The sequence below is a fragment of the Streptomyces sp. NPDC101110 genome (assembly GCF_044759525.1).
Taxonomy (GTDB): Bacteria; Actinomycetota; Actinomycetes; order Streptomycetales; family Streptomycetaceae; genus Streptomyces.
Genome location: NZ_JBIVZM010000011.1, coordinates 55,173 through 110,908, shown reverse-complemented (window position 1 = coordinate 110,908; position 55,736 = coordinate 55,173). Strand labels below are relative to the sequence as shown.

At 73.1% G+C, this 55,736-nt stretch carries 54 protein-coding genes, 2 pseudogenes and 1 riboswitch (2 of these 57 cut by a window edge); of the genes and pseudogenes, 29 read left to right on the top strand and 27 right to left on the bottom strand.

What is annotated here, in order from left to right; genetic code table 11:
• From bla to mug, 10 genes are all read left to right on the top strand, one after another.
• Positions 1-659, top strand: the 3' portion of a protein-coding gene (bla, locus tag ACIQU3_RS25070; protein WP_403738145.1) for a class A beta-lactamase. The gene continues 241 nt to the left of window position 1, outside the view; the window shows 659 of its 900 coding nt (coding positions 242-900); its start codon lies beyond the left edge, outside the window; it ends in the stop codon at positions 657-659.
• A gap of 227 nt (positions 660-886) precedes the next feature.
• On the top strand, positions 887-1,561 hold the full coding sequence (locus ACIQU3_RS25065) for a class I SAM-dependent methyltransferase (protein WP_403738141.1): 675 nt from the start codon (positions 887-889) through the stop codon (positions 1,559-1,561).
• Positions 1,562-1,776: 215 nt separating this feature from the next.
• On the top strand, positions 1,777-2,598 hold the full coding sequence (locus ACIQU3_RS25060; protein ID WP_403738138.1) for an ABC transporter ATP-binding protein: 822 nt from the start codon (positions 1,777-1,779) through the stop codon (positions 2,596-2,598).
• 4 nt (positions 2,599-2,602) lie between these two features.
• Positions 2,603-5,170, top strand: coding sequence for an ABC transporter permease (locus ACIQU3_RS25055; RefSeq protein ID WP_403927826.1), 2,568 nt, complete (start codon positions 2,603-2,605; stop codon positions 5,168-5,170).
• A gap of 55 nt (positions 5,171-5,225) precedes the next feature.
• Positions 5,226-5,651 (top strand): GNAT family N-acetyltransferase, encoded by a 426-nt coding sequence (locus ACIQU3_RS25050; RefSeq protein ID WP_403927824.1) that lies wholly within the window; start codon positions 5,226-5,228, stop codon positions 5,649-5,651.
• Between the two features lie 176 nt (positions 5,652-5,827).
• Positions 5,828-7,168, top strand: a complete 1,341-nt coding sequence (locus ACIQU3_RS25045; RefSeq protein ID WP_403738129.1) for a hemolysin family protein — start codon at positions 5,828-5,830, stop codon at positions 7,166-7,168.
• On the top strand, positions 7,165-8,178 hold the full coding sequence (locus ACIQU3_RS25040; RefSeq protein WP_403927821.1) for a hemolysin family protein: 1,014 nt from the start codon (positions 7,165-7,167) through the stop codon (positions 8,176-8,178). Before ACIQU3_RS25045 ends, ACIQU3_RS25040 begins: the two co-directional genes overlap by 4 nt.
• 228 nt (positions 8,179-8,406) lie before the next feature.
• The gene (locus tag ACIQU3_RS25035; RefSeq protein WP_403738123.1) at positions 8,407-9,186 is read left to right on the top strand and encodes an SGNH/GDSL hydrolase family protein; all 780 of its coding nucleotides are present in this window, start codon (positions 8,407-8,409) and stop codon (positions 9,184-9,186) included.
• A gap of 92 nt (positions 9,187-9,278) precedes the next feature.
• On the top strand, positions 9,279-10,721 hold the full coding sequence (purB, locus tag ACIQU3_RS25030) for an adenylosuccinate lyase (RefSeq protein ID WP_403927818.1): 1,443 nt from the start codon (positions 9,279-9,281) through the stop codon (positions 10,719-10,721).
• 13 nt (positions 10,722-10,734) lie between these two features.
• The gene (gene mug / locus ACIQU3_RS25025) at positions 10,735-11,310 is read left to right on the top strand and encodes a G/U mismatch-specific DNA glycosylase (RefSeq protein WP_403927815.1); all 576 of its coding nucleotides are present in this window, start codon (positions 10,735-10,737) and stop codon (positions 11,308-11,310) included.
• A 47-nt stretch (positions 11,311-11,357) separates the two neighbouring features.
• On the opposite strand, the gene ACIQU3_RS25020 is transcribed toward mug, so the two are convergent.
• On the bottom strand, positions 11,358-12,083 hold the full coding sequence (locus ACIQU3_RS25020) for an ABC transporter permease (protein ID WP_403738114.1): 726 nt from the start codon (positions 12,081-12,083) through the stop codon (positions 11,358-11,360).
• Positions 12,084-12,085: 2 nt separating this feature from the next.
• Complete coding sequence (locus tag ACIQU3_RS25015) at positions 12,086-13,006, bottom strand: ABC transporter ATP-binding protein (RefSeq protein ID WP_403738111.1); 921 nt, start codon at positions 13,004-13,006, stop codon at positions 12,086-12,088.
• 108 nt (positions 13,007-13,114) lie between these two features.
• On the opposite strand from ACIQU3_RS25015, the gene ACIQU3_RS25010 reads away from it, so the two are divergent.
• From ACIQU3_RS25010 to ACIQU3_RS25000, 3 genes are all read left to right on the top strand, one after another.
• Positions 13,115-14,284: a sensor histidine kinase gene (locus ACIQU3_RS25010; protein ID WP_403927812.1), complete on the top strand. Its 1,170-nt coding sequence runs from the start codon at positions 13,115-13,117 to the stop codon at positions 14,282-14,284.
• Between the two features lie 14 nt (positions 14,285-14,298).
• Positions 14,299-14,961 (top strand): response regulator, encoded by a 663-nt coding sequence (locus ACIQU3_RS25005; protein WP_403738106.1) that lies wholly within the window; start codon positions 14,299-14,301, stop codon positions 14,959-14,961.
• Positions 14,962-15,048: 87 nt separating this feature from the next.
• Entirely contained in the window at positions 15,049-16,191 is a 1,143-nt protein-coding gene (locus ACIQU3_RS25000; RefSeq protein WP_403738099.1) for an ROK family transcriptional regulator, read from the top strand.
• A 90-nt stretch (positions 16,192-16,281) separates the two neighbouring features.
• Here ACIQU3_RS25000 and ACIQU3_RS24995 read toward each other — a convergent pair whose 3' ends face one another.
• Together ACIQU3_RS24995 and ACIQU3_RS24990 are read right to left on the bottom strand one after the other, a co-directional pair.
• A complete protein-coding gene (locus ACIQU3_RS24995; RefSeq protein WP_403738096.1) occupies positions 16,282-17,043 on the bottom strand; it encodes a GntR family transcriptional regulator in 762 nt (253 codons plus the stop codon).
• 166 nt (positions 17,044-17,209) lie between these two features.
• A complete protein-coding gene (locus tag ACIQU3_RS24990) occupies positions 17,210-18,094 on the bottom strand; it encodes an RNA polymerase sigma-70 factor (RefSeq protein WP_403738089.1) in 885 nt (294 codons plus the stop codon).
• 110 nt (positions 18,095-18,204) lie between these two features.
• On the opposite strand from ACIQU3_RS24990, the gene ACIQU3_RS24985 reads away from it, so the two are divergent.
• The 5 genes and pseudogenes from ACIQU3_RS24985 to ACIQU3_RS24965 all read left to right on the top strand — a co-directional run bounded on the left by ACIQU3_RS24985 (position 18,205) and on the right by ACIQU3_RS24965 (position 24,339).
• Positions 18,205-18,858 carry an NADPH-dependent F420 reductase gene (locus ACIQU3_RS24985; RefSeq protein ID WP_403738083.1) on the top strand — a complete coding sequence of 218 codons (654 nt, stop codon included), beginning with the start codon at positions 18,205-18,207 and terminating at the stop codon, positions 18,856-18,858.
• A gap of 107 nt (positions 18,859-18,965) precedes the next feature.
• Complete coding sequence (locus ACIQU3_RS24980) at positions 18,966-19,796, top strand: alpha/beta fold hydrolase (protein ID WP_403738080.1); 831 nt, start codon at positions 18,966-18,968, stop codon at positions 19,794-19,796.
• 34 nt (positions 19,797-19,830) lie between these two features.
• Positions 19,831-21,277, top strand: a pseudogene (locus ACIQU3_RS24975) (PLP-dependent aminotransferase family protein).
• Positions 21,278-21,404: 127 nt separating this feature from the next.
• Positions 21,405-22,973, top strand: a complete 1,569-nt coding sequence (locus tag ACIQU3_RS24970; protein WP_403927809.1) for an alkaline phosphatase D family protein — start codon at positions 21,405-21,407, stop codon at positions 22,971-22,973.
• A gap of 109 nt (positions 22,974-23,082) precedes the next feature.
• Positions 23,083-24,339, top strand: coding sequence for a GNAT family N-acetyltransferase (locus ACIQU3_RS24965; protein WP_403927807.1), 1,257 nt, complete (start codon positions 23,083-23,085; stop codon positions 24,337-24,339).
• A 9-nt stretch (positions 24,340-24,348) separates the two neighbouring features.
• Here the strand turns inward: ACIQU3_RS24965 and ACIQU3_RS24960 are convergent, their stop codons facing one another.
• Positions 24,349-25,569: a trans-sulfuration enzyme family protein gene (locus ACIQU3_RS24960; RefSeq protein ID WP_403738646.1), complete on the bottom strand. Its 1,221-nt coding sequence runs from the start codon at positions 25,567-25,569 to the stop codon at positions 24,349-24,351.
• A 67-nt stretch (positions 25,570-25,636) separates the two neighbouring features.
• Here ACIQU3_RS24960 and ACIQU3_RS24955 point away from each other — a divergent pair, with 67 nt between their 5' ends.
• Positions 25,637-26,128, top strand: a complete 492-nt coding sequence (locus ACIQU3_RS24955; protein WP_403738066.1) for an Lrp/AsnC family transcriptional regulator — start codon at positions 25,637-25,639, stop codon at positions 26,126-26,128.
• A gap of 31 nt (positions 26,129-26,159) precedes the next feature.
• Positions 26,160-27,851 carry a DUF885 domain-containing protein gene (locus tag ACIQU3_RS24950; RefSeq protein WP_403927805.1) on the top strand — a complete coding sequence of 564 codons (1,692 nt, stop codon included), beginning with the start codon at positions 26,160-26,162 and terminating at the stop codon, positions 27,849-27,851.
• On the opposite strand, the gene ACIQU3_RS24945 is transcribed toward ACIQU3_RS24950, so the two are convergent.
• The 3 genes from ACIQU3_RS24945 to ACIQU3_RS24935 form a co-directional block, all read right to left on the bottom strand.
• Complete coding sequence (locus ACIQU3_RS24945; RefSeq protein WP_403738060.1) at positions 27,852-28,685, bottom strand: SDR family oxidoreductase; 834 nt, start codon at positions 28,683-28,685, stop codon at positions 27,852-27,854.
• A gap of 69 nt (positions 28,686-28,754) precedes the next feature.
• On the bottom strand, positions 28,755-29,273 hold the full coding sequence (locus tag ACIQU3_RS24940; RefSeq protein ID WP_403738058.1) for an immunity 21 family protein: 519 nt from the start codon (positions 29,271-29,273) through the stop codon (positions 28,755-28,757).
• Positions 29,274-29,318: 45 nt separating this feature from the next.
• Positions 29,319-29,792, bottom strand: coding sequence for a rhodanese-like domain-containing protein (locus tag ACIQU3_RS24935; RefSeq protein ID WP_403738054.1), 474 nt, complete (start codon positions 29,790-29,792; stop codon positions 29,319-29,321).
• Between the two features lie 94 nt (positions 29,793-29,886).
• On the opposite strand from ACIQU3_RS24935, the gene ACIQU3_RS24930 reads away from it, so the two are divergent.
• Positions 29,887-30,333 carry an Lrp/AsnC family transcriptional regulator gene (locus ACIQU3_RS24930; RefSeq protein ID WP_403738052.1) on the top strand — a complete coding sequence of 149 codons (447 nt, stop codon included), beginning with the start codon at positions 29,887-29,889 and terminating at the stop codon, positions 30,331-30,333.
• 2 nt (positions 30,334-30,335) lie between these two features.
• On the opposite strand, the gene ACIQU3_RS24925 is transcribed toward ACIQU3_RS24930, so the two are convergent.
• From ACIQU3_RS24925 to ACIQU3_RS24885, 9 genes are all read right to left on the bottom strand, one after another.
• Positions 30,336-33,332: an AAA family ATPase gene (locus ACIQU3_RS24925; RefSeq protein ID WP_403927802.1), complete on the bottom strand. Its 2,997-nt coding sequence runs from the start codon at positions 33,330-33,332 to the stop codon at positions 30,336-30,338.
• On the bottom strand, positions 33,329-34,492 hold the full coding sequence (locus tag ACIQU3_RS24920; protein WP_403738046.1) for an exonuclease SbcCD subunit D: 1,164 nt from the start codon (positions 34,490-34,492) through the stop codon (positions 33,329-33,331). The genes ACIQU3_RS24925 and ACIQU3_RS24920 overlap by 4 nt, the downstream gene beginning before the upstream one ends.
• Positions 34,493-34,913: 421 nt before the next feature.
• The gene (locus ACIQU3_RS24915) at positions 34,914-35,540 is read right to left on the bottom strand and encodes a YigZ family protein (RefSeq protein WP_403738041.1); all 627 of its coding nucleotides are present in this window, start codon (positions 35,538-35,540) and stop codon (positions 34,914-34,916) included.
• A gap of 69 nt (positions 35,541-35,609) precedes the next feature.
• Positions 35,610-35,894: a hypothetical protein gene (locus tag ACIQU3_RS24910; protein WP_403738036.1), complete on the bottom strand. Its 285-nt coding sequence runs from the start codon at positions 35,892-35,894 to the stop codon at positions 35,610-35,612.
• Between the two features lie 131 nt (positions 35,895-36,025).
• On the bottom strand, positions 36,026-36,568 hold the full coding sequence (locus tag ACIQU3_RS24905) for a SixA phosphatase family protein (protein ID WP_403738033.1): 543 nt from the start codon (positions 36,566-36,568) through the stop codon (positions 36,026-36,028).
• Positions 36,565-37,281 carry a hypothetical protein gene (locus ACIQU3_RS24900; protein ID WP_403738030.1) on the bottom strand — a complete coding sequence of 239 codons (717 nt, stop codon included), beginning with the start codon at positions 37,279-37,281 and terminating at the stop codon, positions 36,565-36,567. Before ACIQU3_RS24900 ends, ACIQU3_RS24905 begins: the two co-directional genes overlap by 4 nt.
• Before the next feature lie 192 nt (positions 37,282-37,473).
• Positions 37,474-38,349 (bottom strand): ABC transporter ATP-binding protein, encoded by an 876-nt coding sequence (locus ACIQU3_RS24895; protein WP_403927801.1) that lies wholly within the window; start codon positions 38,347-38,349, stop codon positions 37,474-37,476.
• On the bottom strand, positions 38,346-39,398 hold the full coding sequence (locus ACIQU3_RS24890) for a FecCD family ABC transporter permease (protein ID WP_403927798.1): 1,053 nt from the start codon (positions 39,396-39,398) through the stop codon (positions 38,346-38,348). The genes ACIQU3_RS24895 and ACIQU3_RS24890 overlap by 4 nt, the downstream gene beginning before the upstream one ends.
• Positions 39,395-40,411 carry an ABC transporter substrate-binding protein gene (locus tag ACIQU3_RS24885; protein WP_403738021.1) on the bottom strand — a complete coding sequence of 339 codons (1,017 nt, stop codon included), beginning with the start codon at positions 40,409-40,411 and terminating at the stop codon, positions 39,395-39,397. Before ACIQU3_RS24885 ends, ACIQU3_RS24890 begins: the two co-directional genes overlap by 4 nt.
• A gap of 68 nt (positions 40,412-40,479) precedes the next feature.
• Positions 40,480-40,670, bottom strand: a riboswitch (cobalamin riboswitch).
• 83 nt (positions 40,671-40,753) lie between these two features.
• Between ACIQU3_RS24885 and ACIQU3_RS24880 the strand changes: the two genes are divergently transcribed.
• Both ACIQU3_RS24880 and ACIQU3_RS24875 read left to right on the top strand, forming a co-directional pair.
• Positions 40,754-41,182 (top strand): CoA-binding protein, encoded by a 429-nt coding sequence (locus tag ACIQU3_RS24880; protein ID WP_403738013.1) that lies wholly within the window; start codon positions 40,754-40,756, stop codon positions 41,180-41,182.
• Between the two features lie 152 nt (positions 41,183-41,334).
• On the top strand, positions 41,335-42,558 hold the full coding sequence (locus ACIQU3_RS24875; RefSeq protein ID WP_403927797.1) for a 4-hydroxybenzoate 3-monooxygenase: 1,224 nt from the start codon (positions 41,335-41,337) through the stop codon (positions 42,556-42,558).
• Position 42,559: 1 nt separating this feature from the next.
• On the opposite strand, the gene ACIQU3_RS24870 is transcribed toward ACIQU3_RS24875, so the two are convergent.
• The gene (locus ACIQU3_RS24870) at positions 42,560-42,919 is read right to left on the bottom strand and encodes an ArsR/SmtB family transcription factor (protein ID WP_403738005.1); all 360 of its coding nucleotides are present in this window, start codon (positions 42,917-42,919) and stop codon (positions 42,560-42,562) included.
• Between the two features lie 9 nt (positions 42,920-42,928).
• On the opposite strand from ACIQU3_RS24870, the gene ACIQU3_RS24865 reads away from it, so the two are divergent.
• Entirely contained in the window at positions 42,929-44,137 is a 1,209-nt protein-coding gene (locus ACIQU3_RS24865; protein WP_403927794.1) for a cation diffusion facilitator family transporter, read from the top strand.
• Positions 44,138-44,141: 4 nt separating this feature from the next.
• On the opposite strand, the gene ACIQU3_RS24860 is transcribed toward ACIQU3_RS24865, so the two are convergent.
• Positions 44,142-44,696 (bottom strand): YbaK/EbsC family protein, encoded by a 555-nt coding sequence (locus ACIQU3_RS24860; protein ID WP_403927791.1) that lies wholly within the window; start codon positions 44,694-44,696, stop codon positions 44,142-44,144.
• A gap of 43 nt (positions 44,697-44,739) precedes the next feature.
• The gene (locus ACIQU3_RS24855; protein ID WP_403737989.1) at positions 44,740-45,312 is read right to left on the bottom strand and encodes an XRE family transcriptional regulator; all 573 of its coding nucleotides are present in this window, start codon (positions 45,310-45,312) and stop codon (positions 44,740-44,742) included.
• A gap of 97 nt (positions 45,313-45,409) precedes the next feature.
• On the opposite strand from ACIQU3_RS24855, the gene ACIQU3_RS24850 reads away from it, so the two are divergent.
• Complete coding sequence (locus ACIQU3_RS24850) at positions 45,410-46,267, top strand: EamA family transporter (protein ID WP_403737986.1); 858 nt, start codon at positions 45,410-45,412, stop codon at positions 46,265-46,267.
• A gap of 10 nt (positions 46,268-46,277) precedes the next feature.
• Here the strand turns inward: ACIQU3_RS24850 and ACIQU3_RS24845 are convergent, their stop codons facing one another.
• The gene (locus ACIQU3_RS24845) at positions 46,278-47,075 is read right to left on the bottom strand and encodes an acyltransferase (RefSeq protein WP_403927788.1); all 798 of its coding nucleotides are present in this window, start codon (positions 47,073-47,075) and stop codon (positions 46,278-46,280) included.
• Between the two features lie 112 nt (positions 47,076-47,187).
• Here ACIQU3_RS24845 and ACIQU3_RS24840 point away from each other — a divergent pair, with 112 nt between their 5' ends.
• Positions 47,188-47,715 (top strand): gamma carbonic anhydrase family protein, encoded by a 528-nt coding sequence (locus ACIQU3_RS24840; RefSeq protein WP_403738643.1) that lies wholly within the window; start codon positions 47,188-47,190, stop codon positions 47,713-47,715.
• Between the two features lie 112 nt (positions 47,716-47,827).
• On the opposite strand, the gene ACIQU3_RS24835 is transcribed toward ACIQU3_RS24840, so the two are convergent.
• Positions 47,828-48,466, bottom strand: a complete 639-nt coding sequence (locus ACIQU3_RS24835; protein ID WP_403737980.1) for a DedA family protein — start codon at positions 48,464-48,466, stop codon at positions 47,828-47,830.
• Positions 48,467-48,640: 174 nt separating this feature from the next.
• Here ACIQU3_RS24835 and ACIQU3_RS24830 point away from each other — a divergent pair.
• Positions 48,641-49,275: pseudogene (locus tag ACIQU3_RS24830) on the top strand (UTP--glucose-1-phosphate uridylyltransferase); the annotation flags it as partial.
• 178 nt (positions 49,276-49,453) lie between these two features.
• Here the strand turns inward: ACIQU3_RS24830 and ACIQU3_RS24825 are convergent.
• Positions 49,454-49,891: a DUF4442 domain-containing protein gene (locus ACIQU3_RS24825; protein ID WP_403738640.1), complete on the bottom strand. Its 438-nt coding sequence runs from the start codon at positions 49,889-49,891 to the stop codon at positions 49,454-49,456.
• 177 nt (positions 49,892-50,068) lie between these two features.
• Between ACIQU3_RS24825 and ACIQU3_RS24820 the strand changes: the two genes are divergently transcribed.
• Positions 50,069-51,088, top strand: coding sequence for a hypothetical protein (locus tag ACIQU3_RS24820; protein ID WP_403737974.1), 1,020 nt, complete (start codon positions 50,069-50,071; stop codon positions 51,086-51,088).
• Between the two features lie 69 nt (positions 51,089-51,157).
• On the opposite strand, the gene ACIQU3_RS24815 is transcribed toward ACIQU3_RS24820, so the two are convergent.
• The 3 genes from ACIQU3_RS24815 to tuf form a co-directional block, all read right to left on the bottom strand.
• Positions 51,158-51,490, bottom strand: a complete 333-nt coding sequence (locus tag ACIQU3_RS24815) for a hypothetical protein (RefSeq protein WP_403737971.1) — start codon at positions 51,488-51,490, stop codon at positions 51,158-51,160.
• Between the two features lie 282 nt (positions 51,491-51,772).
• On the bottom strand, positions 51,773-52,618 hold the full coding sequence (locus ACIQU3_RS24810; protein WP_403927785.1) for a spermidine synthase: 846 nt from the start codon (positions 52,616-52,618) through the stop codon (positions 51,773-51,775).
• An 86-nt stretch (positions 52,619-52,704) separates the two neighbouring features.
• On the bottom strand, positions 52,705-53,874 hold the full coding sequence (tuf, locus tag ACIQU3_RS24805; protein WP_403737965.1) for an elongation factor Tu: 1,170 nt from the start codon (positions 53,872-53,874) through the stop codon (positions 52,705-52,707).
• A 341-nt stretch (positions 53,875-54,215) separates the two neighbouring features.
• Between tuf and ACIQU3_RS24800 the strand changes: the two genes are divergently transcribed.
• Positions 54,216-55,007 carry a TVP38/TMEM64 family protein gene (locus ACIQU3_RS24800; protein WP_403737957.1) on the top strand — a complete coding sequence of 264 codons (792 nt, stop codon included), beginning with the start codon at positions 54,216-54,218 and terminating at the stop codon, positions 55,005-55,007.
• Between the two features lie 18 nt (positions 55,008-55,025).
• Here ACIQU3_RS24800 and ACIQU3_RS24795 read toward each other — a convergent pair whose 3' ends face one another.
• Positions 55,026-55,736 carry the 3' portion of a thiolase family protein gene (locus tag ACIQU3_RS24795; protein WP_403737954.1) on the bottom strand. Its footprint extends 459 nt past the window's final position, so 711 of the gene's 1,170 nt are visible here — the last part of the coding sequence; the start codon falls outside the window, past its right edge — the gene reads right to left on this strand; its stop codon occupies positions 55,026-55,028.

Sequence of the window (55,736 nt, the reverse complement as noted above, 5' to 3'; positions counted from 1 at the left end):
AGACGCTCGCCGCCGCCGCCGTCCTGCGCGACCTGGACCGCGACGGCGAGTTCCTGGCCCGGCGCGTCCACTACACCCAGGGGTACGTCGACAAGTCGGGCCACTCCCCCGTCACCAAGGACCACGTCGCGACCGGCATGACCGTCGGTGAACTGTGCGACGCCACCATCCGCTTCAGCGACAACACCGCGGGCAACCTGCTCCTGAAGGAGCTGGGCGGGCCGACCGCCGTGACCCGGTTCTGCCGCTCGACGGGTGACCGCGTCACCCGGCTGGACCGGTGGGAGCCCGAGCTCAACTCCGCGGAGCCGTGGCGCGTGACCGACACGACCTCCCCGCGCGCCATCGGCCGGACCTATGCCCGGCTGGTGCTCGGCGACGTGCTCGAGCCCCGGGACAGGGCCCGGCTCACGGACTGGCTGCTGCGCAACACCACGAGCGTGGAGAGGTTCCGCAAGGGTCTGCCGGCCGACTGGCTGCTCGCCGACAAGACGGGCGGAGGGGAGTACGGCAGCAACAACGACGTGGGGATCACCTGGCCGCCGGACGGCCCGCCGATCGTGCTGTCGGTCCTGACCACGCAGCCGGAGGAGGACGCCGAGGCCGACAACCCGCTGGTGGCCCGGACGGCCGCGCTGCTGGCGGCGGAACTCGGCTAGAGGGTTTCTGACGGAGATCGTCAGAAACCCCGGGCCGGCGACGGCACCGGCAGAGATCCGTCAGAAACCCCCTCGCGGTCCGGCGACGTCCGCCGGCGCCGTGCGGGCCCTGCCCACCGGGCCGCACGGCGCCGGGTCCTCCCTCTGTGGGCAGCAGGGGTGCGGCGGGCTCCTGCGGGGGAGAATCACCCCAAGGCGTAAGGCCGGCCTCGTCAGGGAGGTTCCCCATGCCGCTGCGCTCCGGCAAGGTGCCACGGGACGCCGTGCACCATCCGCTGTTCGCCCGCTGCTACGCGAGGATCAGCGTGGCGGCCGAGACCCGGATGGGCATGGGCCCGATCCGCGGGAGACTGCTCGACGGGCTGTCCGGGCGGGTGATCGAGATCGGCGCGGGCAACGGGCTGAACTTCGCGCACTACCCGGGCACCGTCGCGGAGGTCGTGGCCATCGAACCGGAGCGGCGGCTGAGGCACCTGGCCGTGGAGGCCGCGCTGCGTGCCGAGGTACCGGTGGACGTGGTGCCGGGTACGGCCGAGGCGCTGCCGGTCAAGAGCGAGGGCTTCGACGCGGCCGTGCTGTCCCTGGTGCTGTGCAGTGTGCGGGACGTCCCTCGGGCGCTCGGGGAGCTGCGGCGGGTGCTGCGCCCGGGCGGCCAGGTGCGGTTCTTCGAGCACGGCCGGGGCGGCGGCCGTGCGATGACCCTCACGCAGCAGGCGCTGGACCGGACGGTGTGGCCGGTGCTGAGCGGGGGCTGCCACGTGGCGCGGGAACCGGTCCGGTCGCTGCGGGAGGCCGGATTCGAACTCGGTCCCTACCGGCGGGTGCTCATGCCGGAGGAAGGGCCGAGGCTGCCGAGCTCGTACTGCGTGCTCGGCACGGCGTGGCGCCCGGCCGACGGGTAGTCGCGGGGTCCACGAGCACAGCTCGCGCTCGGCGCCCCGTACGGACGCCTCGCCGCTCCTGACGGCCGGGCGGGGCCGCGGGCCGGCCCGGATGACGCGACGGCATCGGCCCGGCACGAGCCGGAGTCCGACCCGCGGAGGATACCGAGTGTGGGCCGGATCACATTACCCTCGGGCAGGGTCGGGGTCCTGACATCCAGCCAGAGGAGGCGGCCTTGTCCACACCTGCTGCGGAGCACGCTCCCGGCCTCGCACCGGCCGACGGGATCGCGGCCCGCGCCCGCGGTCTCACCAAGGCGTACGGCTCGGGCGAGACGGCCGTGCTCGCACTCGACTCGGTGGACGTGGACGTCGTCCGGGGCCGGTTCACCGCCGTGATGGGCCCGTCGGGCTCCGGGAAGTCCACCCTGATGCACTGTCTGGCGGGGCTCGACACCGTCTCGGCCGGGCAGGTGTGGCTGGGTGACACGGAGATCACCGGGTTGCGGGAGCGCGAGCTGACGCGGCTGCGCCGGGACCGGATCGGGTTCATGTTCCAGTCCTTCAACCTCATCCCGACCCTGAACGCGCTGGAGAACATCACCCTGCCGATGGACATCGCGGGCAGGAAACCGGATGAGAAGTGGCTGGACCAGGTGATCGACACCCTGGGCCTGCGGGACCGGCTGGGGCACCGGCCCTCGCAGCTCTCCGGCGGGCAGCAGCAGCGCGTGGCCTGCGCGCGGGCGCTGGCCTCCCGGCCCGAGCTGATCTTCGCGGACGAACCGACCGGCAACCTCGACTCGCGGGCCGGACTGGAGGTCCTCGGTTTCCTGCGCGAGGCGGTGGACCAGCTCGGGCAGACCGTCGTCATGGTCACCCACGACCCCGGCGCGGCCGCCCACTCGGACCTGGTGCTCTTCCTCGGGGACGGCCGGATCGTCGACGAGATGCGGCACCCCACCGCTGAGGCGGTCCTGGAACGGATGAAGAGGTTCGACGTGATCCGCACCCGCTCCGAGGACGCCGGCGCCCCGGCGTCGCCAGAGGAGAACTGAGCCCGTGCTCAAGGCGACCCTGCGGAGCTTCCTGGCGCACAAGGGGCGGCTGCTGCTCTCGGCGCTCGCCGTCGTGCTGTCCGTCGCGTTCGTCACCGGGAGCCTGATCTTCTCGGACACCGTCAGCCGCACCTTCGACCGGCTGTTCGCGTCCACCGCGGCGGACGTCACGGTCAGTCCGAAGGAGGACCTCGACGAGGCGGTGCCCTCCGGCCGGACGGCCACCCTGCCTGCCGCGCTCGCCGCACGCGTCCGGCAGCTCGACGGCGTGGCGGCGGCCCGCGCCGACGTGAAGGTGAACGGCCTCACGGTCGTGAACGAGGACAACGAACCGGTGGGCCCGACCACCGGGGCGCCCACGCTCGGCAACGCCTGGAACCCGAACGAGCGCAGCCCCGTGCGGCTCGCCTCGGGCCACGCCCCGCGCGGCCCCGGCCAGGCGCTGCTCGACGCGGAGACCGCCGATCGCAAGGACGTGCGCGTCGGCGACACCCTCACCGTCATCGCACCCCCGGGGTCGTTCAAGGTCCGGGTGGTCGGCATCGTCACGTTCAGGACGACGAATCCCGGCTCCGCGCTGCTGTACTTCGACCCGCCCACGGCGCAGACGAAGCTGCTCGGCCGGCCGGGGACGGCGACCGGCATCTCGGTCGACGCGGCTGCGGGGGTCGGCGACGAGCGGCTCAAACAGCGTGTGGCCGGTGCGCTCGGCGCGCACACCTACGACTTCAGGACGGCGGGCGAGCAGGCCGAGTCGGACGTCGAGCAGCTGGGCGGGTTCCTCGATGTCGTCAAGTACGTGATGCTCGGCTTCGCCGGGGTCGCCGTGCTGGTCGGCGTGTTCCTGATCGTCAACACCTTCTCCATGCTCATCGCCCAGCGCACCCGTGAGCTGGGGCTGCTGCGCGCCCTGGGCGCCGAGCGTCGTCAGGTCCGGGCCTCGGTGCTGACCGAGGCCCTGCTGCTCGGGCTGGTCGGCTCCACCCTGGGGCTCGCCGCGGGTATCGGTCTGGCGGCCGGGCTCATCGGGCTGATGGGCCTGCTGGGCATGAACATCGACGCCGACGAGATGGAGATCGGCTGGGTGACCCCGGTGGCGGCGTACGTCGTCGGGCTCGGCGTCACCTTCGTCGCCGCGTTCCTCCCGGCCCGGCGGGCCGCGGGCGTCTCCCCGATGGCCGCCCTCTCGGACGCCGAGGTCGCCGGGGTGGGCCGGCCGCTGCGGGTGCGTGCGGTGGCGGGCGCTGTCGTCGGGGCGGCCGGTGCGGCGGCGCTCGCGGGCTGCGCGGTGTCGGAGCAGACGTCGTCGGCGGCTTCCCTGCTGGGTCTCGGCGTGGTGCTCACCCTGATCGCGACGGTGATCGCCGGGCCGCTGCTGGTGCGGCCGGTGATCCGGGTGCTCGGCGGGGCCTTCCCGGCCCTGTTCGGCTCGGTCGGCCGGATGAGCCAGCGCAACGCCCTGCGCAACCCCCGCCGCACCGGAGCCACCGCGGCGGCTCTGATGGTGGGGATCGCGCTGGTCGGCGGGATGTCGGTGGCGAGCGAGTCGATGACCGCCTCGTTCGACCGGCAGATCGACAAGACGCTCGGGGCCGATTTCGTCATCCAGAACAGCAACTTCCAGACGTTCCCGCGGGAGGTCACCGACAAGGTGCGCGGCACCGACGGCGTGGGCCTGGTCGTGCGCGGGAGGTTCACACCGGTCGCGGTGCGCCTCCCCGACGGCGACCGTGTCGAGACCACGGCGGCGGGCTACGGCCCGCGGCTCGACGAGGTCGCCAACATCACGTACTCGCGGGGCGACTCGGCGGCCGCGCTGGCGAGCGGGCGCCTGGCCATGGACCGTGACTTCGCACGCGACCACGACGTCCGCGTGGGGAGCACCCTCCCCGTGGAGTTCCCGGGCGGACGCTCGGCCCGGCTGACGGTCGGCGCGCTCACCGACCAGGACGCCGCCGAGGGCTTCGGCACCCAGGGCGGGCTGTTCTTCGGCCTGGGCACCCTGGAGCGGTACGCGCCGGGCGGACAGGACTCCGCGCTGTACGTCAACGCCGCCGCCGGCACGGGCGACGAAGCACTGCGCGCGGGTCTGGAGAAGACCCTCGATCCGTATCCGCAGGTGCAGGTGCGGGACCAGGCCGACTACAAGCGGCTCGTCCACGACCAGATCGCCGTCCTGCTGTACCTGGTGTACGCCCTGCTCGGGCTGGCGATCATCATCGCGGTGCTGGGCGTGGTCAACACGCTCGCGCTGTCGGTCGTGGAACGCACCCGGGAGATCGGCCTGTTGCGGGCGATCGGGCTGGCCCGGCGCCAGCTGCGGCGGATGATCCGGCTGGAGTCGGTGGTGATCGCGGTGTTCGGCGCCGTGCTCGGGCTCGCGCTGGGGCTGGTGTGGGGGGTGTGCATGCACCAGGTGCTGGCGCTCCAGGGCATGACCGCCCTCGCGATCCCGTGGCTCACGATCGTCCTGGTGGTGGCCGGTTCGGCGGTGGTCGGGGTGGTGGCGGCGCTGCTGCCCGCGTTGCGCGCCTCCCGCATGAACGTCCTGGCGGCCATCGCACACGAGTGACGTCCGGATGGTGAAACGGTCTGCCGCGGGCAGGCGCCGATGCTGTGATCATGCGATGACCGACTTGCGCATCCGGGCCGCGACGCCCGAGGACATCGACGCCGTGCTGGCCTTCTGGAGGGCCGCCGCCGAGGGCACGAGCATCAGCGACGACCACGGCGGGGTGGGGCGGCTCGTCGCGCGTGACCCCGAGGCGCTGATCCTCGCCGAACGGGGCGGTGCATTGGCCGGCACGGTGATCGCCGGGTTCGACGGCTGGCGCTGCCACCTGTACCGGCTGGCCGTGCACCCGGACCAGCGCCGCCGGGGCATCGCGACCGCGTTGCTCGCCGCCGCGGAGGAGCGGTTCGTACGGCTCGGCGGGCGCCGCGCGGACGCGATGGTGCTCACGCGCAACGAGACCGCGCACCGGACGTGGGGAGCGGCGGGTTACGGGGCAGAGGAGCAGTGGCGACGCTGGGTGAAGCCGCTCACCGAGTAGGCGCGGCCACGAGGTGGTGGTCGCGTCCGGAAGAGGACTTTGCCCATCCTTTACCCTTGAATGGCCACTCGGTCCGGCATGAAAGGTTGTGAGCCTCCGCCCATGGGCGAGCCTCCCCGTGCGCGACACCGCGCGTTCCACCCCGTCCTGGAGAACCATGGAACGGGGGTGAACCGATGACCGAAGTGCTCCTGCTCCTGGCGGCGATCCTGCTCTCGCTCGCCTGCGGTGCCTTCGTCGCGGCCGAGTTCTCCCTCACCACGGTCGAGCGCGCCGAGCTGGAGCAGGCCGTGGAGCGCGGCGAGCGCGGTGCGCACGGCGCGCTGAAGGCCGTACGGAACCTGACGTTCCAGCTCTCCGGGGCGCAGCTCGGCATCACCGTCACGAACCTGGTGGTCGGCATGCTCGCCGAGCCGTCGATCGCCGCCCTGATCGCGGGGCCGCTGGAGGACCTCGGCGTCTCACGCTCGGCGTCGCACAGCATCGCGCTGGTGATCGGCACCGCCCTGTCCACGGTGTTCCTGATGGTGGTGGGCGAGCTGGTGCCCAAGAACTGGGCGATCTCCTCGCCGCTGACGGTCGCCAAGACCGTGGGCAACGCCCAGCGCTGGTTCAGCGCCGCGTTCCGGCCCTTCATCACGCACCTGAACAACACGGCGAACCGGGTGGTGCGCCGGATCGGAGTCGAACCGGCCGAGGAGCTGGCCTCGGCGCGCGGGCCGCAGGAGCTGGCCGCCCTCGCCCGGCACTCCGCCAAGGAGGGCGCCCTGGAGGCGGACACCGCCGAGCTGTTCGTACGGACCCTGAACCTCGCCGACCTGACCGCGGAGAATGTCATGACGCCCCGGGTGCAGGTCGTCGCGCTGGAGGTGCAGGCGACCCTGGAGGACGTGGCGAACGCGACCCGGGCGACGGGCCTGTCCCGGTTCCCGGTCTACCGCGGGACCCTCGACTCGGTGGTCGGCACGGCACACGTGAAGGACGTGCTGGCGGTGCCCGCCGAGCGCCGGACCCGGATCTACGTATCCGAGCTGATGCGCGAACCCCTGCTGGTCCCGGAGACACTCACCGTCGACCGGCTCCTGGACCGGCTCTCCGGCAAGCGCACGATGGCCGTCGTGATCGACGAGTACGGCGGCACGGCGGGCGTGGCCACGCTGGAGGACATCGTCGAGGAGGTCGTCGGCGAGGTGCGCGACGAGCACGACCCGCACGAGACTCCCGACCTGGCCGCGGCCGGCACCGACGAGTCCGGGCACGCGCTGTACTCGGCCGACGGGTCCGCGCGCGTGGACCACCTGGAACGGATCGGGCTGCGCGCGCCGGAAGGGCCCTACGAGACGCTCGCCGGGCTGGTGGCGTCGGTGCTCGGCCGGATACCGGCCGCCGGTGACACCCTCGAGGTCGCCGGCTGGCACCTGGAGGTCCTGGACGCGACCGGGCGCCGGGCGGCCCGGGTGCGGCTGCGGGCTCCCCTCGACGACCGGCGGCCCGACGAGAAGGGGGTGGAGCTGTGACCGCCGTCCAGCTGCTGATCGGACTGGCGACGCTCGTCGTCAACGCGTTCTTCGTGGGTGCCGAGTTCGCGCTGATCTCCGTGCGCCGCAGCCAGATCGAGCCCTACGCGGACCGGGGCGACCGGCGCGCCAAGAGCGTGCTGTGGGGCCTGGAGCACGTGTCCGCGCTGATGGCGGCCGCCCAGCTCGGCATCACGCTGTGCACGCTGGTCCTGGGTGTGGTGGCCGAGCCCGCGATCGCGCACCTGCTGGAGCCGGTGTTCCACGCGGTGGGCGTGCCCGAGGGGGCGGGACACGCGGTGTCCTTCGTGATCGCCCTGTCCCTCGCGACCTATCTGCACATGCTGCTCGGTGAGATGGTGCCGAAGAACATCGCGCTCGCCGAGCCGGTGCGCAGCGCCCTGGCGCTCGGACCGCCCCTGGTGGCGCTGTCCCGCGCCCTGCGCCCGGTCATCTTCACGGTGAACGCGTTCGCCAACGCCCTGCTGAGGCTGCTGCGGGTGGAGGCCCGGGAGGAGGTCGCCGCCTCCTACTCGGACGCCGAGATAGCGCAGATCGTGAAGGACTCCAGCGAGGCCGGCCTGATCGACGACCGCGCCCAGGAACGCCTGCGCGACGCGCTGGAGCTGGGCCGCCGCCCGGTGCGGGACGTGGTGCTGCCGCTGGAACGCGTGGTCTACGCGAGCGTGGGGGTGACGCCGGAGGCGCTGGAGCGGCTGTCGGCGGAGTCCGGTTTCTCGCGCTTCCCGGTGGTGGACGAGGGGCGGCGGATCGTCGGCTACCTGCATGTGAAGGACGCCCTGGACGCCGCCGGGCGCACCGTGCCGTTCCGGCTGCGGGACATGCGCCCCATCGCGCGCGTGCGGGAGCACACGCCCCTGGACGACGTCCTCACGGCGATGCGGGGCAGCCGCACCCACCTCGCGGCCGTCCTCGGGACGGACGGGCGGCTGGCCGGCCTGGTGACCATGGAGGACGTCCTGCGGGAGCTGTTCGGGCAGCGGGCGTGAGGAACCGGGACCGGCAGCCCGGTGGGAGCCGTCCGCTCTGCCGGACGTGGAGAACCACGTCCGGCCGACCGCGGAAACAGTCCGGCGACCACGTCCGGCAACCCGCGGGAGCAGTCCGGTGACCGTGTCCGGCACGGCTGTCGGAGCAGTCGGCCCGGCGCGTCCGGCCCCCGTTTCGCGGGACCGACCGACCGGCGGGTATGTGCACGGGATACCATTTGCGTCGCCATGCAGACGCATCCCACTTACACCAGCCTGGTCGCCCTCGGCGACTCCTTCACCGAGGGCATGTCGGACCTGATGCCCGACGGCACCTACCGGGGCTGGGCCGACCTGCTCGCCGCACGGATGGCGGCCCGTACGCCCGGCTTCCGCTACGCCAACCTCGCCGTGCGCGGCAAGCTGATCCAGCAGATCGTCGACGAGCAGGTCGACGTGGCGGCGGCCATGGGGGCCGATGTGATCACCCTGGTCGGCGGGCTCAACGACACGCTGCGGCCCAAGTGCGACATGGGCCGGGTCCGCGGGCTCCTGGAGGAGGCCGTGGAGAAGCTGGCCCCCGCCTGCCGGCAGCTCGTCCTGATGCGCAGCCCGGGCCGTCAGGGCCCCGTCCTGGAGCGGTTCCGGCCGCGCATGGAGGAACTGTTCGCCTGCGTCGACGAGCTGGCCGCCCGGCACGGCGCTGTCGTCGTCGACCTGTACGGCGCACCCTCCCTGAGCGACCCGCGGATGTGGGACGTGGACCGGCTGCACCTGACGGCCGAGGGCCACCGCCGGGTCGCCGAGGCGGTCTGGCAGACGCTGGGCCACGACCCGGAGGACGCCGAGTGGCGCACGCCGATGCCGGCGACCCTGCCGCCGGGCTGGGTGATGCGGCGGGTGGCGGACGCGCGGTTCGCCCGGCAACACCTGCTGCCGTGGATAGGCCGCCGCCTGACGGGCCGCTCCTCCGGGGACGGACTGCCCCCGAAGCGGCCGGAGCTGCTCCCCTACGCGGACCCGGCGTAGCCGCAGGTGGACGCCGCCGAACTGCTCTCGTAGGTTCCGACGAAGACACCCGCGGCGCTGGCCTGCACGAATCGCCAGTAGAATCCGTCCACGTGACTTCCGCTCCCGCCAAGCCCCGCATCCCGAACGTCCTTGCCGGACGCTACGCCTCCGCAGAGCTCGCCACGCTCTGGTCGCCCGAGCAGAAGGTGAAGCTGGAGCGGCAGCTCTGGCTCGCCGTGCTGCGGGCCCAGAAGGACCTCGGCATCGAGGTGCCGGACGCGGCGCTCGCCGATTACGAGCGCGTCCTCGACACCGTCGACTTGGCCTCCATCGCCGAGCGCGAGAAGGTCACGCGGCACGATGTGAAGGCGCGGATCGAGGAGTTCAACGCTCTCGCCGGGCACGAGCACGTGCACAAGGGCATGACCTCCCGCGACCTCACCGAGAACGTCGAGCAGCTGCAGATCCGCCTGTCGCTGGAGCTGGTGCGCGACCGCACGGTCGCCGTCCTGGCCCGGCTCGGCAAGCTCTCCGGCGAGTACGGCGAGCTGGTCATGGCCGGCCGCTCGCACAACGTCGCCGCGCAGGCCACCACCCTCGGCAAGCGCTTCGCCACCGCCACCGACGAGCTCCTGGTGGCGTTCGGCCGGATTGAGGAGCTGCTGGGACGCTACCCGCTGCGCGGCATCAAGGGCCCGGTCGGCACCGCGCAGGACATGCTGGACCTGCTGGGCGGGGACGCCGCGAAGCTCGCGGACCTGGAGCAGCGGATCGCCACGCACCTGGGTTTCTCGCAGGCGTTCACCTCGGTCGGCCAGGTCTACCCGCGCTCTCTGGACTACGAGGTCGTGACGGCGCTGGTGCAGCTGGCGGCGGCGCCGTCGTCGCTGGCCAAGACGATCCGGCTGATGGCCGGGCACGAACTGGTCACCGAGGGCTTCAAGCCCGGCCAGGTCGGCTCCTCGGCGATGCCGCACAAGATGAACACCCGCTCCTGCGAGCGCGTCAACGGTCTGATGGTGATCCTGCGCGGCTACGCCTCGATGACCGGCGAGCTGGCGGGCGACCAGTGGAACGAGGGCGACGTGTCGTGCTCGGTGGTGCGCCGGGTCGCGCTGCCGGACGCGTTCTTCGCGCTGGACGGTCTGCTGGAGACGTTCCTGACGGTGCTCGACGAGTTCGGCGCGTTCCCGGCGGTCGTCGCCCGTGAGCTGGACCGCTACCTGCCGTTCCTCGCCACCACCAAGGTCCTCATGGGGTCCGTGCGCGCGGGTGTCGGCCGGGAGCTCGCGCACGAGGCGATCAAGGAGAACGCCGTCGCCTCCGCCCTCGCCATGCGCGAGCAGGGCGCCGAGCGCAACGAGTTGCTCGACAAGCTGGCCGCCGACGCGCGCATCCCGCTGGACCGTGACCAGCTGGACGCGCTGATGGCCGACAAGCTGTCCTTCACCGGTGCCGCGGGCGACCAGGTCGCAGCCGTCGTCGCCCGGGTCGAGGAGATCGTCAAGCAGCACCCCGGGGCCGCGGGCTACACGCCCGGCGCGATCCTCTGACGCGCCGCCCGCGATGGCGCGTTTCACGCCCGAGGAGCTGGAGGCCGCCCGCGGCCGCGTCGTGCCCGACGTGGTCGCGGAGGGTCTGCACGTCCTGTTCTGCGGCATCAACCCCGGTCTGATGACGGCCGCCACGGGCCATCACTTCGCCCGCCCGGGCAACCGCTTCTGGCCGGTGCTGCACCGGTCCGGGTTCACGCCGCGGCTGCTGAAGCCGTCCGAGCAGCAGGAGTTGCTGTCGTACGGGCTCGGCATCACCAACGTCGTGGCACGGGCCTCGGCCCGGGCCGACGAGCTGAGTGCCGAGGAGTACCGGGAGGGCGGGCGGCTGCTCGCGGCGAAGGTGGCACGGCTGCGGCCGCGCTGGCTGGCCGTGGTCGGCGTGACCGCGTACCGCGCCGCCTTCGACGACCGCAAGGCGCGGGTCGGACCGCAGGCGCGGACGATCGGTGACACCCGCGTGTGGGTGCTGCCCAATCCGAGCGGGCTCAACGCGCACTGGACGGTCGAGACGATGGCCGAGGAGTTCGGACGGCTGCGGGAAGCCGCCGAAGGCCGACCGGAACGATCGCCTACGGCGGGTCCCTGACCGGCCTCGACGGGACCTCGACCGGAATCGACCGGCCCGGCCCTCCTTCACGCGTCCCTGCGGCGCACCCTCCAGGCTCCCGCCAGCAGTGCGGCGGCCGACCACAGCGCGGTCACCCCGAGGCCCGACCAAGGCCCGAGGGTGCCGTCGTACGTCTCCCGGAGGACCAGCTGCCCGGCCTTGTCGGGCAGGAAGTCGGCGACGGTGCCCGTCGCGTCGCCGATCACGAACGACACGACGAGGATGAACGGCACCAGCAGCGAGAGGGTCGCCACGCCGCTGCGGAGCAGGGCGGCGATCCCCGCGGCGAACAGTGCCATCAGCATCAGGTAGACACCGCACCCCACGACGCCGCGCGCCTGCTCACCGGCGCTGAGCCCGTCGGCCGCCGTGCCGAGTCCCGTCCGCCCCGCGAGCAGGGCGGCCAGGCCCGTCAACAGCCCCACCAGCAGCGCCGGCACGGCGATGACGGCCGCCTTGGCCGCGAACCAGCGGCCGCGCTGCGGCACCGCGGCCAGGGAGAGCCGCAGCCCGCCCCGGTGGAACTCCGACGACACGGCCATGGCTCCGAAGGTGACGGCGGCGATCTGACCCGGTATGACGCCCGACAGTGCCGTGAACAGCGGATCGAACCCCGGGCCTGAGACGTCGGAGGCTCCGGCGAGCGCGGAGAACGCCGTGGTCGCCGCGAACAGCGCCAGCAGCGCTCCCGGCAGCGAGCGCAGCGTGCGGACCTTCAGCCACTCGGAGCGCAGTACGGGTGCGAATTCCATGGTCAGGCCTCCTGCGGCTGTGCGGTGAACTCGGTCTCGGCCCCGGTGAGGTCGAAGTAGGCCTGCTCCAAAGTGCCTTCTTCGGGGGCCAGCTCCAGGACGGGCACGCCCGCGGCCGAGGCGATGCGACCGACGTCGTCCACGCGTGCGTCGTGCACGGTCCAGTGCCCGTCCGCGTGTTCCTCGGCGTCGTGGCCGTGGCGGGCGAGGGCCGAGGCGAGGGCGTCCGGTTCGGTCGTGCGAACGCGGACCCGGGGCCGCACGCGCGCGTCGATGAAGTCCCGCATCGGGGTGTCGGCGAGGAGCCGCCCCCGGCCGAGGACGACCAGGTGGTCGGCGAAGGACGCGGTCTCGTTCATCAGATGGCTGGAGACCAGGACCGTGCGTCCCTCCCCCGCGAGCCGGCGCAGCAACCGGCGGATCCACACGATGCCTTCGGGGTCGAGGCCGTTGGACGGCTCGTCCAGCATGACCACCTCGGGGTCGCCCAGGAGGGCGGCGGCGATGCCGAGCCGCTGGCGCATGCCCAGCGAGTACGTCCGTACGCGGCGCCGGGCCACCGATGCCAGGCCCGTCTCCGCGAGGACCTCGTCGACCCGCCGGTCCGGGATGCGGTTGCTCGCGGCCAGGACGCGGAGGTGGTCGCGGGCCGTGCGGGAACCGTGCGCGGCCCGCGCGTCGAGCAGGGCGCCCACGTGGCGAAGGGGTTCGCGCAGCGCCGGATAGGGCCGGCCGCCGATCGTGGCGGAGCCGGCGGTGGGCCGGTCGAGGCCCAGCACCAGCCGCATGGTGGTGGACTTCCCGGCGCCGTTGGGGCCGAGAAAGCCGGTGACGCGGCCGGGCAGAACGCGGAAGGTGAGCTGGTCCACGGCTCGCCGGGTGCCGAACTCCTTGGTGAGGTCCTGGACGTCGATGCTGGTCATGGCAGCAGCGTGGCCTTCGGCGGAGGGCGCCGGCCTCCCCCTGCGGTGGAGATCGTCTCCCCCGTGCGGGGGAGGCTCACCGCCGATGGTGGCTGGCACGATGGCGCGATGGTCCGCATGCTGCGCCCGCTCACGCGGGCCATCACGTACAAGCGGTGGCTGCACATCGTGGTGGCCATCGTGTGGCCGTCGCTGTGGCTGTTCGTCGAGGAGGCCTGGTGGACGCAGGTCACAGCCGCCGTTCTGCTCGGACTCGCCGGCCTGGTGCCCGTCACGCGGGTCGTGGAGGGGTTCCAGGCCAGGCTGCTGCTGGCCGGGCCCCGGCAGGGCGCCGACAGCCCGGAGATCGTGACCACCCCGTCGGCCACCTGGGCCGATCGCGGGCGGACGGCTGTGTGGCTGGAGGCGCGGCTGTGCCTCGGCTGGGCGGTGGCCCACGTCTCCGTCCAGATGCCGCTGCTGGCGGTCGACCTGCTGACGGCGGGCCTCGGCCAGGGGCCCGCCGCCGGCGGATTCGTGGCCGTCGAGGGAAACCACTGGTGGTACGCGCTGCTGGCGCCCCTGCCGTTGGCCCTGCTCGGCGTGGTCGTGGTCTGGTCGGGCCATCTGATGACCGCCCTGGCGGGGCGCCTTCTCGGGCCGTCGCACGCCGAGCGGATGGCGGCACTGGAGGAGCGCACCGAACAGCTGCTGGAACGCACGCGGATCGCACGCGAGTTGCACGACTCCATCGGTCACGCGCTCACGGTCGCCGTGGTGCAGGCGGGGGCCGCCCGGGCGGCGGGCGATCCCGCCTTCACCGACCGCGCCCTGGAGGCCATCGAGGAGACCGGCCGGGCCGCCCTGGAGGATCTGGAGCGGGTGCTCGGGGTCCTGCGCGAGTCGGAGAAGCCGGTGAGCGGCAGACCGACGCTGGCGGACGCCGACCGGCTGCTGGAGTCCGCCCGGGCCTCCGGGGCGAAGGTCGACGCCGAGGTGACCGGCCCGGTGGAGACGGTGCCCGGGCCGGTGTCCCGGGAGGGCTACCGGATTCTCCAGGAGTCGCTGACCAACGTGTTGCGGCACGCGGGCGCGGTCCCGGTCCGCGTCCGTGTCCGCGTCGCCGACGGCACCGTCGTCCTCGCGGTACGGAACCCCCTGCCGGGCGGCATGTCCGGCGCCGGGCGCGGCAGTGGCCTGCGCGGGATACGGGAACGCGCGGCCCTGCTCGGCGGCCATGCCCTCACGGGACCGGACGGGGGCGACTGGCAGGTCCATGCCGAACTGCCGCTGAGTTGATCTACGCTGTTCCGATGCCGGTCACCGTTCTCCTCGTCGACGACGAACCCCTCGTGCGCGCGGGTCTGCGGGCCGTGCTGGAGGCACAGCCCGACATCGAGGTCGTCGGCGAAGCCGCGGACGGGGCGACGGTGATCCCCCTGGTGCGGCGGCTGCGTCCGGACGTGGTCGCCATGGACGTGCGGATGCCGCTGCTGGACGGCATCGAGGCCACCCGGGCGCTGCTGCGGACGGTCGACGATCCGCCCCGGATCCTCGTGGTGACGACCTTCGAGAACGACGAGTACGTGTACGAGGCACTGCGGGCGGGCGCTGACGGGTTCCTGCTCAAGCGGGCCCGGCCGGCCGAGATCGTGCACGCGGTGCGGCTGATCGCCGAGGGCGAGTCCCTGCTGTTCCCGGCGTCGGTGCGGCAGCTCGCCGCCGAGTACGGCGACACCGGCGGGAACCGCGCGGCACGGGCCGTGCTGGAGCGGGCCCGGCTCACCGAGCGCGAGGCGGAGGTGCTGCGGCTGATGGCGCGGGGCCTGTCGAACGCGGAGATCGCCGCCCGGCTGGTCGTGGGGACGGAGACGGTGAAGTCGCATGTCAGCGCGGTGCTCGCCAAATTGGGGGCGCGGGACCGGACCCAGGCGGTGATCGCGGCGTACGAGTCGGGGTTCGTGGCGCCGGGCTGATCGGCGGGCGGGTGCCCGCCCCTCGCCGGGGTGCGCCCTGCCGAAGTACGATCCGGCCATCACGCGCACGACCTGGGAGGACGGACGGTGGGGCGGCTGACCGGCGGGGATCCCTCGCTGCTGCGAAGGATCAACTCCGCGGTGGTGCTGCACGCGCTGCGCGCCACGGACTGCGCGACGCTGACCGAGATCACACGGGTGACGGGGCTGTCCCGGCCCACGGTCGAGGGCGTCGTCGAAGGGCTCATCGAGGCCGGGCTGGTCGTCGAGAAGGCGGCCGAGGAGGGGGCTGCCCGGCGGCAGGGGCGTCCGGCGCGGCGGTTCCGGTTCCGGGCGGAGGCCGGGCATCTGCTCGGGCTGGAGATCGGGGCGCACCGAGTGGCGGCGATGCTGTCCGACCTGGACGGCCGGGTGATCGGCGGGCAGGCCAGGGAGGTGCCTGAGACCGCGGGGGCCGACGAGCGGCTGGAGCGGCTGCGCGGGGCCGTCGCCGAGCTGTTGCGGCGGGCCGGGGTGGCGCGCGGTTCGCTGCGGGCCGTGGGCGTGGCGACGCCCGGGATCGTCGAGGCCGACGGCACGGTGCGGCTGGGCACGGCGCTGCCGGGCTGGACGGGGCTGCGGCTGGGCGAGCGGCTGGGCCGGTCGTTCAAGTGCCCGGTGCTGGTCGAGAACGACGCCAACGCGGCTGCCGTCGCCGAGCACTGGAAGGGCGCGGCCACCGAGTCGGACGACGTGGTCTTCGTACTGGCGGGGCTCAGCCCGGGCGCCGGTTCACTGATCGGGGGCCGGCTGCACCGGGGCTACGGCGGGGCGGCCGGCGAGATCGGGGCGCTGCATCTGCTGGGCCGGGGGGTGACGCCGGAGACGCTCCTGTCCACCACGGACGAGCCCCTCCACCCGCTCGACGAGCAGGCCGTGGCCGAGGTCTTCGCACAGGCCCGCGAGGGCGACCGGCGGGCCCGCGCGGCCGTCGACCGCTTCATCCAGCGCCTCGTCCACGACGTGGCCGCCCTCGTCCTCGCCCTGGACCCCGAGCTCGTCGTGATCGGCGGCTGGGCGGCGGGCCTGGACGGTGTCCTGGCCCCCCTCCGCGAGGAATTGGCCCGTTACTGCCTGCGTCCCCCGGAGGTGACCCTCTCGGCCCTGGGAGACGCAGCCGTGGCGACGGGGGCCCTGCGTCTGGCCTTGGACCACGTGGAAGAGCAGCTGTTCACTGTGGAACGCCCCTGACGACAGCGCCCCGAAGGGGCGCGGGGAACGGCGCGACAAGCCACAGCGCGCCGGCAGCCGTCCGCACTCCGCACCCCTGCGTCGCCGGGCTCAGGACGCCCGCCGCTGAATCCCGGCGTGGATCTCCACACCCCCCGGGTCACCGAAGGTGAGGCGGCACGTGTCCGCACGATAGGTCGCCACGGACAGCGCAGCCGTACGCCCCAGGGAGACGAAGCGGGTCGTGACGACGAGGACCGGCGCGCCCGGCAGCCGGTCCAGCTCCTTCGCCTCCTCGGCCCCGGCGGAGCCGAGTTCCACCGCGTTGTCCTGCCGCTCCAGCTCCAGCCGCTGCAGTTCCCGCAGCACCGCACGCGCACGTGCCGCCCCCGACGGCGCGTCGATGCCGGAGAGCTCGGACACGGAGGGCTCCGGGATGTACAGCAGCTCCGCGGCCACCGGCCGGCCGTGCGAGACACGGGAGCGCCGCACGATGTGCACGGGCTCGTCCCGGCCGGTCTCCAGCGCGTCGGCGACGCCGGCCGGCGGGACGGCCGCTGTGCAGTCGACGGGCTGCCAGGCGTCCTCGGGGCCGCCCGGCCAGGCGTGCGGGCCGGTGCCGAGGGAGACGCCCACGCGGGGCGGTGCGACGGTCGTGCCGACACCGCGGCGACGCTGCAGCCTGCCTTCGAGTTCGAGTTGCTCCAGGGCCTGGCGGAGTGTGGCGCGGGCGACTCCGAAGCGGGCCGCGAGGTCGCGCTCGTTGGGCAGGATCTCGCCCACCGAGAACTCCGAGTCGAGCGCTTCGCTGAGCACCGTTTTGAGATGCCAGTACTTCGGTTCCTGCACCGATTCCAGCTGCGTGGTCCCCACCCTGTCCTCCGCAATCGCCGTGGTCGGCGGCGTTTTAGCGCCCTTGTTTATTAAAGGTTGTTGCACTTCTCTGCGACCATAGGTCGGCCCTGATCCTTGGTCAAGACCAATGGCCGGGAACGTTCACGGGCCGTTCATGACAGGCCACGGGCCTCCCGGCGGCGGGCTAAAGGGCCGTCAGGGACCGTAGTTTGTCGGGGTTGCGGATGATGTACACGGACTGGACGCGGCCGTCGGCGACATCGATCTGGAAGACGGAGTCGGGCGTGCCGTCGGTCAGGATCAGCGCGGCCGGGCCGCCGTTGAGCTCCAGGAAGCGCACGGACATGCCGGGAAGGCTCTTCTGCGCCACGCCGACGAGGAACCGGCCCACCTTGTCGGCGGTCTGCAGGACCCGCAGCGGCGCCCGCGACTTGCCGCCGCTGTCGCCGACGAGCCGGACCTCCGGGGCGAGCAGCGCCATCAGGCCTTCGAGGTCGCCGTCGGCCGCCGCGGCGAGGAAGCGTTCGGTGAGGTCGCGGCGCTGGGCGGGGTCGACCTCGAAGCGCGGACGCCGCTCCTCGACGTGCTTGCGGGCCCGCCCGGCCAGTTGGCGCACCGCGGGTTCGCCGCGGTCGAGCATGGCGGCGATGTCCGCGTAGGGGAAGCCGAAGGCCTCGCGCAGCACGAACACGGCCCGCTCCAGGGGTGACAGCGACTCCAGTACGACGAGTACGGCCAGGGAGACGGAGTCGGCGAGAACGGCCCGTTCGGCGGTGTCCGGCACGGTGTCGCCGAAGTCGGTGGCGCAGGGCTCGGGCAGCCAGGGGCCGACGTAGGTCTCGCCGCGGGCCTTGATCTGGCGCAGCCGGTCGATGGCGAGGCGGGTGGTGATCCGTACGAGGTAGCCGCGGGGTTCGCGCACGTCGCCGCGGTCGGTGCCGGACCAGCGCAGCCAGGCGTCCTGGACGACGTCCTCCGCGTCGGCCACGCGGCCCAGCATCCGGTAGGCGACGCCCAGCAGGACGGGGCGGTGGGCTTCGAACACGTCGGTCGGGGTCTCGGTGGTCACGGCTCCATCCCAGCCCACCGGTGAGGACCTGTCCAGGCGGAACCGGCCCTTCCCGGACAGAATGGCCGACAGGACGCCGTTGATCGGCGGCGACGGCTGCGGAGGTGGCGATGCGGTACGCGGTGCTGGGCACGGGACAGGTCGGGCGCACGCTCGGCGGACGGCTGGTGGAGCTGGGGCACGAGGTGCGGCTCGGCTCGCGCACCCCGGACAACACGGCCGCCGTGCAGTGGGCGGCTGCCGCGGGCCCCCGGGCCGGCGCGGGCACGTTCGCGCAGGCGGCGGAGTTCGGGGAGGTCGTGGTGAACGCGGTCGGCGGGCGGGTGGCACTGGCTGTGCTGGAGGCGGCGGGCGCGCAGAACGTCGACGGCAAGGTCGTGGTGGACGTGTCCAACCCGCTGGCGTTCGAGGAGGGCGAACTGCGGCTGTCCCCCGTCGAGTCGGACAGTGTGGGCGAGCAGCTCCAGCGGGCTTTCCCGCACGCGCGCGTGGTGAAGTCGCTGAACACGGTCAACTGCCGGGTGATGGTGGATCCCGCCCGTGTGCCGGGCGATCACCACGTCTTCGTCTGCGGGGACGACCCGGAGGCCAAGGAGCAGGTGACGGCGCTGCTCGGGGAGTTCGGCTGGCCGGCGGAGCGTGTGCTCGACCTCGGCGGCATCCGGGCGGCCCGCGCCGTGGAGATGTGGCTGCCCCTGTGGGCCGGCCTGTTCCGGAAGTTCGGGCACGGTGATTTCAACCTGGAGGTGCGGCGGGCGCGTTGAGCGGGCGGGCACCGTGAAGGTGGTGACACCCTGGGGCTACCCGCGGGTAGCAATTGCTGACAAGCTGTCTACGGCGTCCGTCAGCGAGTACAGCCGAGGAGCACCCCATGTCCGCCACCGTCTCCTTCAAAGTCGCCTCCGCGCGGGGCGAGCAGAGCGTGACTCTGTCCTATACGCGCCGGGGCAGCGGCGAGCCGCTGCTCCTGCTGCACGGCATCGGACACCATCGGCAGGTGTGGGACCCGGTGATCCCGGCGCTGGCGGCCGAACGCGACGTGATCGCCGTGGACCTGCCGGGCTGCGGTGAGTCGCCGGCGCTCCCGGACGGCATGGCGCACGACCTGCCCACGATGAGCACGGTCCTGACGGCCCTCTTCGAGGCGCTGGAGATCGAACGGCCGCACGTGGCGGGCAACTCGCTGGGCGGCCTGCTGGCACTCGACCTGGCCCGGGCACAGCTCGTCCGCTCGGTCACCGCGCTGTCGCCGGCCGGGTTCTGGAACGAGGCGGAGCGCCGCTACGCCTTCGCCGTGCTGACGGCGATGCGGCAGATCGCCCGGCGGATGCCGCCGCAGCTGGTGGAGCGGCTGGCCCGTCCGGCCCTCGGCCGCACCCTGCTGACAAGCACCATCTACGCCCGGCCGGGCCGCCGTTCACCCGAGGCGGTGGTCGCCGAGACGCTGGCGCTGGCCCGGGCCCAGGGGTTCTCCGAGACCCTGCACTCCGGCCGGACCGTGCAGTTCACCGACGACATCGTGGGGACCCCGGTCACCGTGGCGTGGGGCAACCGGGACCGGCTGCTCATCCCCCGCCAGGGCGTACGTGCCAAGGGCGTCATCCCCGGGGCCCGGCTGGTGCGGCTGCCCGGCTGCGGTCACGTCCCGATGAACGACGACCCGGCGCTGGTGGCCAGGGTCGTCCTCGACGGCAGCCGCTGACCCGTACGGAGCGCAGCCTCTAAGGTCTCCCCTCATGAGGCCACCACAGAGCGACCCGCGCGACGGCTCCGCGTCCGCCGCCTGGGAACTGCTGCTCCCCGCCGCGTCGGCACCGGCGCGCACGCGTGGCCGTTCCCTCCAGGCGGCGCTGCGCGAGGCCGTCCGCTCGGGCCGCCTCGCACCGGGCACCCGGCTGCCGTCGAGCCGTGACCTCGCGGCGGACCTGGGGGTGTCCCGCGGGCTGGTCACCGAGGCGTACGAGCAGCTGACGGCCGAGGGGTACCTGCGCAGCGGCCGGGGAGCCGGAACGTGGGTGGGCGCGGCCGTACGGGCCGTCCGGCCGCGGGCGCACGATCTCGCTCCGCGCGCCTCCGGCACCCGCACGGACTTCGTGCCCGGGACGCCGGACCTGGCGCTGTTCCCGCGCGCGGCGTGGGCCGCCGCAGCGCGCCGTGCTCGCGGAACTGCCGCATCAGGATTTGGGGTACCCCGATCCGCGCGGGCTGCCGAGGCTGCGCACCGCACTGGCCGAACTGCTCGCCCGGCGGCGCGGCGTGGTGGCCGACCCCGAGCGGATCGTGATCGTCTCGGGCGTGGCCCAGGCGACGGCCCTGCTCGGTTTCGCGCTGCACGCGCGCGGGTTGCGGGCCGTGGGCGTGGAGGACCCGGGCAGCCCCCAGCACGACGCGCTGTACGAGTCGGCCGGGGTCACCGCCGTACCCCTGCCGCTGGACGGCGAGGGTGTCGCCCTGGAGCCGCTGCGGGCGTCCGGCGTACGGGCCGTGGTGACGACGCCGGCCCACCAGTTCCCCACCGGCATCGCCTGTTCGGCCGAGCGCCGGGCCGCACTGCTGGACTGGGCTCGCGCCGCGGACGGAATCGTCCTGGAGGACGACTACGACGGCGACTTCCGTTACGACCGCGCGCCCGTCGGCGCGCTCCAGGGCCTCGACCCGGACCGCGTGGCCTACACCGGCTCGGTCAGCAAGTCCCTCGCGCCGGGCCTGCGGCTGGGCTGGCTGCTGGTGCCCGAGGCCTGGACGGAGGAGGTCGTCGAACGCAAACGCACGATGGATCTCGGCCATCCGGCCCTCGACCAGGCGCTGTTCGCCCGCTTCCTGGAGCGCGGCGACTACGACCGTCAGCTGCGCCGCTGCCAGCGCGCCTACCGTGACCGGCGCGACGCGCTGGTCACCGCCCTGGACGCGCACTTCCCGGGGGCGGAGGTGTCCGGGATCGCCGCCGGTCTGCACGTGATCGCCACTCTGCCGCGGCGGTACGGGCCCGAGGAGCGGTTCCTCGCACGCATGGCGGAGGCGGGGGTGGCGGTGCGTGCGCTGTCGGCCTACACCCACACGCCGGCCGGGCCCGCGGCCGCCGGGCCGGCCGGGGAGGTCCGGCTGGTGCTGGGCTACGCCCATGTGCCGCCCGCGCGGATCGCCGAGGGCGTTCGCCTGATGGCGCGGGCCGCGACCGGGTGAGCCGACCGGTTCGCGCGTTCCCTCACCCTGCGGTCAGTTGTTCACTTGGGGTTCGTGTGTGCGCCGCGACGTGCCAGTAGGTGTGGCTCTGCACACTTGGCCGGATCCCGTCCCTGGAGGCGTATCCATGTCCCAGTCCCACCGTCCGTCGCCCGGGCGCCGTGGCGTCCTGCGCGGCTCCCTCGCCGCGTCGGCCGCCCTGACCCTGCCCACCGCCCTCGGCGCGGCGCCCGCGTTCGCACGTTCCGGGCGCCCGACGGCGCGCTGGGGTGTGCAGGCCGGTGACGTGACCTGCGACTCCGGGCTGGTGTGGGTGCGCTCCGACCGCCCGGCCCGGATGATCGTGGAGACGTCGGCGACCGAGTCGTTCCGCGACCCGCACCGATGGCACGGCCCGCTGCTGGGTCCGGGCACCGACTTCACCGGTACGACCCGGCTGCGCGGCCTGCCGTCCGGCGAGCAGATCCACTACCGCGTGCTGCTCGCCGACCCGGACGACCCGCGCCGCGCCGGCGAGCCGGTCACCGGCACGTTCCGCACGGCATCCGCCAAGCGCCGCGACGGTGTGCGGTTCGTCTGGTCCGGCGACCTCGCGGGGCAGGGCTGGGGCATCAACCCGGAGCGCGGCGGCTACCGCATCTACGACGCGATGGGCGCCCTGGACCCGGACTTCTTCCTCTGCAGCGGCGACAACATCTACGCCGACGGCCCGATCACCGGGACCGTGGCCCTGCCCGACGGGCGGACCTGGCGCAACGTCACGACCGAGGAGAAGGCGAAGGTCGCCGAGACGCTGACGGAGTTCCGCGGCAACTTCCGCTACAACCTGCTGGACGAGAACCTGCGCGCCTTCAACGCCCGGGTCCCGTCCGTCGTCCAGTGGGACGACCACGAGGTCGTCAACAACTGGTACCCGGGCGAGATCCTCACCGACACCCGCTACACCGAGAAGCGCGTGGACGTGCTCGCAGCCCGTGCCCGCCGGGCGTTCTCCGAGTACTTCCCGATCTCGACACTGCGCCGCCCCGACGGCCGGGTCCACCGCGTGCAGCACCACGGCCCGCTGCTGGACGTGTTCGTCCTGGACATGCGCACCTACCGCAACGCGAACTCGCCCGACGACCAGAGCACCGACCCGCAGGGCATCCTCGGCCGTGAGCAACTGGACTGGCTCAAGCGCGAGCTGTCCCGGTCGCGGGCGGTGTGGAAGGTGATCGCCTCCGACATGCCGCTCGGACTGGTCGTCCCGGACGCGCCGAACATCGAGGCCGTCGCGCAGGGCAACCCCGGCGAGCCACTCGGCCGCGAGCTGCAGATCGCCGAACTGCTGCGGTTCGTCAAGCACCGCCGGATCACGGGCACGGTGTGGCTCACGGCCGACGTCCACCACACCTCGGCACAGCACTACCACCCGTCCAAGGCCGCTTTCACCGACTTCGAGCCGTTCTGGGAGTTCGTCTCGGGCCCGCTCAACGCCGGCGCCTTCCCCGCGAACGCGCTCGACGGCACCTTCGGCCCGGACCGCGTGTTCGTGAAGGCCCCGGCCATGGCCAACGTCTCCCCCGCCGACGGCTACCAGTTCTTCGGCGAGGTCGACATCGACGGCCACAGCGGCGAACTGACGGTACGTCTGCGGGAGCAGGACGGCACCGTACTGTTCACGAAGACGCTCCAGCCGGGCCTGGTCGGCCAGTAGGCACGCAGCGCAACGTTTGAAGCGTCGACAAAGAGGGCACAATGCCTCCTTTACCCGCCGGTCACAATGCGTTCGCGATCACGCAACACCGCTCCGTCACAGTGGGTGCATGACGCGAGAAGTGACCCATGTGACGCACACCGACGACAACTGCCGCCCCGCCACCTCGTGGCAGCGGATCACGGCGGCGTTCCACGTCTGGCGGACACGACGCCAGGAACACGAACCGCCGACGAGTGATACCGGGTCCCCGGCGCCGGAAACGGTGCCGGGGGCGCACACCCTGTGGCGGATGCGGGCCACGGTCCAGGAGGAACCGGGGGCACTGGCGGCGCTGTGCGGCGCTTTGGCCGGGCAGCGCGTCGACATCGTGAGCCTCCAGACGCACCCGCTCGCCGAGGGCACGGTGGACGAATTCCTGCTGCGGGGCCCGGCGGATCTGCCGGCGTCCGCGCTCACCACCGCCGTCGAGTCGGCCGGCGGCGCCGACACCTGGATCGAGCGGGCCGACGCCCACGACCTGGTGGACGCGCCGACCCGGGTCCTGGGACTCGCCGCCCGCACCGCACTCGACTCGGCGGAACTCCCCCTGGCGCTGAGGCAGTTGCTGGGCCGCTGCACGATCCGGTCCCGGCCCGCTCCGGCCGGTGCCGACCGGGCAACCGAGTCCCTCGCCGTGGAAGGGGCCCTCGACGACACGGTGATGCGGCTGCGCGCTCCGGAGGGCGGCATGATCATCGTGGAGCGGCCGTATCTGCCGTTCACGCCGACCGAGTTCGCCCGGGCGAGGGCCCTGGTCGAACTGGACGCCCGGCTCGGGCCCCGGCTGCCGCACGGGCGGGACGTGTTCACGCTCCCCGAGGGCAGCGACATCACCGTCCGGCGGGCCGACACCCGCGACCTCGAAGCGGCCAGGGCGATGCACGAGCGGTGCTCGCCGCGCACGCTGAAGCAGCGCTATCACGGGCCCGTCGGTGACGCCGACCGGTACCTCAACCACCTGCTCAGCCCGCGCTACGGCCGCACGCTCGCGGTGCAGACCGCCTCCGGGCGGATCGTCGGGCTCGGTCATCTCCTGTGGGACGGGGACGAGACGGAGGTGGCGCTGCTCGTCGAGGACCCCTGGCAGCGGCGGGGCGTCGGGGCGGAGTTGCTGTCGCGGCTCGTGGCCATGGCCGTCGAGGCGAGGTGCTCCAGCGTGTACGCCGTGACGCAGGCGTCCAACCCCGGCATGGTCGCCGCGATGCGGGGGCTGGGGCTGCCTCTGGACTACCAGGTCGAGGAGGGGACGCTGGTGATCACTGCGCGGCTGGGTGAGGCGGTCGTGACGAGCGCGGAGGAGCTGGGGAGCGCCTCCGCGCAGTAGGGCTGAGCGTCAGTGGACGGCTGCGGGTGCGTTGCGGTGGCCCGCGCAGTTCCCCGCGCCCCTTTCGGGGCGTTGTCCCAGCGCTGCGTCGAGATCCGACCAGAGATCCTCCACGTCCTCCAGGCCCACTGACATCCTGAGCAACCGGTCGCTGACGCCCGCTCCCTTGCGGTCGTCCTCGTCGACGATGCGGTGGCTGATGGAGGCAGGGTGCTGGATGAGGGTGTCCACGCTGCCGAGGCTCACCGCCGGGGTGATCAGGCGGACCGCGGCGATCACCTCGTGCGGGTCGCCGTGCACCTCGAAGGCGACCATGGCGCCGCCGATGCGCGGGTAGTGCACCCGGGCGATCCGCGGATCGGCGGCGAGGCGCCCGGCCAGTTCGGCCGCCGTGGCGGAGGCCGCACGGACCCGGACGGGGAGGGTGGACAGGCCGCGCAGCAGCAAGTAGCCGGCCAGGGGGTGCAGGACACCGCCGGTGGCGAAGCGCACCTGGCGCAGCCGGCCCGCGAACTCCTCGTCGCAGGCGACCACACCGGCGAGGACGTCGCCGTGGCCCCCGAGGTACTTGGTGGCGCTGTGCAGGACCAGCCGGGCACCGTGCTCGGCGGGACGCTGGAGGACCGGGGTGGCGAAGGTGTTGTCCACCAGCAGCGGCACCGAACCGCAGGCGTGTGCGACGGCCCGCAGGTCGACCTCGGCGAGGGTCGGGTTGGCCGGGGACTCGACGAGGACGAGGCCGGTGTCCGGGCGCAGGGCACCGGCGACGCCGGCCGGATCGGTCCAGGTCACCTCCGAACCCAGCAGCCCGGCGGTCAGCAGGTGGTCACTGCAGCCGTAGAGGGGGCGTACGGCGACGACGTGCCGCAGGCCCATGGAGCCGCGCACGAGCAGGACGGCGCTGAGCGCGGCCATGCCGCTGGCGAAGGCCACCGCCGCCTCGGTGCCCTCCAGACGGGCCAGGGCCGTCTCGAAACGGGCCACGGTCGGGTTGCCGAGCCGCCCGTAGACGGGCGGGCCGTCCGGCTCGGCGCCGGTGGTGGCGAACGCGTCGATCCGGGCCGCCTCGCCGCGGCTGTCGTACGACGGGTAGGTGGTGGACAGGTCGATCGGCGGGGCATGCAGACCCTGCCGGGCCAGGTCGTCCCGCCCGGCGTGCACGGCCTCGGTGGCGAGGGCTCGCGGTGCGGTGCGCATGTCGTCGTGGGCGCGCGTGCTCGTTGTGTCCATGTCCATGGTGGGCAAGGGTGAACATCGACCGGGCCGCCGGGCGCACATACCGTGTTACGTTCGGCCAATGGCTGAATCTGTCGTACTGGATCCGGTGGATCTCCATCTGTTGCGGCTGTTGCAGAACGACGCCCGGGCGACCTACCGGGATCTCGCCACCCAGGTCGGGGTGGCACCCTCCACCTGTCTGGACCGGGTGACGCGGCTGCGCCGCTCGGGCGTGATCCTCGGGCACCGGCTGGAGCTGGACCCCGCGAAGCTGGGACGGGGGCTGGAAGCCCTGCTGTCGGTGCAGGTCAGGCCGCATCGGCGGGAGCTGGTGGGGCCGTTCGTGGAGCGGATCCGGGCCCTGCCGGAGTCGCGGACGGTGTTCCACCTGACCGGTCCCGACGACTATCTGGTGCATGTCGCGGTCGCCGACATGGCCGATCTGCAGCGGCTGGTGCTGGACGAGTTCACGTCGCAGCGGGAGGTGGCCCGGGTGGAGACGCGGCTGATCTTCCAGCAGTGGGAGTGCGGCCCGCTGCTGCCGCCTTCGCCCTCGGCTCAATCCGCGTGACGCGCGGGGTCCGCCGTACGAGGATGGCCGCATGTCTGAGATCAAGAGCCCGCTGCCCCGTGAGGTCGCCGACGCGTACGTCGACGAGCTCGTCGCCCTCGACCCGATCACCGGTACGTACCTCGGTGACACGGAGAGTTCGAGCAGGCTGCCCGACACCTCGCCCGCGGGCCAGGAGGCGCTCGCCGAGCTGGCGCGCCGGACGCTGGCCCGGCTGGACGAGGCCGAGCGGCTGCCCGGCGCGGACAGCGACATCGAGCGCCGGTGCGCGCGACTGCTGCGCGAGCGGCTCGGTGCCGAACTCGCGGTGCACGAGGCCGATGAGGGCCTGCGGTCCGTCAGCAACCTGAGTTCCATCGCGCACGCGGTGCGGCAGGTGTTCACCGTGACGCCGGCGCAGACGGAGCAGGACTGGACGGCGATCGCCGAGCGGCTGCGCCCGGTTCCGGCGGCGCTGGAGGGCTACCGGGAGTCCCTGGCGCTCGGCCTGGAGCGCAAGTTGTACGGCGGGCCCCGTGCCACGGCCACCTTCGTGCAGCAGCTGGGCGAGTGGGCCGACGCGGACGGCGAGGGCCACGGCTGGTTCGAGCAGTACGCGGCCGCCGGCCCCGAGTCCCTGCGGTCCGAGCTGGACACCGCCGCCCGTTCGGCCACCGAGGCCGTGGTCCGGCTGCGCGACTGGATGCGGGACGTGTACGCGCCGACAATCGAGGGCGCGCCGGACGTGGTGGGCCGGGAGCGGTACGCGCGCTGGGTGCGCTACTTCAACGGCACGGACCTCGACCTGGACGAGGCGTACGCCTACGGCTGGTCCGAGTACCACCGCCTCCTCGGCGAGATGAAGACCGAGGCCGAGAAGATCCTGCCGGGCGCCGGCACGCCGTGGGAGGCGCTAGCCCACCTCGATGCGCAGGGCACACACATCGAGGGCGTCGACGAGGTCCGCGACTGGCTGCAGAGCCTCATGGACGAGGCGATGGACGCGCTCGACGGCACCCACTTCGACCTGGCCGAGCGGGTGCGCAGGGTGGAGTCGCGCATCGCCCCTCCGGGCAGTGCCGCGGCCCCCTACTACACACCCCCCTCGGACGACTTCTCGCGCCCGGGCTGCACCTGGCTGCCCACCATGGGCGAGACGCGCTTCCCGGTCTACGACCTGGTGTCGACCTGGTACCACGAGGGCGTGCCCGGCCACCACCTCCAGCTGGCCCAGTGGAAGCACGTGGCGCAGAACCTCTCCCGCTACCAGGCGAGCGTCGGCATGGTGAGCGCCAACGCCGAGGGCTGGGCGCTGTACGCGGAGCGCCTGATGGACGAACTGGGCTTCCTGACCGACCCGGAGCGCCGGCTCGGGTACCTGGACGCCCAGATGATGCGGGCCGTGCGCGTGATCATCGACATCGGCATGCACCTGGAGCTGACGATCCCGGACGACTCGCCCTTCCACCCCGGCGAGCGCTGGACGGCCGAGCTGGCGCAGGAGTTCTTCGGCTCGCACAGCAGCCGGCCGGCCGACTTCGTGGAGAGCGAGCTGACCCGCTACCTGTCCATGCCGGGCCAGGCCATCGGCTACAAGCTCGGCGAGCGGGCGTGGCTGCTGGGCCGCGAGAACGCCCGTGCCCGCCACGGCGACGCCTTCGACCCGAAGGCCTGGCACATGGCGGCGCTGTCGCAGGGCTCGCTCGGTCTGGACGACCTGGTGGACGAGTTGTCGGCCCTGTGATCAGCGGCGGAATCCGCCCTCGGAGTTGATGACCTCGCCGGTGATCCAGCCCGCCTCGTCGGTCGCGAGCCAGGCGATGAGGCGGGCCGGGTCGTCGGGCATGCCCCACCGGCCCGTGGGGAACCGGGCGGCTACGGCGTCGTAGACCTCGCCGGTCAGGTAATCCGTGTCCACGGGGCCCGGGTTGACGGTGTTGACCGTGATGCCCCGCTCGGCGAGCGTCGTCGACAGGGAGCGGGTGATCGAGGCGAGGGCGCCCTTCTGGAGGGCGTAGGCGATCTCGCCCGGCATGCCGTCCGCGATGTCCTGCCCCGAGGTCATCATCATCACGCGGCCTCCGGGGCCGGGCGGTCTCGACCGGGCGTGTGCCTGGACGAGCAGCAGGACCGCGCGGGTGTCGACCGACCAGTGCCGGTCGAGCATCGCCGCGTCGATCTCGTCCAGCGGGCCGTCGAACCCACTCTGCGCGTGGTTGGCGACGAGGATGTCGAGCCGGCCGCCGAGCGCGTCGGCGGCCCTGCCGACGAGTTCCGCGGGTACGGCCGGGTCGGCCAGGTCGCCGGGGCCCGCGACGATCCGGGCCCCGGGGTCGCCGGCCGCGTCGCGGACGGAGGCGAGGACGTCCTCGGGGCGGTCCGCGCCCCAGGGCTGTTCGGCGTCGTGCGGGACGTGGTGGTGCAGATAAACGCTCGCGCCGTACGCGGCAAGGCGGCGGGCCACGGCGTGCCCGATGCCGCCGCGGCGGCTGGCGCCGGTGACGAGCGCGGTGCGGCCGCGCAGCGGCATCGGGTCGCGGCGCAGTTCCTCGGGGGCGGGGTGGGGTAGGCGGGGCACGGGGTCATCGTGATCGGAGACGGCCCGTCCGCGCACGCGGTTTTTCCCCGGCCGGCCGTGGGTGCCGCACTACCTCGGGGTCAGCAACCGGAGCCGGACCAGGCCGAGCCAGGTCTCCGGGCCCGGCTGAGCCGTTGCCGCGCGGACCGCGTACCTGCCCGGCTCCAGCAGGACTCGTACCTGGTCGGACCCCGAGGGGTCGGTGCCGGGCCACGCGGCGTCGAAGAGCAGGACCGCGCCCGGGACGTCCCAGTACACCTCCGGCTCCCAGTGCGCGGCGTCGACGGCCGACTCGACGCTCGCCAGCAGTTCCTCCTCGGAGTCGCCGGCCCGCCACCGCACGAACAGGCCGTGGCCGGGCAGGTAGGCGGTCGCGGCGGGTTCGTCTCCCAGGACCAGCGCGGTGGAGTCGCCGACCGGGAGCAGGCCGAGGTGGCCGTCCACCTCGCAGGCCCGGTCGTAGTCCGAGGCCGTCTCCTCGCCGTCGGCGCCCGCCCAGAACGGCAGGACGGTCTCCGGCACCGCTATCAGCGGCCCGCCACCCGACTCCACCCACTGCACCGCGCCCGGCTCCGCGTATCGCACCATGGCGCAAGAACCTACAGGGTCAACTCGCTTCACAGGAGGAGGGGTTCAGCAGCCGCAGTCCTCGCTGCCCACAGGGGCCGTCAGGGGATCCGGCGCCCGGCGCCCGCGCCCCTGCCAGGTCTCGAACTCCAGGCCCTCGCGTACCCAGTACTCGAAGCCGCCGAGCATCTCCTTGACCTGGTAGCCCAGTTCGGCGAGGGCGAGGGCCGCGCGGGCGGCGCCGTTGCAGCCGGGGCCCCAGCAGTACGTCACGACCGGCACCGTCCGGTCGAGGAGCTGTACGGCCTGCTCGGGAACGAGCGCGGCCGGCAGGTGGAGCGCGCCGGGGACGTGGCCCTGGTCCCAGGCCTCGGCGGAGCGTGCGTCGACGAGGACGAAGCCGGGGGCACCACCTGCGTCGAGGGCGGCGGCGACGTCGGACACGTCGGTGTGGAAGGCGAGAGCGGCACGGAAGTGGGCGGCGGCCGCGGCAGGAGCCGCGGGGGCGACGCGCAGCACGGGGTTCACGGTGGTGGTCATACCGGGAAAACTACGGCCGCCCGGTCCGTCCCTGAAGTGACGATCCCCGGCAGTCCGCTTGATCCGCCGGGGATTCCCCTGCTATGCCTCGGGAATGACCGCGTATTCCCCGGACGCCACCGACTGGCGCATCCTCGAGGTCCTCCAGCGGGAGGGCCGGGCCAGTTTCGCCGAGCTGGCCCGCGCCGTGTCCATGTCCGCGAGCGCGGTCACCGAGCGGGTGCGCCGCCTGGAGGAGGCCGGGGTCATCCAAGGCTACGCGGCGGTGGTCGACCCGGAGCGGCTGGGCCTGCCGATCCTGGCGTTCGTGCGCCTGCGCTACCCGAACGGCAACTACAAGCCGTTCCACGACCTCGTCGCGGTGACGCCCGAGATCCTGGAGGCGCACCACGTCACCGGCGACGACTGTTTCGTCATCAAGGTCACGGCCCGCTCGATGCGGCACCTGGAGGAGGTGTCGGGCAAGATCGGGGCGCTCGGTTCGGTGACCACGAGCGTGGTGTACTCCTCGCCCCTCCCCCGGCGCCCCCTGGGCCGCTGACCTCAGCCGGCGCCGCGCTGGCGCAGTGTGGACCCGGAACGGCCCTTGACCACTTCGAGCTGGGCGTGGACCCGGCGCCGCAGATCGGCGACGTGGCTGACGATGCCGACGCTGCGGTCGCGTTCACGCAGCGAGTCGAGGACGTCGAGGACCTCGTCCAGGGTCTGGTCGTCGAGGCTGCCGAAGCCCTCGTCGATGAAGAGGGTGTCCAGCCGTACCCCGCCCGCCTCGTCCGTGACGACGTCCGCGAGGCCGAGCGCCAGGGCGAGCGAGGCGAAGAACGTCTCGCCGCCCGACAGTGTCGCCGTGTCGCGTTCACGGCCGGTCCAGGCGTCCACGACGTGCAGTCCGAGCCCGCTGCGGCCGCGCCCGGTGCGGTCGTCGGAGTGGACGAGGGTGTAGCGGCCGGACGACATCCGGCGCAGCCGTACGGTCGCGGCGGCGGCGACCTGCTCCAGCCGGGCCGCCAGGACGTACGACTCCAGGCGCATCCGGCGTTCGTTGTCCGCCGAGGTCCCGGCGGTGAGGCCGGCCATCCGGGCGACGCGGTCGTACTCCTCCCGCAGCGGCGCCAGCCGGCGTACGGAGGCGGCCGCCCGGGCGGAGAGCCGGTCCAGGTCGGCGCAACGGCGCTGCGCGGCGTCATGGGCGGAGGCGGCGTCGCGCAGCCGCCGGGCCGCCTCGTCGGCGGCCTGCTGCGCCGCGTCCGGGTCGGCCTGCGGTGCGCGGGCCGCCGCGGCGGTGTCGGCCTCCGCGAGCACGGCCCGCACGGCGGCCTCCTCGTGCTGCCAGGCGTCCAGGCGGCGCTGCAGCTCGCGGTGCGCGGCACGGTCGACGAGGGCGGCTGCCGCGGCCTGCGGGGTCTCGAAGCCGGCCCGGAAGGCGGCGTCGGCGAGGCGGGCGTCGGCGTCCTTCAGCCGCTGGGCGGTGTCCTCGGCGGCGCGGGCGGTGTCGGCGGCGTCCGTCAGCAGCGCGGTGCGCCGCTCCAGCTGTGCGGCCCGGGCGGCGACGCTGTCCAGTGAGCCTCGCGCCCGGTCCAGTTCCTCCTCCAGGGAGGCGCGTTCGCGGTCCAGTCGCTCCCGGTGACCGACCCGGGAGGCGCTCCGCACGGCCGTCTCCTGCCGGGCGGTGACGCGTCGTTCGTGCTCCTGCCCGGCATGGCGCAGCCGCTCCCGGGCGGCGTGGAGTTCGGCGGCGGCGTCGCGGGCCCGCGCGTACCGCTCCTCCAGCTCCTCGGCTTCCTCGGCGAGTCGGTCGGTGGGGGTGCCACCGGCCTCCGCGGTGGCGGCGGCCAGTGCCTCCCGTGCGTCCCCGAGCTTCCGCTCGGCGTCGGCGCGCTGTTCGTCGGCCCGCTGGTAGGCGGTGAGGGCCCGCTCCTCGGCCTCGCGGTCGACGTGACCGGCGACCTTGCGGGCGGGGGCGGGGTGTTCGGTGGCTCCGCAGACGGCGCAGGGTTCGCCGTCGGCGAGATGAGCGGCCAGTTCGGCGGCGATGCCGTTCAGGCGCTGCTCCTTGAGTTCGAGCCAGTGCTGCTTGGCCCGCAGCGTCTCGTCCCGCGCGGAGCGGACCCGGTCGACAGCCCGGTCCGCGTCCTGGGCGAGCTGGTCGCGCATGCGGGCCGCCCGGAGCCGCTGCTGCGCGGGCTCGCGCCGCGCGGCGAGCTGCTCGGCGAGGGCGGCGGCCTGCTGAGCGGAGTCGACACCGGCCTGGAGGGCGGTGCGCCGCTCCTCCCAGCCGTCGAGCCAGCCCTGCGCGTCCTGCAGCAGGTCGGTGTCCGCGCGGTCCTGTCGGTCGAGATCGGCGCGCTCGTCGAGGAGTTCGGCGAGCCGCCGCTCGGCGCGGCGGGCCGAGTCCAGCCCGCCCAGTTCCTCGGCGGCCCTGCGGGCGGCGGCGGCGAGCCCGGCCGCGCCCGCGTCGGCGAGGGCGTCCGGCAGCAGGGCACGCGCCCGTGCCTCGGCGGCGGCCGCCCGGCGGTGTTCGGCTTCGGCGGCTTCCCGCAGCTCGAGGGCGGGCGCGACGGTTTCGGCCTTGCGGGCCCGCTCCATGAGCGCCTGGGCCTCCCGGTAGGCCTCGGCTCCCTGTTCCAGGCCCGCCGCCCGTTCCCGGGCGTCCGCGTGGCGCCGCTGGAGCCGGGCCAGTTCGCGGACCTCGTCCAGTACACGGCCGGCGGCGGCCTGCGCCGCCTCGGCGGAGGTGAGCCTGCACGCGGCCACGGTGAGCTGTTCGCGGGCGGTGGTGCGGGCCACGGCGGCGGCGCTCAGCACGGCCTCGGCGAGCCCCGGTTCGCCCGGGGCGAGTTCGGGCAGTGTCATGGCGTCGTCCGCGGCCTGCTGCATGCGGTGGGCGTCGGCCAGCAGCTCAGCGTCCCCGTCGCGTACCCGGGCCTCGGTGGTGCGGCGCCGCTCGGCGAGGCGCTTTTCCACGTCGGCGAAACGGCGGGTGTCGAACAGGCGGCCCAGCAGTTTGCCGCGGGCCTCGGCGTCGGCGCGCAGGAACCGGGCGAAGTCGCCCTGCGGCAGCAGCACGACCTGGCAGAACTGTTCCCGGCTCATGCCGAGCAGCTGGGTGATCTCCTCGCCGATCTCCTGGTGGGAGCGGCTCAGGTCCTTCCAGATCCCGGCCGTCGCGTCGTACTCGCGCAGCCAGGTCTGGGCCTTGTCCAGGGTGGTGCCGGTGCCGCGCTTCTTGGGGCGTTCCCAGGGCGGCTGGCGGGTGACTTCCAGACGGCGCCCTGCGACGGTGAGGTCGAGGGTGACCTCGGTGCGGGTCATGGGTGCGGCGTGGTCGCTGCGCAGCGCCGTGCCCTGGCCGCCGCCCTGCCGGGCGCCCGGCACCGAGCCGTAGAGGGCGTAGCAGACGGCGTCCAGGACGGAGGTCTTGCCCGCGCCGGTGGGTCCGTGCAGCAGGAACAGCCCGGCGGTCGACAGCTCGTCGAAGTCGACGGTCTGTGTGCCTCCGAAGGGGCCGAACGCGGTGACCGCGAGCCGGTGGAGCCTCACCGGGCCACCTCCCGTACGGTCTCGTCGGCCCGTACCGCGTCGAACGCGTCCCGCAGCACGCCCTGTTCGTGCGGGTCGGGCCCGGTGCCGCGCACATGGGCGACGAAGTCCTCGGCGATCTGCTGGTCGCTTCGGCCGGCGAGACGCCGGGCGTACGACACCTCGGACTCGTCCTCGTCGCGCTCGGGGTCGAAGACGAGGCTGAGCGTGTGCGGGAAGCGTTCGGCGAGCCGGGCCATCGGATCGGCCGGGCGCACGGGGTCGGTGAGGGTCGCCTCGACCCACGCCTCCTCGTGCCGTGCCAGGGCGGGGTCGGCGAGCAGGTCCTCCAGCGTGCCGCGGAGCCGGACCAGGGCGCGGGGCACCGGGCAGTCGACGCGCTCGGCGTCGACGGAGCCGTCCGCGGCCAGGTCGACCAGCCACATGCTCTTGCGATGGGCGGCTTCCGAGAAGGAGTAGGGCAGCGGGGAGCCGGAGTAGCGGACGCGACCGGTGAGTGTCTGGCAGCCGTGCAGATGCCCGAGCGCCACGTAGTCGACGCCGTCGAACACCCCGGCCGGCACCGCGGCGACGCCGCCGACGGTGATGTCCCGCTCGCTGTCGCTGGGTTCTCCGCCGGTGACGAAGGCGTGCGCGAGGACGACGGAGCGGGTGCCGGGTGGGCGCGTGGCGAGGTCGGCGCGGACCCGGTCCATCGCTGCGGCGAGCACGGTCTCGTGCCCGGCCTTCTCCACCCCGAACTCGCTCTTGACCAGGGCCGGTTCGAGATAGGGCAGGCCGTAGAAGGCGACGTCGCCGTGGGCGTCGGCGAGCATGACCGGAGTACCGGCCGCCGCGGGTTCCGTCCGGAGGTGGATGCCGGCCCGCCCGATGAGCCCGGCTCCGACGCCCAGCCGGCGGGCCGAGTCGTGGTTCCCGGAGATCATCACCGTCGGCACGCCGAGGCCGGCGAGGCGGTGCAGAGCGTCGTCGAACAGCTCGACCGCGGCGAGCGGTGGCACCGCCCGGTCGTACACGTCCCCCGACACGACCACGGCGTCCACCGCACGCTCGCGCACGGTCGTGACGAGGTGGCCGATGAACTCGGCCTGGGCGCCGAGCATGTTCACCCGGTGGAAGGCCCGGCCGAGATGCCAGTCGGAGGTGTGCAGCAGCCTCAAGACGCCGCTCCGACCTGCATGTCTCCCCCTGCTGTCCGTTCGTCGGCGACACGAACCGGTCCGGCCCGTCGTCGGCCCCACCACGCTAACCCGTGCGGGCACCTGGTCCACCACGAACCCCGGACTGTCACCCCTGTCCGACGGCAATTCAGGGGGTATGTCCGCAACTGGGCTGTGAGACAGGTCATTCCGGGGCGATACCGCCGGAGCGGTCCGCATCACAGGCCCGGGAGCGCGCTAGCGCGCCGAGCCCCGAGAGCGGGCACCCGGGGACGGGAGTGTGCGGGCACAGCGCGATCGAGGGCGGGAGTGTGCGGGCACCCTGGAGCGCTACAAGTTCCGCCTCGATGAGGTCGCGGGCACGCTGTCGGCGCTGGCGGGGTGATCGGGGACTGGGCAACCGGAGGCCGGGGGGCCGTCCTCACGCGTCCCCGTACGCCTCCCCGCCCGTTTCGAGACCGGCCGTCCCGGCGGTCGCGTCGGCGAGCCAGGAGCGGAAGGCGTCGATGTCGGCGTCCGGGAGGGCGATCTCGATCGTCACCGCCTCGCCGTAGTGCACGTCCCTGACTTCGCGCCCGGTGGTGCGCAGGTCGTTCTCCAGCTTGCCGGCCCGCTGGTGGTCGACGGTGACCGTGGCCAGCCGGAACCTGCGCCGGGTGCGGGTGCCGAGGGCGTCCAGGGCTTCGCCGACCGCTCCGCCGTACGCCCGGATGAGCCCGCCGGCGCCGAGCTTGACCCCGCCGAAGTAGCGGGTGACGACGGCGACGACGTACCGCATGTCGCGGCGCAGCAGCATCTGCAGCATGGGGACACCGGCGGTGCCGCCGGGTTCGCCGTCGTCGCTCGCCTTCTGCACGGAGGCGTCGGCGCCGATGACATAGGCCCAGCAGTTGTGCGAGGCGTCGGCGTGCTCCTTGCGGACCGCGGCGATGAAGTCCTGAGCCTCCCGCTCGGTGGCCGCCGGGGCCAGGGCGCACAGGAAACGGGAGCGGCTGACCTCGGTCTCGTGCACGCCGGCGGCGGCCACCGTGCGGTATTCGTCCTGCATCCGGCCAGCCTAGTCCCGTGGCCGGAGGCGTCCCGACGGGGCGCTCGGCCGGGGCTGCGGCGGCCTGTGCTACGAGTGGGCCACGACCTCACCGGCCGTGACCTGGGGCGGGTTGGGCAGCAGTTCGGCGAGCCGGTCCCGGACGAAGTCCCCGGCCCTCCGGGTCGACTCCTCGGCACCGGAGCTGTCCTGGAAGACACCGGTCGACACCATCACCCCGCCACCGGCGTCGACCCAGTAGTAGGCCACGAACCCCGGCACCTGGCGGAGGATCGGCAGGAACTCCTCGTTCACCCTGCGTCCCGCCTCAGCCGGGTCGGTCACCCCTTCGTACCGCCGGATCACTGCGTGCATGGCTGCTCTCCTCCTGGATCGGCAAGGCCGTTCGACGCAGACGCCATTCCCGCCGCGGGCACGGTCGCTGCGCGAGCCGGGCACACATCACCAGAAAGGCCGCATGCAGAAGCCCGGCCCCAGGACCCGGGCTAGTGCTTCGGACCCCGGGGCACCGTCACGGACGTGAGCAGTGCGGTGCCGGGGGCGAGGGTCCGCCAGTTCGTGCCGCGCCAGGACAGCACGGCGATCGCGGAGGTGGGGAATTTCGTGCGGACCTGCTCCAGGGTGTCGTCGAGGCCGTCCCGGGCGAGGGCCAGGACGAGTTCCTCCAGGCCGGGGTTGTGCCCGATCAGCAGCAGCGTCTCCACTTCGGCCGGTGCCTCGTGCACGACGGCCAGCAGACCCGACGGCCCGGCGGCGTACAGCCGCCGGTCGTGCCGGACCGGAGGGGGCGTGCCCCACTGCGCCGCGGCCAGGTCCCAGGTCAGGCGGGCGCGGACCGCGGTGGAGCACAGGGCGAGGTCCGGCAGGAGGTCGGCGTCGGCCAGGGCCCGCCCCGCCGCGGGGGCGTCCCTCCGGCCGCGTGGGGCGAGGGGGCGCTCGTGGTCGGCGACGTCCAGGGGCCAGGCGGACTTGGCGTGCCGCAGCAGGACCAGGCGGCGCAGCGGGCCGGCTCCGGCGCGTTCGATCATGACGGGGATCCCAGGTCGCGGGTGAGGTCGAGGGCCAGGAGGCGGTCGGCGTAGGCGTAGGTCTCGAAGCGGGCGCCGTCCGCGAGGCCCGCTTCGGTCTCGACCTGGCGCAGGACGTCCAGTACCCGGGGCACGTCCAGGTCGTCCTCCCAGGCCTCGCGCAGCCGCTCCCGTACGGCGTCGGGAACCGGCCGCGAGGGCCGGCGCGCCCAGCGGGCCACCGCGGTGCGCCAGCGGGCGAGGGTGGCGCGGGCGTCGTCGAGTCCGGCCGTGTCCAGCCGGAGGGGCGCGCTGTGGTGCCGGGTGAGCAGGGCCAGGCGCAGGACGGCGGGGTCGGAGGGGTCCGGCGGGCCGGGTTCGACGGGCGCGACGGCGATCCGCACCCCGTCGGGTGCCACCCCGCCCTCGGCGGCGACGTGGACCACCTGGGACTCGCCCAGGCCGGCACCGACGTCCGGGCTGTCCTCGAAGGGGCGGATGCCGAGGGTCGTGGCGCCCGCGCGCAGCTCCGCCTGCCGGTTGCCGCCGGTCAGCAGGGCCCACACCGGCGTACCGCCGAGTTCCAGGGTCCGCACGAGCAGGTCTCCGACGAGCAGCACCCGCAGGTTCGTCGTGTCGGAGTCCGACGCGTGCACCTGGACGCGGGTCAGGCCCCGGCGGGCCGGGGCGGCGTCGACCGGCTCACGGGTTCGGGCGTCGATGATGCGCAGCACGAGGCGAGCGTAGGCGGGCGGACGGGCCCGCGCGGGCAGGCCCGGCCTTTTCCGGCCGCCGTGGCGCGATCGGGGACCAGCCGGGGTGCAGTGGGTGTCCTCTCCATCAGACCCACGTGCCGAGGTACCCGCCGTCGGTCTCCACTCCCTCAGGCCGACGTGCCGACGTACCCGCCGTCGGTCTCCACTCCCTCAGGCCGACGTGCCGAGGTACCGCACATGGGGCCGCCCGTCGGGCCCTTCCCGGCTGACGGCGGCCCGCACCCCGTACACCTCGGCGATGAGCTCCGCGGTGAGGACCTCGTCCGGAGTGCCTCCCGCCACGACCCGCCCCGCGTTCAGCACCAGGACGCGATCGCAGTACATCGCCGCGAGGTTGAGGTCGTGCAGGGCGACGACGGTCGTCACCGGCAGGGCCGTGACCAGGGCGAGCAGGTCGAGCTGGTGGTGGATGTCGAGGTGGTTGGTGGGTTCGTCGAGGAGGAGTTCACGGGGTTCCTGCGCGAGTGCGCGGGCGATCTGCACCCGCTGGCGTTCGCCGCCCGAGAGGGTGTGCCAGAGCCGGCCGGCCCGGTCGGCGAGGCCCGTGCGCTCCAGGGCCGCGCGCACCGCCCGTTCATCGTCGGCCGAGGCGGGCGTCCAGGCGCGGCGGTGCGGGACACGGCCCAGCCGAACGACGTCCTCCACCGTCAACTCGACCTGCGTGTCCGACTGTTGCTCGACGACTGCGAGGCGGCGCGCGACCGTGCGGCGGGGCAGGTCGGCCAGCGGGGTGCCGTCCAGGGTGATGACTCCGGAGGTCGGTGTGAGCAGCCCGGCCAGCAGCCGCAGCAGCGTGGACTTTCCGGATCCGTTGGGTCCGAGCACGCCGACCGTGGATCCGGTCTCCGGTGCGAGGTCGACACCGTCCAGAAGGAGACGCCCGTCGGCGCGGCGGCTGACCCGGTCGGCCCGCAGCCCCACCGCCGTGGCCGCCGCGCCACTCGCCGCGCCCTCCGCGCCCCTCGCCGCGCCCTCCGCGCCCCTCGCCGCGCCCTCCGCATCCACCGATGTCTCCGCGCCGCTCATCGCGCCCTCCTCGTCCGGTACAGCACCGCCACGAACGCCGGCACCCCGATCAGCGACGTCACGACACCCACCGGAACCTCCTGCGGATCGAGGACGGTACGGGCCAGGGTGTCCACCCACACCAGGAAGACCGCTCCCGCGAGGGCGGTGACCGGCAGCAGCCGCGCGTGTCCGGGACCGGTCAGGGCCCGGGCCGCGTGCGGCAGGACCAGTCCGACGAAGCCGATCGCCCCGGCCGAGCTGACCAGCGCGGCCGTGAGCAGGGCGGTGACGCACAGCAGCACCAGGCGGGTGCGGGCGACGGACACGCCGAGCGCGGCGGCGGCGTCCTGCCCGAAGGCGAAGGCGTCGAGAGTGCGGGCGTACGACAGACACACCACCAGCGCCACCGCCAGCACGGCCAGGCACACCCGGACGTCGGTCCAGCCGGCGCCGCCGAGCGAGCCGAGCAGCCAGAACAGCACGCCACGGGTGGTCTCGGCATCGGCGGAGGTCAGCACGATGAAGGAGGTGAGCGCGGAGAAGAGCTGCATGGCGGCGACGCCCGCGAGGACGACCCGGTCGGTGGTGCCGCCGAGGGTGTGGCTGAGCAGCAGCACCAGCGCGAACGACAGCAGGGCGCCGAGGAACGCCCCCGCGGACACCGGGAGGGCACCGCCGCCCACGCCGAGTACGACGACGAGCACCGCTCCGGTGGAGGCGCCCGAGGACACCCCGAGCACGAAGGGGTCGGCCAGCGGGTTGCGCAACAGCGACTGCATCACCGCCCCGCACACGGCGAGTCCGGCCCCGCACACGGCCGCGAGCAGGGTGCGCGGCAGCCGCAGCTGCCAGACGATGCCGTCCCGGATCGGCGTCAGCTCCGAGCTGCCGAGGCCGAGATGGGCGGCCACGACGGACCACACGTCCGCGACGCCGATGTCGGCGGGGCCGATGGTGATGGCCACAGCGAGGGAGACGACGAGCGCGACGGTCCCGGCGGTGCCCAGCGCGAGTCCCGCCCGGCGCCGGGGCCCGGTCCCGGCGGCCGGCAGCCCCTGGGCGGTCACTTCACCAGTCCGAACCGGCGCAGCCCTGCGGCCACCTGTTCCACACCCTCGACGGTGCGGATGGTCGGGTTCATGGCCTGCCCGCTCAGCAGCACGTACCGCTTGTGCCGGACGGCTTCCATGTTCCTGGTGACCGGGTTGGACTCCAGGAAGGCGATCTTCTTCGCGGCCGACTCGGCCGTCTGGGACTTGCGGGTCAGATCGCCGATGACGAGGACGTCGGGGTCACGGTCGGCGACCGTCTCCCAGTTGACCTGAGGCCACTCCTCGTGGGTGTCGTCGAAGACGTTCTTCGCGCCGAGGGCACGGGTGATGATGCCGGGCGCTCCGCAGCAGCCCGCCATGTAGGGCGACTCGGAGTTCGCGAACCAGTACAGGAGGGTGACGTCGGAGGCGTCGACGCCAGCCGTCGCCTTCTTCATCCGCTGCCGGAGGGATTCCACGAGTTCGTCGCCGCGCTCCCGCACACCGAAGACGGTCGCGAGGTCGTGGACTTCGCCGTAGACGGTGTCCATGCCCAGCGTCTTGTCGCGTGCGCCGTCCCCGCCGCCCGAGTTGTCCTTGCCGACGCAGTCGGACGGGGAGACGTAGGTGGGGACGCCGAGTTTCTCGAACTGCTCGCGGGTGGCGACGCCGCCCTTGCCGAGGGTGGAGACGAAGGACGCGGCGACGAAGTCGGGCTCGGTGTCAAGGACGCGTTCGAAGGACGGGTTGTCGTCGGCGATGCGCGGCACCGTCGCGTTCGCCTTCGCCAGTCCCTTCATCACGGGGTCGGTCCAGGTGGCCGTGCCCGCGAGCCGGTCGGCGAGACCGAGGGAGAGCAGGATCTCGGTGGTGCCCTGGTTCAGGGACACGGCGTGCCGCGGCGGGGCTGTGACGCGGACCTCGTGCCCGCAGTCGGTGAGCGTGACGGCGGCCTTCGCGTCGGTGGACGGGCCGCCGCCGCAGCCGGTCAGAAGCAGGGAGCCGGCCGCGAGCAGGGCGGCGGCACGGGCGGGTCGGGCGAGGGGCACGAAAACCAGTCCTCAGTCGTCGAGGGCTCGATCGCGGAGCCCGGTCGTACGGTGCTCCCCCGCCGCGCGCGGCCGCGGGGGCCGCCAGCAGGTCTTCGGACTCGGGTTCACCCGGGTCGGGGCGCCTTCCCGGACGTCCGCGAGTCGGTCCAGTGGCCGAGGCCCCGCCCGTCCCCCTCACCGCTGCGCGTCAGTTCCGGATTCGCACCGGATTCCCTGACCCACGTACATGGGTTCGACTGGCCCCGGCAAGCTATCACGGGGGTCGTCCGGGGAATCACCGCGCGCTCGCCGCCGTTGACGGGGAGAGCAGTTCGTCCACGACTTTTGAGGAGGCCGCCGGTGTACGGCGACGAGGCAACGGTCCGCAGGATCCTCACCGAGCTCGGCGACACCTGGGCCGTGGTGGGCCTGTCGTCGAACCGGCAGCGAGCGGCGTACGGCGTCGCCGCCGTCCTCCAGCGCTTCGGCAAGCGCGTCGTGCCGGTGCATCCGAAGGCGGAGACGGTGCACGGGGAGAAGGGTTACGCGAGCCTGGCGGACATCCCCTTCGACGTGGATGTCGTCGACGTGTTCGTGAACAGCGACCTCGCCGGAGCGGTCGCGGACGAGGCGGTCGCCAAGGGTGCGAAGGGCGTCTGGTTCCAGCTCGGCGTGATCGACGAGGCGGCGTACGACCGGACCCGTGCGGCGGGCCTGGAGATGGTGATGGACCGTTGCCCGGCCATCGAGATCCCACGGCTGCCTCATCACCGCGTACAGGAATCCTGAAGCGTTTCCCGGGAAACACCCGCAGCCGGTCAAGGCTCCGCGCGCTGGTGCCCGGGATTCGGCGTCCCTGTCCGGGGAGATCGAGCGGCGCATCGAGGAGGTGGCTGTCACGGAGGTCCCGGTCCACTGAGACCGGCCTCCATGATTGGCGCATGCCCCACGCCTCCCCACCTCTCGACTCCGGCGCCCCGCAACGCTTCCCAGTCGTCGTCGTGGGCGCCGGTCCGGCCGGTCTGACCGTCGGCAACATTCTGCGGGCCGCGTCCGTGGACTGCCTGGTGCTGGAGGCGGAGACTCGCGAGTTCATCGAACAGCGGCCACGCGCCGGGATCATCGAGGAATGGGCGGTACGGGGCCTGGAGAAGCGGGGCCTCGCCCGGAACCTCCTGGACCGCGCGGAACTGCACACCGCGTGCGAGTTCCGCTTCGACGGGCAGCGCTACCGGTTCCCCTACGGAGAACTGACGGGCAGCCACCACTTCGTCTATCCGCAGCCGTTGCTGGTGACGGACCTGGTGCACGAGTACGCCGACGTCCGCGGCGGCGAGATCCGCTTCGGCGTCCGGAACGTGGCGCTGCACGACATCGACAGCGACCGGCCGTCGGTGTCGTACACCTGCCCCGAGACGGGTGAACGCCGGTTCGTGCACTGCGACTTCGTCGCCGGGTGCGACGGCGCGCGCGGCGCGACGCGGGCCGCACTCCCTCCCGAGCGGGTGCAAATCGCGCGGCACGACTACGGGATCGGCTGGCTGGCCCTGCTCGCCGAGGCGCCGCCGTCCTCCGACTGTGTACTGTTCGGCTGCCACGCGCGCGGGTTCGCCGGCCAGATGCCCCGCAGCCCGGAGGTGACCTGCTATTACCTCCAGTGCCCGCCGGGCGACGACCCGGACAACTGGCCGCACGAGCGCGTCTGGTCGGAGCTCCGGCAGCGGCTGGGGGCGGCCGGCGTGCCCGCGCCGACCGAAGGGCGGCTGATCGAGAAGCGTGTGCTCGACATGCACGACTACGTGGTCGAGCCGATGGTGCACGGCCGGCTCCACCTCGCCGGGGACGCGGCCCATCTGGTCGCCCCCATCGCGGCGAAGGGCATGAATCTCGCCCTGCACGACGCCTTCCTGCTCGGGGACGCCCTGGTGGCCCGGCTGACCACCGGCGACGACAGCGGCCTCGGCGGCTACGCGCAGGCGTGCCTGCGGCGCGTGTGGGACTACCAGGAGTTCTCGCAGTGGCTGTCCGAGGTGTACCACGGCACGGCGGCCGGTGACCCGTTCCGTGCGGGCACCGCGCTCGCCCGGATGCGCCGCCTGTTCACCTCGCCCGCCGCGGCCGCCGCCTTCGCCGAGCAGTACCTCGGGACCGCGGCGCGCTACTGACTCAGTCGTGCGGCGGGCGGTCGCTGAGCCGGTGGTCGGCCACGTTCAGCGCCTCGTCGACCAGGCGGCGCAGATGGCCGTCGCGCAGTGAGTAGATCACCCGGCGGCCCTCCTTGCGCGTGTCGACCAGGCCCGCGAGGCGCAGTCGCGCCAGATGCTGGCTGACCGCCGGCCTGGCCGCCCCGCACACCTCCGTGAGGGTCGTGACGTCGGCCTCTCCCCCGGTCAGCGCGTGCAGCAGGGCGAGCCGGGTGCGGTCACCCAGCAGGGCCAGCAGTTCGGCGGCGAGTGCGAACTGCTCCTCGCCGGGGCTGCGCGGATGCGCATCGTGCGCAGATGACAGGTGCATGCGTGCGCTCATACGCACATAATGGCGCCACGGCACGGGTACGTCCACTCCCGCGCGCACCGGAAGGGGAACCACGTGAGCGAACGGCACGAGCACACCCACTCCCAACGACTCGACCACGGACACGAGCACGGGGACGGGGGCGAAGACGGGCACGGGCCCGGACACCGGCAGGGACACGGACATGACCACGGGCATGGGCATGGGCATGACCACGAGCACGGACATGACCACGGCCACCGTCACGGACTGCTTCACCGGGTGGGTCACCTCCTCGCGCCGCACTCCCACGAGTCGGCCGACAAGGTCGACTCCGCCCTGGAGTCCTCGGCCCGCGGGATGCGGGCGCTGTGGGTCTCGCTCGCCGTGCTCGGTGTGACGGCACTGGCCCAGGCGGTCGTCGTGGCCGTGTCGGGATCGGTGGCGCTGCTCGGGGACACGGTGCACAACACCGCCGACGCGCTGACCGCCGTCCCGCTCGGTATCGCCTTCGTGCTGGGCCGGCGCGCGGCCACGCGCCGCTTCACCTACGGCTACGGCCGGGCCGAGGACCTGGCCGGTCTCGTGATCGTGCTGACCATCGCCGCGTCCGCCGCCTTCGCGGGCTGGACGGCCGTGGACCGCCTGCTGGACCCGCGCCCGGTGCAGCACGTCCCGGCGGTCGCCGTGGCCGCGCTCGTCGGCTTCGCCGGCAACGAGTGGGTGGCCCGCTACCGCATCCGCGTCGGCCGCTCGATCGGCTCGGCCGCGCTGGTCGCCGACGGTCTGCACGCCCGCACCGACGGTTTCACCTCACTGGCGGTGCTCCTGGGCGCCGGCGGCTCGGCCCTGGGGTGGGAACTGGCGGACCCGATCGTCGGACTGGCGATCACGGCAGCCATCGCCCTGGTGCTGCGGGACGCGGCCCGGGAGGTGTTCCGCCGGGTGATGGACGCCGTCGATCCGGCCCTGGTGGACCGGGCCGAGCGGGCGCTGACCGAGGTGCCCGGGGTGCGCGGGGTGGGTGAACTGCGGCTGCGCTGGATCGGCCACCGGCTGCGCGCCGAGGTGGCGGTCGTGGTGGACGGCGACATGCCGGTGCGCGAGGCCCACCGCATCGCCGTGGACGCCGAGCACGCGCTGCTGCACGCGGTACCGCGTCTGACAGCGGCCCTGGTGCACGCGGACCCGGAGCCGGTCCCGGGTGAGAGCGACCCGCATCTGCCACTGGCCCACCACGTGGCGGCGTAGGTCGTCAGGCCCCGAGCCCCTCCAGCACCACGGCCCCGGGCAGTTCCGCGAACGCCTTGCCCGGGACCAGCAGCTTGCCGCGCCGCCGGCCGCTGCCGACCAGCACGTACGGCAGGTCGACGACGGCCGCGTCCACGAGCAACGGCCAGCCCTCGGGAAGCCCGATCGGGGTGATGCCGCCGTACTCCATGCCGGTCTCGCCGGTCGCCGTGTCCATGGAGGCGAAGGAGGCCTTGCGGGCGCCGAGCCTGCGCCGTACGGCACCGTTCACGTCGACCCGGGTGGTGGACAGCACGACGCATGCGGCGAGCGTGGACTCGCCGCCCCGCTTGCCGGAGACCACCACGCAGTTCGCCGACCGCTCCAGCAGATCCTGCCCGTAGTGCTCCACGAAGGTGGCGGTGTCGGCCCACTCCGGGTCCGTGTCGACGTAGACGATCCGCTCGGCCGGGACGCTGCCCCGCCAGCGGCGTACGGCGTCGGCGACCGGGGCGGTGAGTTCGTCGAGGCAGGCGGGGGCCGGGCGGGCGTCGTCGAAGTGTCCGATGGGTGCGCGCATGGCCGCACGCTAACAACAGCGGGCCGGTGCGGGACCGGGCGTCTCAGGTCACGGGCGGCACCGAGACGGCCATGACCATCTCCATGGGCGCGTCGCCGGTGTTGCCGTAGGTGTGCGGGACGTTCGCCTCGAAGTGGACGCTGGCGCCCGCGGGCACGCGGTGCTCGACGCCGTCGACCGTGAGGGTCAGTTCGCCCGCCGTGACGTGGAGCAGCTCGGTCGTGCCGACGGGGTGCGGGTCCGACGGGCTGCTCTCGCCGGGCATGAGCCGCCAGTCCCACATCTCCAGCGGGCCGGGCGCCTCGGTGCCCGCGAGGAGCCGGTTGTAGCTGCCGGCGTCGGTGTGCCACAGCCGTACGGCCTGCTCGGCCGGGACGATGCGGACGTTCGGGCCCTGCTCGTAGTCGAGCAGGGTGGTGATGCTGACGCCGAGCGCGTCGCCGATCTTCACGACGGTGCCGAGGCTGGGGTTGGTGCGGGCCTGCTCGATCTGGATGAGCATGCCCCGGCTGACACCCGCCCGGGCGGCGAGCACGTCCAGGGTGAAGCCGCGTACCGCGCGCCAGTGCTTGACGCTCCGCGCCAGGGACTGGGTCAGCAGGTCGAGGTCCGACACATTCCGTCCAATATTCTGTATGACACAGTGCAACAGACTGCACTATGGTGTGGTTCACCTGATCGTTCACTGAACTGTACTGCGAGGTATCCGTCCCATGACAGCGCTCTTCGCCCTGGCCACCAGCCTGCTGTGGGGGCTGGCCGACTTCGGCGGTGGTCTGCTGACCCGGCGCACGCCCGCGCTCACGGTGGTCGTGGTCTCTCAGTCGATCGCGGTGGTGGTGCTCGGCGCGGTCGTGGTGGCGACCGGCGGCTGGAGCGAGGCGGGGCCGCAGCTGTGGTTCGCCGTGGCGGCCGGGCTGGTCGGACCGGTGGCGATGCTCGCCTTCTACAAGGCGCTCGCGCTCGGCCCGATGGGCGTGGTCTCGCCGCTCGGGTCGATCGGTGTGGCCGTGCCGGTCGGGGTGGGCCTGGTGCTGGGCGAGCGTCCCGGCCTGCTGCAGTTCCTCGGCATCCTCGTGGCGGTCGCCGGGGTGTGCCTCGCGGGAGGGCCCCAGTTCCGCGGCGCCCCCGTCCAGCGCCAGGCCATCGCCCTGACCCTGCTCGCGGCGTTCGGCTTCGGCGCGGTGATGGCGCTGATCGCCGAGGCGTCGACGACGCTGACCGGTCTGTTCCTCGCCCTGTTCGTCCAGCGGGTCACGAACGTCGCCGCAGGCGGACTGGCCCTCTACGTCTCGGTGCGGCGCGGATCGCCCGCGCTCCCGGCGGACGGTTTCCCCTGGCGGTCCCTGCCCGCTCTGGCCTTCGTCGGACTCGCGGACGTCGCCGCGAACGGCACCTACTCGATCGCCGCGCAGCACGGTCCGGTGACGGTCGCCGCCGTGCTGGCCTCCCTGTACCCGGTGGTGACGGCCGTGGCCGCGCGGGGCGTCCTCCGGGAACGGCTGCGGGCGGTTCAGGCCGCCGGAGCGGGGCTCGCCCTGGTGGGGACGGTACTGCTGGCGTCGGGCTGAATCGGGCCGTTCAGGAACCCGGCTCCAGCTTCGCGAGATCGGCCGCCGCCTCCTCGTCCAGTTCGGCCAGCCGGGCCGCCGCCTCCTCGTCCAGGTCCGACAGCGCCCGCAGCTGCTCGGGGGTGACGCCCTCAGGTATGGGCACCGGTGCCGGAGTGCGCAGCGGGGGCTGCCAGCCGTCGGCCGGGGTCCAGCGTCGTACGACGCGGGCGGGGGCGCCCGCCACCACGGCGTGGTCGGGGACCGTGCCCCGGACGACCGCGCCCGCGGCCACCACCACGTTCCGTCCGATCCGCGCGCCCGGCAGGACGACCGCTCCGGTGCCGATCCAGCAGCCGGGCCCTATCTCGACCGGCTCCATCCGGGGCCACTGCCTGCCGATCGGCTCGTGCGGATCGTCGTAGGAATGGTTCGTGGACGTGACGTAGACGTACGGGCCGAAGTAGCAGTCGCTGCCGATCGTGACCGTCGTGTCGGCGATGAGGTGGCTGCCGCGGCCCAGGACGACCCCGTCGCCGATGCGCAGGATCGGGTCCGGGCCGAGATCGAGGTCGGGCATCAGACCCGCGGTGAGGGTGACCTGCTCGCCGATGATGCAGTGGGAGCCCACCTGGATCCAGGGTTCGCCGAAGACCGTGCCGAGCGGGAAGGCCAGTCTGGTACCTGTTCCCATGGCCCCGAAGCGGTAGCGGCCGGGGTGCTCGGCGGTGACCGAGCCCGTGCGCTGCACCCAGGCCCAGCCCGCGTGGACGGCCCGCTGGGTGAGGCTCCGCCGCCAGGATGAGAACGTGTTCTTGCGCTTCGGCACGAGCTCACGGTACTCAGCGGTAGCCCCGACCGCGGCGTCGGAGGCCTGTGATCTTCACCCCACCGTGTGGCGTACGGTGTGCGCGTTGTCTACGACGTTCCTGGAGGCGGGCATGGCGCAGCGGGCGATGATCACGGGGATCGGCGGCCGGGAGCCGGAGATCGACGAGTCGGCGTTCGTGGCGCCGACGGCGTCGGTGATAGGGAGCGTGACGCTGGGCCCGGGAGCGAGCGTCTGGTACGGGGCCGTGGTGCGCGGCGACGTCGAGGCGATCTCCGTCGGGGCGAGCAGCAACGTCCAGGACAACTGCACCCTCCACGCCGACCCGGGCTTTCCCGTGAGCGTCGGTGAGCGGGTGAGCATCGGGCACAACGCGGTGGTGCACGGGGCGACGGTCGAGGACGACTGTCTGATCGGCATGGGGGCGACGGTCCTGAACGGCGCCGTGATCGGGGCCGGTTCGCTCGTCGCGGCGCAGGCGCTGGTGCCGCAGGGGATGGTGGTGCCGCCCGGGTCACTGGTGGCGGGGGTTCCCGCGAAGGTCCGGCGGGAGCTGTCGGAGGAGGAGCGGCAGGGCGTCACCCTCAACGGCACGATGTACGCCGAGTTGGCGAAGGCGCACCGAGAGGTGCACGCGTAGGCTTCTCGGCGGCTGCGGCGCCATGAGGGTGGTCGCGCAGTTCTTCGCGCCCCTGGGTCGTGGCCGTAGAGTCCCGCCCTCCGGGCGGATGACGGGACTTTGCGGACACTACCTAGCGCACCGGCTCTCCGGCCGCTTCCAGGTTCTGGTTCGCCTTCTTCGCCTTGCGCTTGATCACCAGCATGGATGTGAGGCCCACCAGGACCGCCGCCACCAGGCCCAGCCACGAGAAGCGCTTGAGCCAGGACTCCGCGACGATGCCGACGTAGTAGATGACCGCGGTCGTGCCGCCCGCCCAGACGATGCCGCCGAGGACGTTGGCGATGAGGAACTTCCAGTACGGCATGCGCAGCACACCGGCGAGCGGGCCCGCGAAGATGCGGAGCAGGGCGACAAAGCGGCCGAAGAAGACGGCCCACATGCCCCACTTCTCGAAGGACCGCTCGGCGGTGGCGATGTGGCCCTCGCTGAAGTGCTTGGGGAACTTGTTGCCCAGCCAGGCCAGCAGGGGCCGTCCGCCCTTGCGGCCGATGGCGTAGCCGATCGAGTCGCCGATGATCGCGCCGGCCGTGGCGCTGGCGCCGAGGACGACGGGGTCGATCTCGCCGTGCTGGGAGGCGAGCAGCGCCGAGGAGACCAGGATGATCTCACCCGGCAGCGGGATGCCCAGGCTCTCCAGGCCGATGACCAGCCCGACCAGCGCGTATACGGCGACCGCGGGTACGGTTTCGAGCCACTCCTGGACGTGCAACGCCGGTTCCTTTCCCTGAGCTTCCCTGCGACCCGGGAAGCCTACCGGCTTCTAGGACGTCTCCCGGGGCTCAGGCGTTCCAGCTCCACTCGGCGACCTCGGGCAGGTCGGTGCCGTGTTCGCGGATCCAGGCGTGGTGGCTGGTGCGGGCGTCGGCCACTCCGCCGGCGTAGCGCCTTCGAACTGGAGCAGGCCCTCACGGCCGAGGTCGACACCGTGCGGCTGGACGCGGTGCGCGATCCGGCACGGCTGGCGGACATCCACCACATCCGCCAGGGCGAACCGCCCGGCCTCGGCCACGCGGTGCGCCCGGCCGCATGTCGGCGACGAGCCTTTCGAGGTCCCCCTCGGCGACGACCTGGTCGACCCGCGAGAGACACTGCTGGGCCGGATGCTCGACGTCCGCGAGCGCCGGCTCGGCAGCGTGATCGCCCTGACGGAGGTCCCGCCGGAGCAGATCCACCGGTACGGCTGCGCCGCCGTCGAGCCGACCGGAGAGCAGGATCTCGTGCGCGTCACGGGCCTGGTCGAGAAACCGGCCCGGCGGCACGCGCCCAGCCGCTATGCGGTTCATCGGCCGTTATGCCCTGGACCCGGCCGTCGTCCCCGTCCTTGCACGCACGGGGCCGGGCCTGGGCGGCGAGACCCGGCTGGCCGACGCCCTTCAGGAGCTTGCGGCGGGCGGCACGGTGCACGGAGTGGTCTTCCAGGGCCTCCGCCACGACACCGGCGACAAGGCCGACTATCTGCGCACGGTGGTCAGGATGGCCTGCGAACGGCCCGATCCGGGTCCGGAGTTCATGATGTGACTCCGGTCCTTCGTCGCCGAGTCGGACGTCACACTCCCGGGGCATCGGGACGCGGCCGCCCTACTTGGGAAAGCCCCCCGGGACGCGGCCGCCCCGCCTGCGAAGACCCCGCCGGGGCGCCGCTGCCCGGCCTGCGAGAACCCCGGCACCCGGCCGGGGTCCGCACACGGCCTCCCGGTCAGCCGTTGGGCCGGAGGGTCCAGACGACGGTCATCTCGCCGGTGACGGCACCGTCGGCCCGCTGGATGGAGATGGTCACCGGGAACTCGGGGCGCTCCCCGGCGTCCAGCTGCGCGACGACCTCGGTGGCCGGGCGGCCCAGCGTGGCCGTGGCGGTGACGGCGCCCATCGCCAGCTTCTTGTAGGAGATCTCGGCGCTGACCGCGAGCGGTACCGCGCGCGAGAGCTGGTCCCCGAACGCGGCCAGCACGATCGCCCCGCTCGCGGACTCGCCGAGCGTGAACATCGCGCCGGCGTGCGGACCGCCCACGTGGTTGTGGTACTCGCCCTGGTCCGGCAGCGACACCACCGCCCGCTCCGGAGAGGTCTCCAGGAACTCGAGGTTCAGGGTCCGGGCCATGGGCACCGTGGCGGCGAGCATCTCGCCGATGGACATCTGGTCTGCGGTCATGCCGGAATGTTACTCATGAGTAGAGACGCCTGACCAGGCCGGTGTGACGACCGCCGCACCGATCCGCGCACCCCGTCCGCACCGTGCCGTCTCCGGGTTGCCACGTCTCCGTCCACGGGCGGTGACCGCATCGTGTCCGGGGCGCGGCTAGGGTGACTGCCCATGTGGCCAGGACAGCAGCAGCCCGGGGGCGAGCAGAACCCGCAGGCGAACAACCCGTACCAGCAGCCGGGGTACCAGCAGCCGAATCCGTACCAGCAGCCGGGATACCAGCAGCCGCCCAACCCCTATGCACAGCAGCCGCAGTGGGGTGCCCCCGCGCCGGCCGGTGCGCCGCAGCCGCAGCCCCCGCAGGGCGGTGGCGGCGGCAACCGGACCAAGCTGGTCGCGATCATCGCCGCCACGGCGGTGGTCGTCGCGGCCGGTGTCACCGGCTTCCTGGTGCTGGGCGGCGACAAGGACGACACGGCCGACGGCGGCAAGGACGGCAAGAACGACAAGACGGCGTCGAGCCCACCCGCCGAGGACCCGAGCGCCCCCGCCACCGGCGACAACCCCCGCGGTGGCGAGGAGGCCCAGCCCACGGTCAAGGGCTGGAAGGTCGTCATCAACCCCAAGTGGGGCACCGCCTTCGACGTCCCCGCGGACTGGGAAGTGGCCTCCCCGACCTCGTCCGTCTTCTTCGAGGACGAGAAGTCCGACGACGGCAAGCCGCTGATCACCATGTCTGCACCGGCGTTCTACAAGTCGAAGTGGTGCACGAGCGACGACGACAAGGACGGCAGGACGGAGACCGAGTCCCTGGCCGGGGCGGGCACCAAGGGAGCCGACGGCGCCAAGGACACGGACGAGGTCGCGGTCAACCAGGTCGCCTGGTGGGTGTACGGCGGTTACACCCAGCCGGACAAGAAGAGCGTCAAGACCGACGACAAGGCCAAGCCCTACACCACCGCTTCGGGCGTGAAGGGCAGCGTCGCCTGGGCACACTCGGAGAACACGCCCGACAAGGGCAAGTGCGCGAGCGACGGCAAGGCGATCACGTTCGGCTTCAAGAACTCGGCCGGTGACTTCGTCGCGTGGAGCTTCTTCGGCGCCAAGGGCGTCAAGGGCGAGGTGCCCGAGAAGACCGTCATGAAGATCCTCAGCACGGTTCGCCTGCACGGCGAGCCGACCGGCGGCTGAACCCGGCAAGGGAACGGGCCCGCCCCCGCGACAGGGGCGGGCCTGGCTCACCGGAGCATCGAAACGGGGTCAGCCCCGCAGGTACCCGCGGTACACCCAGCGCCCGCTGATGGAGTCCTCGTCCACGCGGCAGCTGCCGATGCAGACCCAGGGGTTGCCCGAGGAGTTGGTGCAGTCCCAGTAGGCGTGCACGTTGTTGTTCTTGTACACGTAGCCGACCACCCTGGCGTTCGCGGAGAAGCTGGAGTGGACCGCGGCCTTCTCCTTGACGACCACGTAGTCGTGGGACGTCGGCTGGCACTTGAAGGCACCGGCGGCCGAGGCGGTCCCCGCGCCCATGACGGGCAGCGCGGCACCGATGAGCGCCGCCGTGGCCAGAAGCGTCGCAGAACGCTTGTGCATGTGTTGTCCTTCCCCGATTTTCAAGGTCGATCAAGATCAACTTAGCGGCGCGCCGTGATGCCGCGCAACTGGTTTGGCAGCAGGGGCCGTTGGCGGCCGCGGCCATCACACCGGGCTCGTCCACCGGGACTGCCGGGGCGTTTCGCGGGCGTCGGGTGCCGCGTGCTCCAGGCGTTCACGGATGGCGGCGTGCTGCCGCAGGTGACGGTGACGAAGTGATCGGCGCCGAGCACTGCTTCGGTGATGCGCAAGGCCTGCTGGACCAGAGGCAGGGCCTCGGTGTCAGCCGATGCCGAACGCCCCGTCGGGCGGCTCGGGTGACGGGACGGCGTCCTCGTCCCGCACCGCCCGGGCGCCGCCGATGAACTCCCGCAGGGTGGAGCCGTGTTCGACCCTGGCGGGGAAGACGTCCGCGGCGGTGAGGCGGGCCAGGGCGGCGACGTCGACCGGCTCGTGCCCGGCCACGAGCACCGCGTTACCGAACCGCCGACCCCGCAGCACCCCCGGCTCGGCGATCAGCGCGAGTTCCCCGAAGGCGGTGGCAAGGGTGGCGAGTTGCGACCGCAGGAACGCGAAGGGCGCGGCGTCGGGCAGGTTGGCGAGGTAGACCCCGCTCCCCCGCAGCACCCGCGCGACCTCATGGACGTACGCGACGGAGGTGAGGTGGGCCGGCACCCGCGATCCGCTGAAGACGTCCGCGAGGAGAACGTCCGCCGAATGGGCGGGGGCCTTCTCCAGCCAGGCCCGGGCGTCCGCCGTGTGCAGGGCGACAACCGCGCCCTTCGGCAGCGGCAGCTGTTCCGCCACCAGCTCCAGCAGCCCCCGGTCGGCCTCGACGACGTCCTGTCGCGAGCCCGGCCGGGTCACGGCCACGTACCGGGGCAGGGTGAGCGCCCCTCCCCCGAGATGCACCACGTCCAGCGCCCGACCCGGCTCGGCCACGACATCCAGCACGTGCCCGAGCCGCCGGGTGTACTCGAACTCCAGATGCGCCGGGTCGTCCAGGTCGACGTACGACTGCGGCGCCCCGTCCACGGTCAGCAGCCAGGCCCGTTCCCGATCGATGTCGGGCATGAGCTTGGCGGTGCCGTGATCGGTGGTGCGGGTCACGGGGATGGGATCCTTCACTTCTCCATTGTGCGGTGGGGCAACGCAGTCAAGGGGCGCGGGGAACTGCGCGACCAGCCCATGCCGGCCCGCAGCTCCCCACAACCTCAGCCCACCCCGGCCACGGTCCCGGCCCCGACGGTCCGCCCGCCCTCACGAATGGCAAACCCGAGCCCCGCCTCCAGCGGCACCTCCCGCCCCAGCTCCACGGTCATGGCGACGGTGTCACCGGGCCGGGCCACCGCCGCCTCACCCAGGTCGACCACCCCCACCACATCAGCGGTCCGGATGTAGAACTGCGGCCGGTACCCGGTGGAGACGGGCGTCGTCCGCCCGCCCTCCCGGGCCGACAGGACGTAGACCTGCGCCGAGAAGCGCCGCCGCGGCTTCACACTCCCCGGCGCCGCGACCACGTGTCCACGCCGCACGGCATCCCGCGGCACCCCCCGCAGCAGCAAGGCCACGTTGTCCCCGGCCTGCGCCTCCTTCATCGGCTTGCCGAAGGTCTCCAGCCCCGTGACCACCGTCTCGACGTCGGCCCCGAGGACCTCGACCCGGTCGCCGAGGCGCACCACGCCACGCTCGACCGCCCCGGTGACCACGGTCCCGCGCCCGGTGATGGTCAGCACGTTCTCCACCGGCAGCAGGAACGGCGCGTCCAGGTACCGCTCCGGCATCGGCACATACGTGTCCACCGCGTCGAGCAGCGCCTCGACCGACGCGGTCCAGCGCGGATCCCCCTCCAGGGCCTTCAGCCCGGAGACGCGTACGACGGGCACGGAGTCACCGCCGTAGCCGTGCGCGGTGAGCAGGTCGCGGACCTCCAGCTCGACCAGGTCGGTCAGCTCCTCGTCACCGGCGTCGGCCTTGTTGAGGGCGACGACCATGTGGTCGACGCCCACCTGTCGCGCGAGCAGGACGTGTTCGGCGGTCTGCGGCATGATCCCGTCGAGCGCGGAGACGACGAGGATCGCCCCGTCGAGCTGGGCGGCACCGGTGACCATGTTCTTGACGTAGTCGGCGTGGCCCGGCATGTCGACGTGCGCGTAGTGCCGGGTGTCGGTCTCGTACTCCACGTGCGCGATGTTGATGGTGATGCCGCGCGCCGCCTCCTCGGGCGCCCGGTCGATCCGCTCGAACGGCACGAACGCGCCGCTGCCGCGGTCGGCGAGGACCTTGGTGATGGCGGCCGTCAGCGTGGTCTTGCCGTGGTCGACATGACCCATCGTGCCGATGTTGAGATGCGGTTTCGTGCGGATGTAAGCCGTTTTGGACATGGGTGTACCTCGAAGCGTCTGATCGGCGAAGAAGTAGAGGGACCCCGAGGACCTGCCCGACCCTCCCCTTGCGGGGTCCGCCGGACGAACCGGGGAGGGTCAGCTTCGGGCGCCGTCCATGACGGCCGTGAGATCGACGACGGCAGCCTTCGGGGCATCCGTGACCACGGATGCTGCGAGGGCGAAGGCGTGCCGGAACATGCCGTCGATCATTGCCGACGCTTCACCGCACGTCGAATGGTTTTCATCGGCCCCGCGCACAGCCGCACGGGCCGCGTCCTGTGACGCCGGTGAGACGAACCATACGGCGATCACACACATTTGTCGGTTAGTGTCACCTGATGCTCGATGCCACCACCCGCTCTGGGGGCACCGCCACGGCCTCTCCCCGGGCCACCGCCGCGGAGCTCGCCGTCGCCGTCCCCCCGGCAACGACCGTCCCGCCCGCCGTACCGACCCATTTCGCCGCTCGCTGCACCAGAGTTCTGCTCTCCCCGTATGCGCGGCTGTCCCTGCTCGTCGTGCTGCTCGCCGCGGGCGCGTGCGGGGTGCTCCTGTTCGAGCCCCAGCGGCTGCTGACGGAGGGCTGGCCACCCCAGCTCCAAGGCGTCGCTGCGGCAGCGGTGTTCACGGTGGCGTACGGCGTGTGCACGGTCGTGTTCGTGCCGAGGCCGCTGCTGAACCTCGCGGCGGGTGCCCTGTTCGGCTCGCAGCTCGGCCTCGGCGTGGCGCTGGCGGGCACGGTGCTCGGTGCCGGGATCTCCTTCTGCCTGGGCCGGGCACTGGGCCAGGACGCCCTGCGGCCGCTGCTGCGGGGGCGCTGGCTGAAGGCCGCGGACGGCCAGCTCAGCCGGCACGGTTTCCGCTCGATGCTGATGGTGCGCCTGTTCCCGGGTGTGCCGTTCTGGGCCGCGAACTACTGCGCCTCCGTCTCCCGCATGGGCCTGCTGCCGTTCCTGCTGGCCACGGGCATCGGCTCGATCCCGAACACCGCCGCCTACGCCGTCGCGGGCGCCCGGGCCTCCACCCCGACCTCCCCCGCCTTCCTGATCGCCATGGCGTGCATCGCGCTGCCCGCGCTGGCCGGCGTGGTGGTGGCCTGGCGCAAGCGGCACCAGTTGCGCCGCCTCTGACGTCTTGTCACGCCCGGCTCACACCCGTTCCAGCACCATGGCGTTGGCGAGTCCACCCGCCTCGCACATGGTCTGGAGCGCGTAGCGGGCGCCGCGTGCGCGCATCGCGTGCACCAGCGTCGTCGTCAGGCGGGTGCCGCTCGCGCCGAGGGGATGCCCGAGCGCGATGGCCCCGCCGTGCACGTTGACCCGGGCGAGGTCGGCGCCGGTCTCCTGCTGCCACGCCAGTACGACGCTGGAGAACGCCTCGTTGACCTCGAACAGGTCGATGTCGTCGAGGGTCAGCGAGGCCCTGCGCAGCACCTTCTCGGTCGCCGGGATCACGCCCGTGAGCATCAGCAGCGGGTCGGAGCCGGTGACGGCGAAGCTGTGCAGCCGGGCGAGCGGGCGCAGGCCGAGCCGGGCCGCCGTCTCGCTCGACGTGATGAGGACCGCCGATGCCCCGTCGTTGACCGGGCTGGCGTTGCCCGCGGTGACGTTCCACTCGATCTGCGGGAAGCGCTCGGCGAAGCCGGGGTCGTGATAGGCGGGCTTGAGTCCGGCGAGGATCCCGGGCGTGCTGCCGGGGCGTACGCACTCGTCGCGCGTGACGCCCTCCAGGGGCGCGACCTCGGCGTCGAAGAGCCCGTTTTCCCAGGCCTCGGCGGCCTTGTGGTGCGAGGAGACGGCGAAGGCGTCCATCCGTTCGCGGCCGATCGACCACTTGGCGGCGATCAGCTCGGCGCTGAT

Coding starts and splice junctions, on each gene's coding strand:
- ACIQU3_RS24825 (WP_403738640.1), bottom strand. CDS start 49,891: ATGTCCATCGGCGAGATGCTCGCCGCCACGGTGCCCATGGCCCGGACC.
- ACIQU3_RS24980 (WP_403738080.1), top strand. CDS start 18,966: ATGTCCGCCACCGTCTCCTTCAAAGTCGCCTCCGCGCGGGGCGAGCAG.
- ACIQU3_RS24815 (WP_403737971.1), bottom strand. CDS start 51,490: ATGCACAAGCGTTCTGCGACGCTTCTGGCCACGGCGGCGCTCATCGGT.
- ACIQU3_RS24865 (WP_403927794.1), top strand. CDS start 42,929: ATGGCGCCACGGCACGGGTACGTCCACTCCCGCGCGCACCGGAAGGGG.
- ACIQU3_RS24910 (WP_403738036.1), bottom strand. CDS start 35,894: ATGCACGCAGTGATCCGGCGGTACGAAGGGGTGACCGACCCGGCTGAG.
- tuf (WP_403737965.1), bottom strand. CDS start 53,874: ATGTCCAAAACGGCTTACATCCGCACGAAACCGCATCTCAACATCGGC.
- ACIQU3_RS24970 (WP_403927809.1), top strand. CDS start 21,405: ATGTCCCAGTCCCACCGTCCGTCGCCCGGGCGCCGTGGCGTCCTGCGC.
- ACIQU3_RS24870 (WP_403738005.1), bottom strand. CDS start 42,919: ATGAGCGCACGCATGCACCTGTCATCTGCGCACGATGCGCATCCGCGC.
- ACIQU3_RS25005 (WP_403738106.1), top strand. CDS start 14,299: ATGCCGGTCACCGTTCTCCTCGTCGACGACGAACCCCTCGTGCGCGCG.
- ACIQU3_RS24875 (WP_403927797.1), top strand. CDS start 41,335: ATGCCCCACGCCTCCCCACCTCTCGACTCCGGCGCCCCGCAACGCTTC.
- ACIQU3_RS25035 (WP_403738123.1), top strand. CDS start 8,407: ATGCAGACGCATCCCACTTACACCAGCCTGGTCGCCCTCGGCGACTCC.
- ACIQU3_RS24840 (WP_403738643.1), top strand. CDS start 47,188: ATGGCGCAGCGGGCGATGATCACGGGGATCGGCGGCCGGGAGCCGGAG.
- ACIQU3_RS24915 (WP_403738041.1), bottom strand. CDS start 35,540: ATGCAGGACGAATACCGCACGGTGGCCGCCGCCGGCGTGCACGAGACC.
- ACIQU3_RS24955 (WP_403738066.1), top strand. CDS start 25,637: ATGGCTGAATCTGTCGTACTGGATCCGGTGGATCTCCATCTGTTGCGG.
- ACIQU3_RS24895 (WP_403927801.1), bottom strand. CDS start 38,349: ATGAGCGGCGCGGAGACATCGGTGGATGCGGAGGGCGCGGCGAGGGGC.
- mug (WP_403927815.1), top strand. CDS start 10,735: ATGGCGCGTTTCACGCCCGAGGAGCTGGAGGCCGCCCGCGGCCGCGTC.
- ACIQU3_RS25015 (WP_403738111.1), bottom strand. CDS start 13,006: ATGACCAGCATCGACGTCCAGGACCTCACCAAGGAGTTCGGCACCCGG.
- ACIQU3_RS24850 (WP_403737986.1), top strand. CDS start 45,410: ATGACAGCGCTCTTCGCCCTGGCCACCAGCCTGCTGTGGGGGCTGGCC.
- ACIQU3_RS25050 (WP_403927824.1), top strand. CDS start 5,226: ATGACCGACTTGCGCATCCGGGCCGCGACGCCCGAGGACATCGACGCC.
- ACIQU3_RS24985 (WP_403738083.1), top strand. CDS start 18,205: ATGCGGTACGCGGTGCTGGGCACGGGACAGGTCGGGCGCACGCTCGGC.
- ACIQU3_RS25020 (WP_403738114.1), bottom strand. CDS start 12,083: ATGGAATTCGCACCCGTACTGCGCTCCGAGTGGCTGAAGGTCCGCACG.
- ACIQU3_RS24935 (WP_403738054.1), bottom strand. CDS start 29,792: ATGACCACCACCGTGAACCCCGTGCTGCGCGTCGCCCCCGCGGCTCCT.
- ACIQU3_RS24820 (WP_403737974.1), top strand. CDS start 50,069: ATGTGGCCAGGACAGCAGCAGCCCGGGGGCGAGCAGAACCCGCAGGCG.
- ACIQU3_RS24950 (WP_403927805.1), top strand. CDS start 26,160: ATGTCTGAGATCAAGAGCCCGCTGCCCCGTGAGGTCGCCGACGCGTAC.
- ACIQU3_RS24860 (WP_403927791.1), bottom strand. CDS start 44,696: ATGCGCGCACCCATCGGACACTTCGACGACGCCCGCCCGGCCCCCGCC.
- ACIQU3_RS24960 (WP_403738646.1), bottom strand. CDS start 25,569: ATGGACACAACGAGCACGCGCGCCCACGACGACATGCGCACCGCACCG.
- ACIQU3_RS24930 (WP_403738052.1), top strand. CDS start 29,887: ATGACCGCGTATTCCCCGGACGCCACCGACTGGCGCATCCTCGAGGTC.
- ACIQU3_RS24800 (WP_403737957.1), top strand. CDS start 54,216: ATGCTCGATGCCACCACCCGCTCTGGGGGCACCGCCACGGCCTCTCCC.
- ACIQU3_RS24940 (WP_403738058.1), bottom strand. CDS start 29,273: ATGGTGCGATACGCGGAGCCGGGCGCGGTGCAGTGGGTGGAGTCGGGT.
- ACIQU3_RS25010 (WP_403927812.1), top strand. CDS start 13,115: ATGGTCCGCATGCTGCGCCCGCTCACGCGGGCCATCACGTACAAGCGG.
- ACIQU3_RS25045 (WP_403738129.1), top strand. CDS start 5,828: ATGACCGAAGTGCTCCTGCTCCTGGCGGCGATCCTGCTCTCGCTCGCC.
- ACIQU3_RS25065 (WP_403738141.1), top strand. CDS start 887: ATGCCGCTGCGCTCCGGCAAGGTGCCACGGGACGCCGTGCACCATCCG.
- ACIQU3_RS24965 (WP_403927807.1), top strand. CDS start 23,083: ATGACGCGAGAAGTGACCCATGTGACGCACACCGACGACAACTGCCGC.
- ACIQU3_RS24905 (WP_403738033.1), bottom strand. CDS start 36,568: ATGATCGAACGCGCCGGAGCCGGCCCGCTGCGCCGCCTGGTCCTGCTG.